This window comes from Streptomyces sp. NPDC057702, from assembly GCF_042799315.1.
In the GTDB taxonomy this organism is placed as follows: Bacteria; Actinomycetota; Actinomycetes; order Streptomycetales; family Streptomycetaceae; genus Streptomyces.
In genome coordinates, this window is record NZ_JBHVJC010000039.1 from 7,866 (window position 1) to 65,536 (window position 57,671).

Here is a 57,671-nt window from a genome sequence, read left to right on the forward strand (position 1 = left end):
GCGTGGCCGGCGCTTTCGCCCAGGCGCCCCCCCGGGGCCCCCCCCTCTAACCGCTCTACTCACCCCCCCCCCCCCCCCCCCCCCCCCCCCCCCCCCGGGGGGGCCAGGGCCGGTGGCGTTCGCGCGGGCCCCGCGCGCTCAGGCGCGCCGCGTCATGGCCAAGGTCAGCGGCCCGCCGCCGGGCAGCTCGACCCGCGCGTCGACCTCGAAGCCCAGTCGCTGGTAGAAGCGCACGTTCTCCTCGGAGGTCTCCAGATAGGCTGGCACCCCCTCCCGCTCGGCCGCCGCGAGGCCCGGTGCGAGCACCGCGCGCCCCAGCCCGCCCCCCTGCCGCGCGGGATCGACCCCGACCGTTCCCAGGAACCAGGCCGCCCCCCGCGGTCGGTGCGCCGCCATGGCCCGGTCGGCCTCGGCGAACGCCTCGGCCCGATCGCCCGCCAGCTCGGCGAGACGCGGCGCGAGCTCGGCGAAGACGGCGGCCGCCGCGACGGTTCGCGGGGTGGTCCACACCGCCACCGCGGCCCCCTCGTCGGCGACCCAGACCTGGCCGTGCGCGAGGCCGACACGGACCAGGAACAGCTCCTGGAAGTCCGCGATCCGCCGCGCGTGGTCGTCGGCGGCCACCGTGTGCCGGGTGAACGGGTGGTCGGCGAAGGCGCGGGCCAGCGTCGTGGTCGCGCGCGGCACGTCGGCATGGGTGGCCGGTCGTACGGCCACGGTCGGGGCGGTCATGGACGGCGTCCTCCGTTGTCCGCTCCAGGGGAGCGCTCGAAGATCGTCAGGGGTTGGCACGCACTGTACGTTCCCCGCCACGGCCGGCCCACCGGAATACGCCCCGCGCCGGCTCCCGCCCCCCGCCGGCCGCGAGCGTACGCCCCCCAGGCCCACCGGCCCGGCCCCACCGGCCCGGCCTCGGCCCGCGCGGGACGCGGGCCGGCGACCGGCGACCCGGGGCGGGTCGGGTCAAACGGCGGGGGGAGGGCTGCCCACCAGTGGAGGTGGGACGTGGTCGGCCCGGACGCGGCGGGGTGTGCCCTGACTCCGGGTGCCTCAGCCCGAGCTACCGGAGCCCGGGCCCGAGGGGCCCGAGCCGCCGGAGTCCGAGCCACTGGAGTCCGCCGCCCGTTCGGCGGCCCGGCGTAGCCGGTGGTGCCGGGTGGGGGTCTGCTCGGTCAGGGCCTCGCCGATCATCGTGCGCATCGCGTCGCGCAGTCCGTGCATCGCGTGGTGCCGCTTGGGCCCGGCCCCCGGGTCCGTCCGCAGCTCCCGCAGCAGGGCCCAGCACAGGGCCAGCATCACCAGCACGAACGGCAGCGCCACCAGGATCGTCGCCGTCTTCAGCGCGTCCAGGCCACCGGCGACCAGCAGTACCGCGGCCACCGACGCCATCAGGATGCCCCAGGCGACCACCAGCCAGGTGCGCGGATGCAGCGACCCCCGGCTGGTCAGCGAGCCCATCACCAGCGAGGCCGAGTCGGCACTGGTGATGAAGTACGTCATGACCAGCGCCATGGCCAGCCAGGAGGTCGCGGTGCCCAGCGGCAGCGCGTCCAGCATCCCGAACAGCGAGGCCTCCGCGCCGTCCTTGACCTTCTCCGTGAGGTCGGCGGTGCCGCTGGAGTCCAACCGGATGGCGCTGCCGCCCATCACGCAGAACCAGATCATCGTCGCGCCGCTGGGCACCAGCAGCACCCCGATCAGGAACTCCCGGATGGTGCGACCGCGCGAGATGCGGGCGATGAACGTCCCCACGAACGGCGCCCACGACAGCCACCAGGCCCAGTAGAAGATCGTCCAGGTGCCCAGCCAGCTCTCGTCGGTGAAGGCACCGGTGCGCGAGGCCATCGGCACCAGGTCGTTGAGATAGCCGCCGATGCTCGCCGGGATGCTGTCCAGGACGTAGACCGTCGGGCCGACGACGAAGACGAACAGCATCATCAGGGCGGCCAGCACGATGTTGAGCGTGCTCAGCCACTTGACGCCCTTGTGCAACCCGGAGAACGCGGAGGCCACGAAGGCGGCCGACAGGGCGGCGATGATCACGAGCTGGACGGTCTCGGTGTTGTCCACACCGGCGGTCAGGTCCAGCCCCTCGGCGACCTGGAGGGCGCCCAGGCCCAGGCTGGTCGCGGTGCCGAAGACGGTCGCGAAGACGGCGAGCAGGTCGATGATCCGGCCCGGCCAGCCGTCGGCCCGCCGCTCGCCGATCAGGGGGACGAACGCGGAGCTGAGCCGGTTGCCGCGCCCCTTGCGGAAGACGGCGTAGGCCAGGGCGAGGCCGGCCATGCCGTAGATCGCCCACGGGGTGAGCGTCCAGTGGAAGAACGAGTACTCCATGGCCGTGCGCGCCGCCTCGCCCGTGCCCGGCTTCACCCCGCTGGACGGCGGCGGGTCGGTGTAGTGCAGCAGCGGCTCGCCGACGCCGTAGAACATCAACCCGATGCCCATCCCGGCGCTGAACATCATGGCGATCCACGCGAGGTTGCCGAACTCCGGCTCGTCCTCGTCCCGGCCCAGCCTGATCCGGCCGTACCGGCTCACCGCGATGTACAGGCACAGCACCAGGAACACGTCGGCGGCGACCACGAACAGCCAGCCGAAGTTGGTGAGCACCCAGTTCAGGGCGGTGTCCGAGGTGTCGGCGAAGTTGTCCTTGGCGAGCGCGGCCCAGCCGACGGCGGCCAGCACGGCCACCACCCCGATGAGGACGACCACCCGGTCGGGCGGTGGGTCGTGCTGGGCGGCCGGTGTCTCGTCCGGATCGGGCGGCAGCTCGGTTGACTGGGTAGACGGGGTACTCATGGCGCACCACTATGGTGCGACAAAGAAGGAGATGCCCCCGTGGCGCGCCGTTTGGCGACGACTACGGCCCTGGGCGGCCCGCGACCCCGGCGGATAGGGTCGCCGCGGCACCCACGCCCGCGCGCGAGCACGGCCGGCAGGAAGAGGACGCACGGTGACGTACGCCGCGTCGACCGGGCCCACGACGGCCCACCGACCGACAGCCCGAGCGACCCGCCCCGGCACCCCGGCGCCGCCACCTCGTGCGGCCCCGACGGCCGGGCCGAGACCGCCGACCCGACCCGCCCCAGCAGCCCGGCCGGGACCGACGGAGCCGGTGACGAAGCCGACGGAGCCCACCCCACCACACGTCGCCACTCCGGCGCCCGGCCCGGCACGCGAGGTGGCGCGACGGGCCCCGGAGGCGGCCGAAGGCCGGCGGGTGCTGATCGCCTCGGACAAGTTCAAGGGCTCCCTGACGGCCGTGGAGGTCGCCGACCACCTCGCGGCCGGACTGCGCCGCGCGGCCCCCGGTGTGCGGGTGGCGGCGGTGCCGGTCGCCGACGGTGGGGACGGCACGGTGGACGCGGCCGTCGCCGCCGGCTTCGAACGCCGCACGGTCACGGTCACCGGGCCGCTGGGCCGCCCGGTGAGAGCCGCGTACGCGCTGCGCGGGACGCGCGCCGTCGTCGAGATGGCCCAGGCGTCCGGGCTGCGCCACCTGCCGGCCGACACCTTCGCGCCACTGACCGCCACCACCTACGGCACGGGCGAGCTGCTGCGCGCCGTCCTGGACGCGGGCGCGCGCGACCTCGTCTTCGGTGTCGGCGGCAGCGCCACCACCGACGGCGGCGCGGGCCTGCTGGCCGCCCTCGGGGCGCGCTTCGACGACGAGCGGGGCCGTCCGCTGGGCCCCGGCGGCGGGGCGCTGCGCCAGCTCGCGACGGCCGACCTGACGGGCCTCGACCCGCGCCTGGCGGCGAGCGCCCTCACGCTCGCCAGCGACGTCGACAACCCGCTCACCGGCCCGCTGGGCGCCGCCGCCGTCTACGGGCCGCAGAAGGGCGCGAGCCCGGCGGACGTAGCGGTCCTGGACGCGAGCCTGGCCCACTACACACAGGTACTGGAGCGCGCGGTGGGCCCGCGCGCCGTCGAGCAGGCGCGCGCGCCGGGCGCCGGCGCGGCCGGCGGTGTCGGTTACGCGGCGCTGGTCGGCCTCGGCGCGGCCTTCCGGCCCGGCATCGAGGTGCTGCTCGACGTGCTGGGCTTCGCGCCGGAGCTGGCCCGCGCCGATCTGGTGGTCACCGGCGAGGGCTCGCTCGACGCGCAGACCCTGCGCGGCAAGGCCCCGCTCGGGGTGGCGGCGGCGGCCCGCGAGCACGGCGTACCGACGGTGGCCGTGTGCGGGCGGCTCGCGCTGTCCGCGCGGGAGCTGGAGGAGGCCGGCCTGGTGCGCGCGTACGCCCTCACCTCGCTCGACCCCGATCCGGCGCGCCTCATGGCCGAGGCCGGCCCGCTCCTGGAGCGGCTGGCCGCGTCGATCGCGGCGGACTTCCTGACCTGAGTGACCCCGCCCCGGCCGGTGGCACCCGGGGGCGGGGCGGCGCGCGGCCCGCGGCGCCGGGTCGGGGCTCGGGCGGGCCCGGGCACGACGAAGGGCCCGAGCGGTGTGCTCGGGCCCTTCGGGTGGATCGGGGTGGGTCCGCGTTACGGGAGCTGGGTGGCGCGTGCCTCGCGCCGGTTGTCCCGGAAGGTGTTGACCCGGCGGGCCGTGGCGAAGAGCGGGATCACCGCGCCGAGCACCACCTGGAGCGCGCAGCCGGTCTGGAGCAGCAGCTCACCGCCGGGGGCCTCGAAGGCCCACGCGCCCAGCAGGCCCATGCTCAGCACGATCCAGCCCAGCACGGCCAGCGCGAGGAGTCCGCGCGGCTTGGGGTACTCCACGCGGCTCACCATCAGCCAGGCGACGCCCACGATGGCCAGCAGGGTCGGGAAGAACGGCAGCTCCAGGAGGACCACGGAGATCACGGTCAGCGCTCCGAAGGGGCTGGGCATGCCCTGGAAGACGCCGTCGCGCAGGGTCACACAGGAGAATCTGGCGAGCCTGAGCACGACGGCGAGCAGGACCACGATCGCGGCCACCGCCGACACCCGTTGGTACGCGTCGTCGGCGACCATGCCCCACACCACGACGAAGTACGCCGGGGCGAGGCCGAAGCTGATCAGATCGGAGAGGTTGTCCAGCTCCGCGCCCATCGCCGAACTGCGCAGCTTGCGTGCCACGAGCCCGTCGAAGAGGTCGAAGACCGAGGCGAGCAGCATGAGCATGACCGCAGTGGCCGCGCTGTGCCGCGCCATGCCGCCGTCCTCGTTGCCCGTCAGGTGCGGGATGAGGACGCCGGTGGTGGTGAAGTACACGGCCATGAAGCCGCAGGTGGCGTTGCCGAGCGTGAGCGTGTCCGCTATCGACAGACGCGTTGACAGCGGCATGTCGTCCGTGTCGTCGCCGCACTCGTCGGCCTCGGGGACCCAGGCGGACTGGGTCTCCGGATCAACTACGGTCAAGGCGAGTCACCCCCGCAGTGGTGGTCTCGCCGACCTCGACCGCGGTCTCGACACCCTCCGGCAGGTAGATGTCGACGCGCGAGCCGAACCGGATCAGGCCGATCCGCTCGCCCTGCTCGACCTTGGTGCCCTGCGGCACGTACGGCACGATGCGGCGGGCGACGGCGCCGGCGATCTGGACCATCTCGATGTCCCCGAGTTCGGTGTCGAAGTGCCAGACAACGCGCTCGTTGTTCTCGCTCTCCTTGTTGAACGCCGGGACGAACCCGCCGGGGATGTGCTCGACCGAGGTCACCGTGCCCGCCAGCGGGGCGCGGTTCACGTGGACGTTCAGCGGGCTCATGAAGATCGCGACTCGGGTGCGTCCGTCCTTCCACGGCATGATGCTCTGCACCACACCGTCGGCGGGGGAGATGACCCGGCCCTGCGCGATCTCGCGCTCTGGGTCACGGAAGAACCACAGCATGCCCGCCGCGAGCGCGGTGGCGGGCACGGCGGCGGCAGCCCAGCGCCCCGAGCGACGGGAGCGAGCCAGGCTCACCGCCGCCGTGGCGACGGTCGGAAGGAGCCACGGCGACGCCCCGCGCGCGAGGCGTACGCGTGCGCGAGATGCGGTGGAAGAGCTGTGGGGCATGGATGACCTTCGTAGCGGAGGGTGCCGCTTAGCGAATAAGGGGACGGCGGCTTTTCCGGGATGGTATCGGTTGCGAGCGGCAACTGGGCAAGCGCCAGGGCTAGTCGGTGGCCGAAGACCTGTGACGGGCTGTGATGTAGTTCTCGAAAAAACCACCCCGAACCGGACAATTACCCCTGGAAGTGGTACTCCTCCAGGAGGCGACGCCCGATGATCATTTTCTGGATCTCAGCGGTGCCCTCGCCGATGAGGAGCATGGGCGCCTCCCGGTAGAGACGCTCGATCTCGTATTCCTTGGAGAAGCCGTAGCCGCCGTGGATGCGGAAGGCGTCCTCCACGACCTCTTTGCAGTACTCGGAGGCCAGGTACTTCGCCATTCCCGCTTCGAGGTCGTTGCGCTGCCCGGCGTCCTTTTTCCGGGCGGCATTGACCATCATCGCATGGGCGGCCTCGACCTTGGTCCCCATTTCCGCCAGTTTGAACTGGATGGCCTGGTGCTGGGCGATCGGCTTACCGAAGGTGTGTCGCTGCTGTGCGTAGGAAACGCCCAGCTCAAAGGCGCGCTGCGCGACCCCGCAGCCGCGTGCCGCGACGTTCACCCGGCCGACCTCGACGCCGTCCATCATCTGGTAGAAGCCGCGTCCGGTGGCCCCGCCGAGCACCCGGTCGGCCCCCAGGCGTAGCCCGTCCATGATCAGCTCGGTGGTGTCGACGCCCTTGTAGCCCATCTTGTCGATCTTGCCGGGGATGGTCAGTCCCGGGCGCACCTCGCCGAATCCCGGTTCCTTCTCGACCAGGAAGGTGGTCATCGAGCGGTGCGGCTTGGCGGCGGCCTCCTCCGGGCTCAGCCCCTCGTCGGTCCGGCACAACACCGCGACCAGCGAGGAGGTGCCGCCGTTGGTGAGCCACATCTTCTGCCCGGTCAGCAGAAAGTCATCACCGTCCCGCACGCCTTTGGAGGTGATGGACGACACATCGGAACCCAGTGCCGGCTCCGACATCGAGAACGCGCCACGGATCTCGCCCGTGGCCATCTTCGACAGGAAGTAGTCCTTCTGTTCCCGCGTGCCGTGCTGCTGGAGCAGATAGGCGACGATGAAATGCGTGTTGATGATGCCCGAGACGCTCATCCAGCCACGGGCGATCTCCTCCACACACAGCGCGTAGGTCAGCAGTGACTCGCCAAGTCCGCCGTACTCCTCGGGAATCATCAGCCCGAAGACGCCGAGTTCCCGTAGGCCCTCGACGATCTGGGTCGGATATTCGTCGCGGTGTTCCAGCGCGGTGGCGACCGGGAGGATCTCCTTGTCGACAAAGTCCCTTACCGTGGAGAGTATTTCGCGCTGGATCTCGGTGAGCCCGTCGGTCTGGGCGAGGCGACTCATCTCACTGCTCCTCGTTCGCGGGGGACGGGGCGTTCGTGGGGGTTCGGGCGGGGCCCGGGGCGGGCGCGGTGGCCGGGGCGGGCCGGGCGGGCTCGCGCGGGGTGGGGCGGCCCGGCTGCTCGCCGCCGCGTTCGGCGACGTACGCCGCGTTCGGCACCATCACCTTGCGTCGGAACACGCAGACCACCGTGCCGTCCTGCGTGTAGCCCCGGGTCTCGACGTGCACGACACCGCGGTCGGGGCGGGAGCGTGACGGGGTCTTGTCCAGCACCGTCGTCTCGCCGTACAGCGTGTCGCCGTGGAAGGTCGGGGCCACGTGGCGCAGCGACTCGACCTCCAGGTTGGCGATGGCCTTGCCCGACACGTCGGGGACGGACATACCGAGCAGGAGCGAGTAGACGTAGTTGCCGACGACGACGTTCCTGCCGAAGTCGGTCGTGCGCTCGGCGTAGTTCGCGTCCAGGTGCAGCGGGTGGTGGTTCATGGTCAGCAGGCAGAAGAGGTGGTCGTCGTACTCGGTGACCGTCTTGCCCGGCCAGTGCTTGTACACCTCGCCGACCGTGAACTCCTCGTAGGTGCGGCCGAACTGCATGGTGCTCATCCCTCCGGGAGAGGCGTCCCCGGGCCGGCGCGGCCCGGGGACGGATGCGGGGTGTGCCGCGTGGGAGGTGCCCCGCGCGGGGGTCGCGCGTCAGGCGGCGGGCGGCTCGAACTTGCTGGTCCGGGTCATGCCCGCGGCCCGGCCCTTGCCGGAGATGACCAGCGCCATCTTGCGGCTGGCCTCGTCGATCATCTCGTCGCCGAGCATCGCCGACCCCTTCGCGCCGCCCGCCTCGGAGGTGGACCACTCGTAGGCGTCCAGGATCAGTTCGGCGTGGTCGTAGTCCTCCTGGGAGGGGGAGAACACCTCGTTGGCGGCGTCCACCTGCCCCGGGTGCAGTACCCACTTGCCGTCGAACCCGAGCGCGGCGGCCCGCCCGGCCACCTCGCGGAAGCCCTCCACGTTCCTGATCTGGAGGTAGGGGCCGTCGATGGCCTGGAGGTCGTGCGCGCGGGCCGCCATCAGAATGCGCATCAGGATGTAGTGGTACGCGTCGGCCGGGTAGCCCGGCGGCTGCTCGCCCACCACCAGCGACTTCATGTTGATGGAGGCCATGAAGTCGGCCGGGCCGAAGACGATGGTCTCCAGACGCGGCGAGGCCGCGGCGATCTCGTCCACGTTGACCAGGCCCCGGGCGTTCTCGATCTGCGCCTCGATGCCGATCCGGCCCACCTCGAAGCCCATGGTCTTCTCGATCTGGCCCAGCAGCAGGTCCAGGGCGATGACCTGCTGGGCGTCCTGCACCTTGGGCAGCATGAGGCAGTCCAGGTTCGGGCCGGCGCCCTCGACGACGGTGATGACGTCCCGGTACGTCCAGTGCGTGGTCCAGTCGTTGACCCGCACCACCCGGGTCTTGTCGCCCCAGTCGCCGTTGTTCAGCGCGTCCACGATGGTGTGCCGGGCGCCCTCCTTGGCCAGCGGCGCGCACGCGTCCTCCAGGTCCAGGAACACCTGGTCGGCGGCCAGGCCCTGGGCCTTCTCCAGGAACCGCGGATTGCTGCCGGGGACGGCGAGGCAGGAACGGCGCGGGCGCAGCCGGTTGACATGCGGCGCGGCGGACAGGTGGGCACTCATGCGGTGGCCTCCAGGGGGTCGAGCTGGTTCGCTGTGCGGATCTCATCGACGATACGGCCGATGATCTCGGTGATTCCGTAGTCCTTCGGGGTGAAGACGGCCGCGACGCCGGCGGCCCGCAGCGCGGTGGCGTCGGCCGCCGGGATGATCCCGCCGACGATCACCGGAACGGGGGTCTCCGGCGGTCCGTCGGCTCCCGAGGTGGCCGCGACGCCGGCCGCGCGCAGCCGGGCGAGCACGTCGGGCACCAGCGCGGCGTGCGAGCCGGAGAGGATCGACAGGCCGACGCAGTGCACGTCCTCGGCGACGGCCGCCGCCACGATCTGCTCGGGCGTGAGCCGGATGCCCTGGTAGACCACCTCGAAACCGGCGTCCCTGGCCCGCACCGCGATCTGCTCGGCGCCGTTGCTGTGCCCGTCCAGGCCCGGCTTGCCGACCAGCAGGCGCAGTGCGCCGACGCCGAGGTCGGCCGCCGTCTTGGCGACCTTGTCGCGTACGGCCCCCAGCGCGCTGCCCGGTCCGGCCGTCACCGTCAGCGGGGCGCCGCCCACCCCGGTCGGGGCGCGGAACTCGCCGAACACGTCGCGTAGCGCCCACGACCACTCGCCGGTGGTCACCCCCGCGCGCACGCACGTGAGCGTCGCGGGCATCAGGTTGGCCGTGCCGGCGGCGGCCGACTTCAGGGCGGACAGCGCCTCCTGGGCGCGGGCCTCGTCGCGCTCCTCCCGCCAGCGGTGCAGCGCGGCGACCACCCGGGCCTCGTTCGCCGGGTCCACCGTCATGACGGCGGTGTCCAGGTCGGCGGTGAGCGGGCTGGGCTCGGTGCCCTGGTAGCAGTTGACGCCGACGATCCGCTCCTCGCCCGCCTCGATCCGGGCCCGCCGCTCCGCGTGCGAGGTCACCAGGCGCGACTTGAGGTAGCCGGACTCGACGGCGGCCAGCGCGCCGCCCATCTCCTGGATGCGGTCGATCTCGGCCCACGCGGCGGCGGTCAGCTCCGTCACCTTGGCCTCGACGACGTGCGAGCCGGCGAAGAGGTCCTCGTACTCCAGCAGGTCGCTCTCGTGCGCGAGGACCTGCTGGACGCGCAACGACCACTGCTGGTCCCACGGTCGGGGCAGGCCGAGCGCCTCGTTCCAGGCCGGGAGCTGTACGGCGCGGGCGCGGGCGTCCCTGGAGAGGGTGACGGCCAGCATCTCCAGCACGATGCGCTGGACGTTGTTCTCCGGCTGCGCCTCGGTCAGGCCGAGCGAGTTGACCTGCACGCCGTACCGGAAGCGGCGCTTCCTGGGGTCGCTCACGCCGTACCGCTCGCGCGTGAGCTGGTCCCAGACGCGGCCGAAGGCGCGCATCTTGCACATCTCCTCGACGAACCGCACGCCCGCGTTGACGAAGAAGGAGATCCGCGCCACCACGTCGTCGAACCGTTCCCGGGGCACCTGCCCGGAGTCGCGCACGGCGTCCAGCACGGCGATGGCCGTACTCATGGCGTACGCGATCTCCTGTACCGGTGTGGCCCCGGCCTCCTGGAGGTGGTAGCTGCAGATGTTGATCGGGTTCCACCTGGGGAGGTGGCCGACCGTGTACGTGATCATGTCGGTGGTCAGTCGGAGGCTGGGGCCCGGCGGGAAGACGTGCGTGCCGCGCGAGAGGTACTCCTTGACGATGTCGTTCTGCGTGGTGCCGGCCAGTTGGCCGAGGGCCTCCTGGTCCAGGCCCTGTTCCTCGGCCACCACCTGGTACAGCGCCAACAGCCACATCGCGGTGGCGTTGATGGTCATGGAGGTGTTCATGCGCTCCAGCGGGATGTCCCGGAACAGCCGCCGCATGTCGCCCAGGTGTGAGACGGGCACCCCGACCCGGCCGACCTCGCCCCGGGCCAGCACGTGGTCGGGGTCGTATCCGGTCTGCGTCGGCAGGTCGAAGGCGACCGACAGACCGGTCTGACCCTTGGCGAGATTGCGCTGGTACAGGGCGTTGGACGCCTCGGCGGTGGAGTGCCCGGCGTACGTCCGCATCAGCCACGGACGGTCCTTCTGACGCTCAGTCATGTCAGTGGGTACCTCAGACGTCGCGGAACCGGTTGATGGCGTCCACGTGCGTGGCGCGCAGTTCCTCGTCGCGCACGCCCAGGCCCTCCTCGGGGGCGAGGGCCAGGACGCCGACCTTGCCCTGGTGGAGGTTGCGGTGGACGTCGTACGCGGCCTGGCCGGTCTCCTCCAGGCGGTAGGTCCTGGACAGGGTGGGGTGGATCTTCCCCTTGGCGACCAGCCGGTTGGCCTCCCACGCCTCGCGGTAGTTGGCGAAGTGCGAGCCGACGATCCTCTTCAGCGACATCCACAGGTAGCGGTTGTCGTACTCGTGCGTGTAGCCGGAGGTCGAGGCGCAGGTGACGATGGTGCCGCCCTTGCGGGTGACGTAGACGGAGGCGCCGAACGTCTCGCGGCCCGGGTGTTCGAAGACGATGTCCACGTCCTCGCCACCGGTCAGTTCGCGGATGCGCTTGCCGAAGCGCTTCCACTCGCGCGGGTCCTGGTCGTGTTCGCCCCTCCAGAACCGGTACCCCTCCGCGGTGCGGTCGATGATCGCCTCGGCGCCCATCGCGCGGCAGAGGTCGGCCTTCTGGTCGCTGGAGACCACGCAGATGGGGGTGGCGCCGCCGGCGAGGGCGAACTGGGTGGCGTAGGAGCCGAGGCCACCGCTGGCGCCCCAGATCAGGACGTTGTCGCCCTGCTTCATTCCGGCCCCGTTACGCGAGACGAGCTGTCGGTAGGCGGTGGAGTTCACCAGGCCGGGCGCCGCGGCCTCCTCCCAACTGAGGTGGCCGGGCTTGGGCATGAGCTGGTTGGACTTGACCAGGGCGATCTCGGCCAGGCCGCCGAAGTTGGTCTCGAAGCCCCAGATGCGCTGCTGGGGGTCGAGCATGGTGTCGTTGTGACCGTCGGCCGACTCCAGCTCGACGGACAGGCAGTGCGCGACGACCTCGTCGCCCGGCCGCCACGCGTGGACGCCGGGTCCGGTGCGCAGGACGACGCCCGCCAGGTCGGAGCCGATGACGTGGTAGGGCAGGTCGTGTCGGCGGGCCAGCGGCGAGAGCCTGCCGTAGCGCTCGAGGAAGGTGAAGGTGGAGACGGGCTCGAAGATCGAGGTCCACACGGAGTTGTAGTTCACCGAGCTGGCCATCACCGCGACCAGGGCCTCGCCGGGGCCGAGTTCGGGCACCGGCACCTCGTCCACGTGCAGGGACTTGCGCGGGTCCTTCTCCCGGGTGGCGAGGCCGTCGAACATCTCGGCCTCGTCCCGGTGCACGGTCACCGCGCGGTACGAGGGGGGCAGCGGCAGGGCCGCGAAGTCCGCGGGCGTGCTGTCCGGAGCGAGGATCGCGTCCAGGATTTCGTTCATCGTGGGCCTCCGGCGAAGCGTTTCGGGGACGCTTGAGGGATCGCTGGGGTGCGGGTGGGGATGCGTGCCGTCGGTTCGGCGGTGGTGGCGCGCGGGGTGATACGGACTCCGCTTCGCCCGGCCCCCTTGGGTGGCGGGGGCCGCGCGGCGACGCGGTGCGAGAGTGCCTGTGACGCAGGCGTCCGGGCGCGCGAGAAGGTGCGGGGACAGCCGACGCGCGACCTGGGGTCTACGCGCCGGCCGCCCGGACACCCCCAACGTATGGCACCGCGTGCCACTCGACAAGACACTGGGTGCCAACAACTTCTCTCACTTGTCATCCCCGGTGCACGCATGAGCAACGACGGCCGCCCCGAAGGGGACGGCCGTCGCGCTGGGCGAGCGGGTGTGCCCGCTCGGTGAGAGAGGTGTTCAGTCCTGTTGGATGGCCTTCTCGATGGCCCGCATCACCTCGGCGAGCGGGGCGTCCGTGCGGGCCACCGCCACCAACACCTCGCCGTGGGCGGACACCTGGGCGACGGGCCGCTCGGGGGCGGGGCGGTAGGCGCCGAAGCCGGTGCCGAAGGTCTTGCGGACGATCGCGAACGCGTGGTCGAGCTGCGCCTCCACGTCGCCCTGCCCGTCGGCCCGCAGCCAGCGCCGCAGCACGTGGTTGTGCGCGGTGACCACGGCCGAGGCGGCGACCTCGGCCAGCAGCGGGTCGTCGTTGCCGTCGCGGTGCGCCGTCTCGTCGAAGTGGCCGAGCAGATAGCGGGTGAACAGCCGCTCGTAGCGGGCGACCGAGGCGATCTCCGCCTCGCGCAGCGTCGGCACCTCGCGGGTCAGTCGGTAACGGGCCACGGAGACCGCGGGATCGGCCGCGTACATCCGCATGACCTCCTTGATGCCCCGGCAGACCGTGTCGAGCGGGTGCTCGTGCGCGGGGGCGGCCTCCAACACGGCCTCGGCCCGCACCAGCGTGTCGTCGTGCTCGGGGAAGATCGCCTCTTCCTTGGAGCGGAAGTGCCGGAAGAACGTCCGGCGGGCGACGCCCGCCTGGGCGGCGATCTCGTCCACCGTCGTCGCCTCGTAGCCCTTGGCCGCGAAGAGGTCCATCGCGGCAGCCGCGAGCTTGCGGCGCATGGCGAGCCGTTGGGCGGCGGCGCGGCGGCTGCTGGCGCTCTCGCCGCCCTCGGACGCCTTGCCTGCGGTGGACGGCTGGTGACGGGCGGACTTTACGGGCTGGGCCATGGGGGGAACGTACTGCATTTTCTCCGGGGGCAGGTCGAAACCCCAGGTGCCGGGGGTGCCCGGGGGCGGGCCGCCGGGCGGTTCCAGCAGCCCGCCCCACCCCCGGCGCGACCCCGGCGACCGGGCGCGCGCCGAGCGGGGGACCGGGGTGTCGCCTCCGGGTCCCGCGCCCTCCTCGGCGCTGGGGGCCCGCCCGTTGGCACCGTCGGGTCCGTCCGTGCCCGTGGGCTCAGGCCCGGGCATGCTCGCGGAAGCCACGCCCCGTCTTGCGGCCCAGGCACCCCGCCGCCACCAGGTGTTCGAGCAGCGGCGCGGGCGCGAGCCCCGGGTCGCGGAACGCGCGGTGCAGCACCTTCTCGATGGCCAGCGACACGTCGAGCCCGACCACGTCGAGCAGTTCGAAGGGGCCCATCGGGTAACCGCCGCCCAGCTTCATCGCGGCGTCGATGTCGTCCGGCGTCGCGTAGTGCTCCTGCACCATCTTCACGGCGTTGTTGAGATAGGGGAACAGCAGCGCGTTCACGATGAAGCCGGCCCGGTCCCCGCAGTCCACCGGGTGCTTGCGCAGCGCGGCGCACACCTGGCGGACGGTGGCGTGGGTGGCGTCGGAGGTCAGTACGGTACGCACCACCTCCACCAGCCGCATCGCCGGCGCCGGGTTGAAGAAGTGCATGCCGATCACGTCGCCTGGGCGGGAGGTCGCGCGGGCGCAGGAGATGACCGGCAGCGAGGAGGTCGTCGTGGCGAGCACCGCGCCCGGCTTGCAGACCGCGTCCAGCTCCCGAAAGAGCCGCCGCTTGACCGCCAGGTCCTCGGCCACCGCCTCCACGGCCAGGTCCACGTCGGCGAACGCGTCCAGCGCGCCGGCCGTGGTGATCCGCGCCAACGCCGCCTCCCGCGCCTGGTCGCTCAGCCGGCCCTTGGCGACCGACCGGGCCAGGGACCCGGCGATCCGGGCCAGCGCCCGGTCCGCCTTGGCCTGGCCGCGCGCGGCGAGCACGACCCGGTGCCCGGAGGTGGCGAAGACCTCGGCGATGCCGCTGGCCATGGTGCCCGAGCCCGCCACGCCCACGGTCGCCACCGGCCGCGCGCCGTCGGGGCCGGGGTCACCGGCGGGGGCGGCGGTGACCGGGGCGGGTGTCTGGGCGTCGGCCACCACCACCTCGCTGCCCGGCCCCTGGTACGTGTAGAAGCCGCGCCCCGCCTTGCGGCCGGTCAGCCCGGCCTCGCTGAGCTGGCCCAGGACGGGGGCCGGCGCGTGCAGCCGGTCGCGCGAGGCCGCGTACATGGCCTCCAGTACGGTGCGGGCGGTGTCCACGCCGATCAGGTCGAGCAGCGCGAGCGGGCCCATCGGCAGCCCGCAGCCCAGCCGCATCGCCGCGTCGATGTCCTCCCGGGTGGCGTAGCGCGACTCGTACATCGCCGCCGCCTGGTTGAGGTAGCCGAACAGCAGCCCGTCGGCGACGAACCCGGGCCGGTCGCCCACCGACACCGGTTCCTTGCCGAGCTCCCTGGCCAGCGCGGTCACCGAGGCGACCGCCACCGGTGACGTCAGCACCGAGGAGACCACCTCGACCAGCTTCATGGCCGGGGCCGGGTTGAAGAAGTGCAGGCCCAGGACGCGTTCGGGGTGGGCGGAGTCGGCCGCGAGCCGGGTGACCGACAGCGCGTTGGTGCCGGTCGCCAGGATCGTGTCCGGGCGCACGACCGCGTCGAGCGCGGTGAACACCGCGTGCTTGGTGGCGTAGTCCTCGGGCACGACCTCGATCACCAGGTCCACGTCGGCCGCGGCGGACAGCTCGGTCGTGACCCGGAACCGGGCGAGGATCTCCCCGCGCTCCGACTCGGTGATCCGCCCGCGTCGCACGGCCCGTCCGGTGGACGCCGCGAGGGCCGTCACGGCCTGTCGGGTCGCGGTCTCCGCGACGTCGATGCCGATGACCTCGCGGCCCGCGCGGGCCAGCACCTCGGCGATGCCGGTACCCATGGTGCCCAGGCCGACGATGGCGACGGTGTGCACGGACGCGGGTGCGGGGGTGGACAAATGGTCCATCGCGAGACTCCAGGGGGTGTTCCCCGCCTCGTGGCGCGGGGAGAAGTGACGACTGAGGAGTTGGGCGGCCCCTGGCGGGCAACTCTGCCCGTAGGGACCCACACGAGGCGCGCGGCGAAGGCCCTGTCCCGGGGCCGCGCCGAACACCCAAAGCGCCGAACCGACTTCACTCTTTGGCGGCTGCGTCACCAGGCCGCCGGAGCAGGGGTGCTGCTCGTGCCGGGGAGCCTAACTCGCGAGTAACCAAGAACGCCAGGGCCCGTTCTCGCCAGATCCGGGTGGTACACGTCACAGTGGGCTAGGAGGCGTGTCGTTGGCGTGACCGAGGGGTGGCCCGGGGTGGCGACACCGGGAAGGAGGGCCGTTGGTGGGACGGATGTGGGGCGAGGGAAGGAGGGCGCGGGCGGTGCGGTGGTGTGGGCGTTCTGGGCGTCGCACGCGTCCGGACGGGGCGAGCGCGGGCATAAGGCGGGTGGTGGGTACGTGCGAGTAGGGCGAGGAATGCGGATACCGACGACGGAGCCGGCCGGGCCGAGGTGGTCGCGGCAGGTACGAGCAAGGTCAAAGGCAAGGGCAAGGGGAGGCGGGAGATGGAAGAGGAACTCCGCGAACTGGCGGCCCGAGCACGGGCATCGCTGACGACATCGACTGATCACGCCGCGTACGAGAATCTCCTCGCTCTCGTACGCCAGAACACGCCCACCGCGCGAGAGGAACTGGCCCGGGTGCTGGTGGCCAACGGGCAACCGTTGTGCGTGCGGGAGACCGCGGCCTACGCCCTGGGGTGCGCGGGCGACCGGCGGGCCTTCGAGCCGCTGGTGATGCTCCTCAACTACCGCGATCCGGCGCACTGCGCGACCGCGGCCCGCGCGCTGGCGCGGCTCGGCGACCCGCGCACCGCGCGCGCGGCGGCGGTGCTGGCCACCAACCCGCTGCGGACGGCCTACGCGCTGCACCCCATCCGGCTGCTGGTGGAACTGCGCGCACCCGAGTCGGTGCCCGCGCTGGTCACCACGTTGCGACGGCTGCTGGCCGAGCGGGACCACTACTGGCCGATCGCCCGCGCCTGCGTGGTGGGGCTCGGTGCGCTGGGGGACCGACGCGCCGCTCCGGTCCTGGCGGCGGCGCGTGAGCACGAGCGGTTACGTCCCGACGCGGACACCGCCCTCGCCCTGCTGGCCGGCAAGGCGCCGGGGGCGCCGGGCGGGCCGGGCCGGCCGCGCGGAGGCGCCGCGCGGGGCGAGGGGATGCGCGGCGACGGGACCCGGGGCGGCGTCCCGGGCCGCCGGGAGGCCCGTCCCGCAGCCCGCCCACCCGGCCAGCGACCGAGGCCGAACCCGTAGCCGCGACGGGGCCGTGGGGGAACCGGGACCAGCCGGCGGCCCCGGCGGGGGCGGACGGTGAGGCGCGCGAGGTGGCGTACGACGGGTGGGGCGAGGTGTGTGGGGTGGCGGCGGTGGTGTGAGCGCGGGCGGGTGAGCCGGGGTGGGTCGGCGATGCGGCGAGCGGCGGCTGTTCGCACGGCGTCGGGTGTGGGCTCGGGCCGCACGCGCGTGGGGGCGAGGCGACGCGTGGGCGTGGCGGGTGGTGCTGGTGGGCGGGGTGGTGTGCGGCGCCCGCCGGTGGGTGCCCGCCGGTGGGTGGTGCGTGGGCCCGCCGGTGGGCGGTGCGTGGGTCCGCCGGGGTGTGCGTGGGTGGGCGGGGTGTGTCGCCGTGCGTGGCGGTGTGCGGGGATGGCGGCGCGGGGTTGGTGGTGGTGTGGCTGGGTGTGGGGTGTGGGGGCTGTCAGGTGGCGCGGGTGGGGGAGGGAGTGGCGGGAGGAGTGGTGGGGGGCAGGTCGCGGGCGTAGCGCCGTTCGGGGACCTGGACTCCCGCCACCTCGTAGGACTCCTCGCCGCCGTCGGGGGTGAACCCCGTCCGGTCGTAGAAGCGTTCCGCCCGCTCGTTGCCCCGTACGACCCACAGTCGGACCCGGGGGAACTCCCGCTCCGTCAGACGTCGCAGCGACTCGGTGAGCAGTGCGTACCCGATGCCCGTGCCGTGTCGCTCCGGCGTGACGTAGAGCGCGTACAACTCGGCGTCCCCGCTGGGCAGATCCGCGTCCCGGCACGGCCCGCAACAGGCCCACCCCACGACCTCGGTCGGCCCGCTCGCCCCGCCGCCCGGCGCCGGCTCCTCCGCGACCAGGTTGATCACGTCCCCGACTCCCCGGGCGAAGAACTCCCGCCGTCGGTCGGCGTCCTCGCGCGCGCTCATGGCATCCAGATACGACCGTGGCATCAGTCCGGCGTAGGCGGTCTGCCACCCGCGCACGCGCAGGGTGGCCACCGCGTCGATGTCACCCTCGGTCATTTCGCGCACCAGAACATCCATGCCGGCGAGCGTAGTTGGCCGGGTCGTCATGATCGAGTCGGTATATCGGTACAGGGGTGGGGTGGGGGCGGGGGTCTTCTCGCGGGTGGGTCAGGCCGTTGGTGGCGTGGTCGCGGGGTCGGCGTGGGGGGTCGGCTCCGTGGGGGCGGTGCGGTCCCTGTGGCGTAGCGCCAGCACCAGCGTGATCACCGTACCCGCCGCCGCCCAGGCGGCCAGCACCAGGAGGGGACCGGTGATGGCGTTGCCCTGGAAGTAGGCGATCGAGCGGGCCGTCCAGGTGCCGGCGCCCGGGGGGAGGGTGGGGCCGATGGCCTGCCAGAAGTCCGGTAGCAGGGGGTAGGGGTAGGCGCCGCCCGCGCTCGGGTTGCCCAGGACGACGATGATGAGGATCGCCAGGCCGATACCGACGATGCCCGCCAGGCCCTGGCAGGCCAGGGTGGTCGCGCCGACGGCGAAGACCACCAGGGCGCCGAGCCCCCACAGGCCGAACACGCTGCCGGGCAGCGCGCCGAGCGCCGGGCCGACGATGATCGTGCCGCCCAGGCCGGCCGCGATCGAGTAGAGGGCGAGGGCGCCGAGCCTGATGGCGGCCCGGCTGCCGTTCGCGGGGCGGGCGCCCGCGCTGATGGCGAGCACCGCGGCGCACAGGTAGCCGCCCACGCACCAGCCGATCACCAGGTAGAACGAGGTCAGCCCCCGGCTGTCGTCGGCGGCGGCGGGCACGATGTCCTCGGTGCGCACCGCGCGCTGGTCGGCCTTCTCGGCCCGGGTGACCACCTGCTCGACCGCCTGGGCGAGGGAGGAGCCGGCGCCGCCGGCCACCAGCAGGCGGTCGGTTGTGCCGCGCGGGTCGACGATCAGCGCCGCCTCCACGTCCCGGTGCCGGATCTGCCGCGCCGCCTCCGCCTCGCTGGCCACCGCCCGTGGGTCGAGCGGGTCACCCGGCAGCTTGCCGAGCTTGCTCACCACCTGGCCGCTGGCCGCTCCCGGCGCCACGACGGCGATCGACACATGGTCAGGTTTCGGCCGGTGGAAGGAGCCGACGTACGAGAGGATGAAGGCCAGTTGGAGCAGCAGTACGCCGATGACGAGCAGCGCGGCGCGTGTGGTGACCGCGGCCTTGAGCTCCTCGACGAAGGTGCGGTCGGTGTTCTCGCGGGTCGCCGTCATGCACCGCTCCTTAACCGCTTCACCTGGTGATTCATCCTCCACATGGTGACGGGGGTGCCGCTGGTGCGCAGCCCGTGGGTGCCGATCGGGTGAGTGGCGCGGGCGCGGGCCGGGCCGGGGGTGGTGGGGGAGGCGGGGACGGGGAAGGCGTTCGTACGAATGTTCGAGCCGGGGGTATGGTGGAAGCGAAAGATGGCGAGAAATAGTCGTTGGAGTGAGTGTCCCGGACCGGTGTCGAAGCGAGGGGAGTCGGGGGCGGTGGGCGGGTGAGGCCGGGCCGGGAGGAGTGGCGGCGGGGGCCTGCCGCGCTGGCGTCGCGCCGGGCGCGGCGGCGGCCGTCGAGGCGCGGCGGCGAGCAGGGGTGTCAGGTGGGCGAGTGAGGAGGTGCGTGCGGATGTCGGGGTTCACCCATCTGCACGTCGCGTCCGGATTCTCGATGCGCTACGGGGCCTCGCACCCGGAGCGGTTGGCCGAGCGCGCCGCCGAGCGCGGCATGGACGCGGTGGCGCTGACCGACCGGGACAGCCTCGCCGGCGCGGTCCGGTTCGCCAAGGCGGCATCGGCCGCCGGAGTACGCCCCCTGTTCGGCGTCGACCTGGCCGTACGGCCCGCGACGCCACAGCCGGGGCGCACGGCCAGGCGGCGGACGCCGGTGCGCGGGGGCGCGTTCGTCGACGAGTCCGCGCCCCGGGTGGTCTTTCTGGCCAGGGACGGGGCGGCCGGTTGGGGCGCGCTGTGCGGCCTGGTCTCCGCCGCGCACGCCACGGGCGGCGGGCGTCCGCTGCTGTGCTGGGAGGACCTGGCGGCCGTGGCCGCCAGCCTGCCCGGCGGGCTCGCGCCGCTGACCGTGCTGCTCGGCCCCGCGTCCGACGTCGGCCGCGCGCTGTCCGCCGGGCGCCCCGACCGCGCCGCGCGGCTCCTGGTCCCCTGGCGCGAGGTGTTCGGCGACGCGCTGCGACTGGAGGCCGTCTGGCACGGCGGCCCGCCCCAGCCGGCGGGCCCCACGGGCGGTCCCACGCCCCCGGCCACGGTCGCCGCCGCGCGGTGGGGCCACGCCGGCTCCGGTGCCGCGTCCGGCTCTGGGCCCGGCTCGCTGCGCCTCGCGGCCCGTACCGTCGGCTTCGCCGCCGAGCAGGGTGTACGCCCCGTGCTGAGCAACGCCGTGCGGTACGCCGACCCGGGGCAGGGGCCGGTCGCCGACGTGCTGGACGCCGCGCGCAGGCTGGTCCCCGTCCCGCGCGCGCCGGGGGAGCGGGACGGTGGGGAACGCTGGCTCAAGGGCGCGCACGACATGGCCTGGGTGGCGGAGCGGATCGTGACGGCGGCCGGTTTCCGGCGGGACGCCGCGTACCGGCTCCTCGACCAGACCCAGACCACGGCGGTCGCCTGCCAGGTGGATCCGGAGGACGACCTGGGCCTTGGCCGCGTCCACTTCCCCGAGCCGGGGCTGGTGGGAGCCGTCGGGCGCACCGCCGAGCGGACGCTGCGCTCGCGCTGCGCCGCCGCGATGGTGCTGCGCGGCCACGACCGCGACCGGACGCGCTGGGAGCGGTTGGAGGCCGAGCTGCGCACCATCGAACGGCTCGGCTACGCCTCGTACTTCCTGACCGTCGCGCGCGTGGTGGACGACGCCCGCGAGCTGGGCGTACGGGTGGCGGCGCGGGGTTCGGGCGCCGGCTCGTTCGTCGTCCACCTGCTGGGCGTCGCGCACGCCGACCCGGTCGCGCACGGGCTCCTGATGGAGCGCTTCCTGTCCGTGCGGCGTAACGCGTTGCCCGACATCGACATCGACGTGGAGTCGGCCCGCCGGCTCGACGTCTACCGCGCGATCTTCGACCGCTTCGGCGCCGACCGGGTCGCCACGGTCGCCATGCCCGAGACCTACCGGGTGCGCCACGCCGTACGGGACGTGGGCGCGGCGCTCGGCATGGACCCGGAGGAGGTGGACCGGCTCGCCAAGTCCTTCCCGCACATCCGGGCCAAGGACGCCCGCGCGGCCCTGGCCGAGCTGCCGGAGCTGCGCGGCGTCGCGGCCCGGATGGGCGATCGCGACCGGCTGTGGGACCTGGTCGAGGCGTTGGACGGGCTGCCGCGCGGAATCGCCATGCACCCGTGCGGGGTGCTCTTGTCGGACGCCACGCTGCGCGCCCGCACCCCCGTGGTGACCAGCGCGGGCACCGGTGGCGCGCGAGGGGCGGGCTCCGTGGCGGGCTTCGCCATGTCGCAGTTCGACAAGGACGACGTGGAGGAGCTCGGGCTGCTCAAGCTCGACGTGCTCGGGGTCCGGTTGCAGTCCGCGATGGCGCACGCGGCGCGGGAGGTCACCAGGATCACCGGCCGACCGCTGGACCTGGACGACCCGGCGCTGGTGCCGCCGGCCGACCCCGCCACCTACGAGCTGATCCGGTCGGCCGAGACGCTCGGCTGCTTCCAGATCGAGTCGCCGGGCCAACGGGATCTGATCGGCCGGCTCCAGCCCTCCACTTTTCACGACCTCGTAGTCGACATATCGCTCTTTCGTCCCGGGCCCGTGGCCGCCGACATGGTGCGGCCCTTCATCGAGGCGCGACACGGCCGCAGGCCGCCGCGCTACCCCCATCCCGACCTCGCCGAGGCGCTGCGCGAGACGTACGGCGTGGTCGTCTTCCACGAGCAGGTGATCGAGATCATGCGAATCATGACCGGCTGCGACCGCGCGCTGGCCGACGAGGCGCGCCGCGCGCTCTCGAACGACGAACGGCGCGGCCGGGTACGGGCGTGGTTCGCCCGCGAGGCCGGAGCGCGCGGCTACGCGTCCCGGGTGGTGGCGCGCACCTGGGAGATCGTCGAGGCGTTCGGCTCGTACGGCTTCTGCAAGGCGCACGCCGTGGCCTTCGCCGTGCCCACCTACCAGTCGGCCTGGCTCAAGGCACACCACCCGGCGGCCTTCTACGCCGGACTGCTCACCCACGACCCCGGCATGTACCCCAAGCGGCTGCTGCTCGCGGACGCGCGGCGGCGCGGGGTGCCGATCCTGCCGTTGGACGTGAACCGGTCGTCGGCCACCTATCGCATCGAACTGGTGTCCGATGCGGAGGAGGGGGTACGGAGCGGGCGGGGCGGCACGTGGGGGGTGCGGCTCGCGCTTGGCGAGGTGCACGGCATGAGCGAGGCCGAGGCGGCGCGCATCGTGGCGGGCCAGCCCTACGCGTCGGTGCGGGACCTGTGGTGGCGGGCTCGCCCGGGGCGGCCGGTCGCGGAACGGCTGGCCGAGGTCGGGGCGTTGGACGCGTTCGGCGCCAACCGTCGCGACCTGCTGTTGCACATCGCCGAGCTGCACCGACAGCAGCGCGGCCCCCGTGGCGGCGGCCTCGTGGGCCAGCTTCCGCTGGACGCGGGTGCGGGTGCGGCCGCGGGTGCGGCGGGCTCCGGTGGCGGGCCAGGCGAGGGCGCTGGCGCCGCGGAGCCGTTCGAGCCCGCCGGGCTGCCCGACCTGGACTCCGCGCAGCGGCTCGGCGCCGAGCTCGACGTCCTCAACATGGACGTCTCGCGCAACCTCATGGACGACCACCGCGACTTCCTGGAGGAGCTGGGCGTGCTGCTCGCCGAACGCCTGGGCTCGGCGCGACACGGCGAGACCGTGTTGGTCGCGGGCGCCAAGGCCGCGACCCAGACACCGCCGATCCGCTCCGGACGCCGGGTCATCTTCACCACCCTCGACGACGGCACCGGCCTGGTCGACTGCGCCTTCTTCGACGACCCGCCGGCGGAGGACGGCGACGGCGGCGGCGACCACGAGCGCGGGGGCGAGGCCGGCGCGGCCGGGCCGGGCGCGGACCGGCCCGGGGGGCGCGTGCGCCGGGCCGCCGGGGTGGGTACGGGCCGGGCCGGGACCGCCGGGATGAGCGCGGGCCGGGCCGGGACCGCTCGGACCGGTGACACGGAGGCCGACGACACGCGGCCGGCCGGTTCGCGTGGCGACGGCATGCGGGCTGGCGCGGTGCGGGCTGATGTGGTCCAGACCGGTGCGGCGCGGGCTGATGTGGTGGGGACCAGTGCGGGTCGGGCCGGTGTGGTCCAGACCGGTGCGGCGTGGGCTGAGGTGGTGGAGACCAGTGCGGCCCGTGCTGATGTGGTGCAGACCGGTGCGGTGCCGACGGAGGGGGGTGCTGCCTGGGCTGACGTCGCCTGGGCGGGTGCGGGTCGGACCGAGGCCACGGCGGTCGGCGGCGGGCGGACGGACGGTGCGCGGGACGAGGGCGCGGGGGCGGCCGAACCACCGGCTGGCCCGGCAGCTGGCCCACGGGGCGGTGGCGCGCGGCCCGACGGGGCGTGGGCGCGCGGCGCGGTGTCGGGTTCCGAGGCGGCCGGGGAGGGCGGTACGGCGCGGGGCCGCCGCGCCGTTCAGGGGTACGGCGCGGCCCGGGGGCGTGACATCCCGGAAGAGACCGGCGTTTCGGGAGGGCCCGGCACCTCGGGAGGGCCCGCCGTCTCGGGTGAGCGGGGCGCCCCGGGTGAGCGGGGCGTGGCGAAGGGGCGCGGTGTCCCGGCGAGGCCCGGCGCTCCCGAAAGGCCCGGCACTCCGGCAGGGCCCGGGGCCTCGGGGGAGCGTGGTGGCGTCGAAGGTGGTGGCGTCGGGGGTGAGCGCACGGGGCGGAGTCGGCAGGCCGTGCGGGGCGGTGGGCCCGGGGTCGTCTCGGGGCACGCGGCGTGTGCGTACACCGTCTTCCACTCCTGGCTGCTGCTGGTCAGGGGAGTGGTGCAGCGGCGCGGCCCGCGCAGCCTCAGCGTGGTCGGCGCCGCCGCCTGGGACCTGGCCGAACTGGTCGAGCTGCGCCGCACGGGAGGGCTCGAAGCGGTCGCCGCCCGCCTCGCCGAAGGGGACGCGGCCACCCCCGACGCGAACGGAGCGACTGACACCGACGGGGCGGACGGGGCGGGCGAGCCGGAGGGGGCGGACAGGACGGGCAGGGCGGACGGTGCCGGAGGCGCGAGCGGTGGGCGTCGTATCCAGTTGGCCAACGGTTACACCCTGCACCCCTGGGCCGACCTCCAGCCCGCGGGCGAACGCGCCGCCACGGGGCGCAAGTTGTGGCACTCCAGCCCGGGGAGCGCGGGATGACGCACGAGGGACGCGAGAGGTACGAGCCGTCCGGCACGGATACGGGCACCGCGACGCCCGGCGCCCGGGAACACCCGCTGCCGACGGGCCCACCGGCCGACGGAGCGGCTCCGGGCGCAGCCTGGGCGGAGTGCGCCCCGGACCCGGCCTCGGCGGGGCGCCCGTCGGCCCCGACTCCGGCCGCGGCCCCGGCCCTGGCGGCACCCACCACAGCCCCGGCCCCGGCGGAGTCCGCCCCCGCCCCGGCGGAGCCCGCCTCCGCGCTCGGCTCGGTGTTGTGCGTGCGCTTCCACCCGCCCGACGGGCGGCCCGTCGGGGAGGACGTCTACTCGGCGCTGCTCGCGCTGCTCGCCGAGCTGACGCCCGTCGTCCAGGCGCTGCCGCCGGACGCCGCGCTGGCGGACGTACGGGGCGCGCTGCGCTACTTCGGTCGGGACGCCGCCGAACTGGCGCGCATCGTACGGGTACGGGCCCTGGCCCGGCACGGTGTGGACTGCACCGTGGGTGTCGCCGCCAACCCGCTGCTCGCCCGCATGGCGGCGGCGCCACCCGGTGCCGGGCGCGTCGAGCGGGGCGGGACGGGTGGCCGGTGGGGCGGGGCGCGGGGCGGTCGGCGGCCGGGCGCGGTGAGCGGCGCGGGGCGCCGGGGCGCGGTGCACACGGTGCCGGACGACCCCCGGGCCGTGGCCGCCTTCCTCGCGCGCAAGCCGGCCGCCGCTCTGGACGGGGTCGGCCCGGTGACGGCCCGCACCCTGGACGCGTACGGCCTCGGCGAGGTCGGCCAGATCGCGGCGGCACCGCCGGGCACCCTGCAGCGCATCCTGGGCGCCACGGCGGGGCGGGCGGTCCACGAACGGGCCCACGGCATCGACCGTGCCCCCGTCACGCCCAACTCTCCGGCCCGTTCCATCGGCGCCGAGCACCGCTTCGCCGGAGACGAGCTGGACCCCACACGGCGCCGACGCGCGCTGCTGGCCCTCGCCGACGAACTCGGGGCGCGGCTGCGCGCGAGCGGACAGGTGGCCCGCGCGATCACGCTGACCGTCCGCTACGCCGACCGCTCCGTCACCACCCGGGGCAGGGCCCTGCCCGAACCGTCCGCCCACACCCCCGCCCTGACCTCGCTCGCGTACGCGCTGCACGAGGCGCTGGGCCTGGAGCGGGCGCGGGTGCGGGCGGTGGCGCTGCGCGCCGAGGACCTGACGGCGGCCGAACGTGCCAGCCGACAGCTCACGTTCGACCCGGCCGACGACCGGGCCCGCCGGATCGAGGCCGTGACGGACCGGGCCCGTGCCAGGTTCGGCGCCCGCGCGGCCCGGCCGGCGGGCACGGCGGGCGTCGGCTGAGCCGCACTCGACGCCGGGCCCGCCGGCCGGGCCGCGCGTGACGGTCGGAGCGGGGCCGGCCGGACCGGTTCGTCCGCAGGTCGGCGAACGGGCCGGCGTCACGGGCGACGGGGCCCGGGGCGGTTCCCGCGCGCGTACGCGTTCCGCACGCGACGGGCCGGGCGGGGTGATCCCGCCGGGCCGTGACGAAGGGCGCGCCGGCTCGTGGCGTGGCGGCTCGTGGCGCGGTGGGTCAGTGGTCGGCGGCGGGGGCGTCCTCGCCCGGGCCCGCGAGCCAGGTGCGGATGCCGGCGAGCGCGGTCGGGCCGTAGTCCTCGTCGACGTCCCGGGCCAGGTCCGCGATGGAGACGGCCGCCAGGGCCGCGCGCCAGGCCGCGTCGGCGCCGGCCATGGCGCGGGCGATCGCACACGGCCGGGCGCAGCTCTCCGGGGGTGCGGCCAGCGGGCCGCGCTGGCGGATCTCCGTGCACACGAACGCGGGCCGGGAGCCGTCGACGGCCGTGACCACGTCGAGGACGCTGATCAGTTCGGGAGCCCGGGTCAGGACGTACCCGCCCGCCTTGCCCTGGACGGAGCTGACCAGGCCCGCGCGGGAGAGCGCCTGCAACTGCTTGGCCAGGTAGCTGCCCGAGACGTCGTGCAGCTCCGCGAGCCGGACGGCGGGCACCGGGTCGCTCGCGGTGGTCAGCACCACACAGCAGTGCAGCGCCCACTCGACTCCGCCCGACAGCTTCACGCCCCGCCCCGCCTCTCCCGCTTGACTCGGATAAAGCGTATCCGACTAGTATCTCGGACAAGCGGTATCCGAGTTAAGGCGGCTCTCCTTAACGCACCCCTGGCGTGCCTTTGGGCACTCTGTGAAAGGCGAGGGCAATGAAGCTCACAGTCATCGGTGGTACCGGGCTGATCGGCTCGCAGGTGGTCCGGAAGCTGACCGCGGCCGGTCACGAGGCCGTCCCCGCGGCACCGTCCACCGGGGTCGACCTGCTCACCGGCGCGGGGCTCGAACCGGCCCTGGCGGGCGCGGACGTGGTGGTCAACGTGGCGAACTCGCCGACCTTCGACGCGGCGTCGCTGGACTTCTTCCGCACCTCCATGACCAACCTGCTCGCGGCCGGTGAGAAGGCCGGCGTACGCCACCAGGTGATCCTGTCGATCGTCGGCGTGGACCAGGTGCCGCAGCTCGACTACTACCGGGCCAAGGCCCTCCAGGAGGAGCTGCTCCGACAGGGCCCCACGCCCTACTCCGTCGTACGCGCCACCCAGTTCTTCGAGTTCGTGGACGCGGTGCTGTCCTGGAGCTCCGACGAGAGCCTCGTGCGCCTGCCCGTCACCCGCCTCCAGCCGATCGCCGCCACGGACGTCGTGGACGCGTTGGTCGACGTCGCCACCGGCGACCCGCTGGGTGGCGTGCGCGACATCGCGGGCCCGGACGTCTTCCCGCTCGACGAGCTCGGCAGGCTCACCCTGACGGCCCGGCACGACGCCCGGACGGTGCGCACCGACGACACGGCCGGCATGTTCGCGTCCGTCGTCGGCGACGTACTCGTCGCGGGCCCGGGCGCGCGCCTGGCGCCCACGCGCTACCAGGACTGGCTGCGCGGCACGCGCTGACCCCCCGCCCGGCCGCCCCGGGCCGCCGCCCGGCCCGGAGCGCCGGACTCCCCGCCGCGCCCCGGGCCGGGCGGCGCCGACCGCCCCCGCTCCCGCCCCGTCGGGACGGCCCGGCTAGCACACCGGCTGCCCCAGCAGCTCCAGCAGCGTGTCCACCGACGGAGCGCCCAGCGGCGCCGTGTGCCCGCCGACCACGAACGTCGGCGAGCCGCGCAGCCCGCGCTCCCGCGCCAGGTCGCGGTCGGCCAGCACGCTGCCCGCGTACGTGTCGCTGTCCAGGACCGCCCACATCTCCCCGTGGTCCAGCCCCACCTCGCGGCCCAGTGACACCAGCGCGCCGTGGTCGGCGGCGTCGATGTTCTCGGTCAGGCAGCCGTACAGCAGCCGCTCGACCATGGCGTCCCCGCACCCGCGCTCGGTGGCCAGGTGCAGCAGCCGGTGGGCGTCGAAGGAGTTCGTCGGCACGGCACCGGCGGGGTGCAGCTCCAGCCCCTCCTGCCGCCCCAGATACGTGATCATCTCGAACTGCCTGAGCGCCGCGCGCCGGCTCTCGTACACGCCGTACTCCACCAACAGGTCGGCCAGCGGTCCACCGGCGATCCGTGGGCTGTCCGGGTCGAGTTGCAGACTCCGCCACACGATCTCCACCTCGGCCCGCCGCTCGAAGCGGGTCAGCGCCCGCTCCAGCCGCCGCTTGCCGATGTAACCCCAGGGGCAGAGCACGTCCACCCAGACTTCCACCCTCACGCGAAACCCCCTCCGCTCGCCCGGCGGCGCCGCTCCACGGGCGCGATCAGCACCATCAGAAAAACGATGCAACTTCAACCGAACCTGAAGTCAAGTTCGGCTTCCGGACTTTCTTCGTACGCCACCCGTCCCCGCACCCCCGACGCCCGGGGTCGGTCGTGCCCCGGACAGGGTGCTGAGCTGGGGCGCAAAGGGTGGCAGCTGGCCGGGGGCCGGGCGTGACATGGTGAGCTCATGACCGGAACGCACCCCCGCCCGACCGCTCGTGAACTCATCGCGACCGTAGTTGCTCCGGGAAGCTGGCAGAGCTGGGACGAACCGGTCACGGTGTCCACCGCCGACCCGGCGTATCGGGCCGACCTGGAGCGGGCCCGCGAGCGCACCGGGCTGGACGAGTCCGTACTCACCGGGTCCGGGCTGCTCGCCGGGGCCCGGGTGGCGCTCGTGGCCTGCGAGTTCGGCTTCCTGGCCGGCTCGATCGGCGTCGCGGCGGGGGAGCGACTGGTACGGGCCGTGCGGCGGGCCACGGCGGAGCGGCTGCCGCTGCTGGCCGCGCCCGCGTCCGGCGGGACCCGGATGCAGGAGGGCACGGTGGCCTTCGTCCAGATGGTCAAGGTCACCGCGGCGATCGCGGCCCACAAGGCGGCCGGCCTGCCCTACCTCGTCCATCTGCGCCATCCCACCACCGGGGGCGTCCTCGCCTCCTGGGGCTCGCTGGGCCACGTCACCACCGCCGAACCGGGCGCGCTCATCGGCTTCCTGGGCCCCCGGGTCCACGAGGCCCTCTACGGCGAGCGGTTCCCCGAGGGCGTCCAGGTCGCCGAGCACCTGTACGCGCACGGCCTGGTGGACGCGGTCCTGCCCACCTGTGAACTACCCGGCGCGACGGCCCGCGCCCTGCGCGTCCTGCGCGGTGACCCGCCGGGCTCCGCCGCGGCCCCCGACTCCGCCCGCCCCGCCCCGTACGCCACGACCGCCCCGCCCGTCGCCGCCCCCGGCGCCACGACCGCCCCGCCCGTCGCCGCCCCCGGCGCCACGACTGCCCCGCCCGTCGCCGCCCCCGGCGCCGCGTACGCCGCGTACGTCGACACGGCCGGCGGCGCGGACGTCGCCGGGCCCGGGGCGACCGACGCCGGACCGGTGCCCGACGCCGCCGAGTCGATCCGGCGCTCGCGCCGTCCGGAACGGCCCGGCCTGCGGACGCTGTTGCGGGTCGCGGCCGAGGACGTCACGCCGCTCAGCGGCACCGGCGCCGGGGAGCACGACCCGGGCATGTTCCTCGCGCTGGCCAGGGTGGGCGGCACGCCGTGCGTCGTCCTCGGCCACGACCGGGGCGAGGCGGACCCCGCCGCCGGCGCGGGCGGCGCCGGGACGGGGGCGAGGACCGGTGTCGACGCCGGGGTGGGGCAACCGCTCGGCCCGGCCGGGCTGCGTACGGCGCGGCGTGGCATGCGGATCGCGGCCGAGGTGGGGCTGCCCCTGCTGACGGTGGTGGACACGGCGGGCGCCGCGCTCAGCCAGGCCGCGGAGGAGGGCGGGCTGGCGGGGGAGATCGCCCGCTGCCTGGCCGACCTGGTGACGCTGCCCGCGCCGACGCTGTGCCTGCTGCTCGGCCAGGGGGCCGGGGGCGGCGCGCTGGCCCTGCTGCCCGCCGACCGGGTGCTGGCGGCCCGGCACGCGTGGCTGTCGCCGCTGCCACCCGAAGGCGCGTCGGCCATCTTGTACCGGACCACGGAGCGGGCGGACGAGGTGGCCGCGCGGCAGGGCGTGCGCTCGGCCGACCTGCTCGCGGCGGGGATCGTGGACCGGGTGGTGGAGGAGGCGCCGCGCTCGCGGGAGCGGACTTCGGCCGACGGCCCGACCACGGGCGCGGACGCCGACGACGCGGCGGACACGCCGGACGCCTTCCTGGCCCGCCTCGGCGCGATCCTGGGCGCCGAACTCGCCGCCCTCCGCGCCCAGGACCCCACGCGCCGCCTCGCCGCCCGCCGCGCGGCCGGACGTGGCTGAGGGCCGGGCCCACCACGCCGAATCGACCGCGCCCCCCGCGCCCACGGTCGCGGGCCCCGGCCCGCGCTCCGGGGCGCCCGCGCCGGCTCCGCGCCCGGCCGTGGCCCCGGCCCCGGCGTGCGGTGGCGCCCCCGCGTGCGCGCTCCGGTTCGCCGGCCGGGCGGGTTCCGTACCGCGTGGCCGAACGTCGTCGCTGTGCGTGACCCTTCAGGGGGAACGCTCCCACGGGCGGCCATACCACTCGATCGGGGCGACTACCGTCGGTGGGGCCGGCCCGGCCGGCACGCAGACCGCGATGGCCGCCTCACGGGGCGCGCGCCCGCGCGCCGTGTCGGCGGGCGCGGGACGTGTCGAAGGGGCCTGGTGACCAAGGGGGGTGAGGTGCGGCGAGGGGCGCGCGGAACCGGGCCGCCACCACAGGCGGCGCGCGATCGGCGCCCGGACCGTCGGTGGCGGTTCCACGCCGGTTCACCCGCCGGCGGACGGCGCCGAATTGACAGGCTTAGGTAAACCTAACCTACTGTCTGATCGAGCGAAATGATCTCCCAGCCGGCCCGTCCGAAGGACTCGCCCCCGCGCTGAAAGGCACCCCCCGCCCGTGCGGCTCCACCTCCTCGCCGTCAACCCCACCGACTCCGTGACGGAGGGGTTCCTCCCCGCCGCCGCCCGCCTCGGTTACGCCGTCACCGTCGTCACCGACCAGGTGGCCGCGCACCAGCGCGCCTACGCCCGGTACGCCGCCACCGGCGGCACGCTGCCCCCGCTGGCGTACCTCGCCTGCGACGTACGCGACTTCCGCGCGGTGATCGCCGCCCTCGCGGCCACGGGCGGCACCGACGTGGTGTTCAGCAACAGCGACCACCTCCAGACCCAGACCGCCCTGGCCGCCGACTTCTTCGGGCTGCCGGGCAAGGACTGGCGGGCGGCGCTGCGGACCAAGAACAAGGCCCAGCTGCGGCGCGCGCTCGCCGAGGCCGGGCAGGACACCGTCTGGTCCGCCGAACTCGACCCGGGCCCGCCCCCGACGGGCCCCGCGCGGCCGGACCCCGCCCACCTGGCGCGGGCGGTGCGCCGGGCGGACCCGCCCTACCCGTGCGTGGTCAAGCCGCGCGAGGGCGTCGCCAGCGAGGACGTGGCCCTGGCGGCGGACGAGACCGAACTGGTCGCCCGGTGCCGCGAGATAGCGGACCGTCGCCCCGGCGCGGCCCTGGTGGTCGAGGAGTTCCTGACCGGCCCGCTGCACACCCTGGAGACCCTGGGGGACGGGCAGGTCCTGCACGCCGTCGCCGGCTTCGCCACCGAACTCTCCGCGCCCCCGCACTTCGTCGAGGAGCGGCTGCGGCTGCTGCCCGGCGACGCCCCGCACGCCGACCAGGTGCTGGCCCAGCTGCGCGCGCTGGGCGTGGGGTTCGGCGCCTGCCACACCGAGTACGTGGTGCAGGACGGGCGCGCCCGGATCATCGAGGTCAACTACCGGGCCATCGGCGACCGGTGTGACCTGGCCCTGGCCGACGTGCTCGGCGTTCCGCTCTTCGACCACATCCTGCGGACCCACGCCGGGCAGCCGCTGCCCGCCTCGCTCGACGCGCGCCGGGGCGGCCGGATGCGGCTGGAGTACGTGCTCGCCGAACGCGCCGGCACCCTGGTCGCCGCCCCGGGCCCCAGCGAGTACGAGCACGGGGGCCTGCGTCTGGTCTACCGCCCGCTGCGCGAGATCGGCAGCTGTCAGCCGCTGCACCACACCAACCGCGACTTCCTCGGCGTGCTGTGCGTCACCGGCCAGGACCAACACGCCGTCGAGGAGGCCGTGCCACGCTTCCTGGCCGCCCACACCTGGGAGATCCGACCGTGAACGGCCCCACACCGCCGCCCGGGCCGCGCGCCCCGGGCGGGCCCCCCGCGCCGCACGCACCGGCCGAACCCGGCGCCCCAAAGAGGCCGGCCGGGCCCGGGGGCGTCGGCAGGGCCCCCGGGCGGCAGGCGGGTCCGGGCGCGGCCGACGAGGGGAGGTGCGACGCCGTCGAGGGTGACCTGACGGTGCGGGTGCTCAGCACGCTGCTGCGGGAGGACGCCTACGGGCTGCGCTCCGGGGCGCGCGTGGTGCGCCGCGCCGACGGCGACTGGCTGCGGTTGGCGCTGCCCGGCGCGCCGGCGCTGCTGCCCGTGGAGGCCGACGGCTTCCAGTGCGAACTGCGGGCGCGCCGCCCCGTCCTGGAGGTCGCGCGGGGCACGCTGGCCGGGTTGCGGCCCGTGCTCGACCGTCTGCGGGCGGTCGTCGAGCCTGTGGACCTGGTCGGGTTCGACGCGTTCGTCGCCGAGTGCGAGCGGGAACTGGCCACGCTGCGCTCACACGCCGCCGCGCGGCCCGGCGTGCTGCGGAAGCTGGCCGCGCGGTACGGGCCGCGCCCCGCGCGGCACTGGCGGGGCCTGGCCGGCTCGCTCGCCTACGACACGCTCGCCGCCCACCGCGACCACCCGCTCTACCCCACCGCGCGCGCCAGACCCGGCCTCACCGACGCCGGACTGCGCGCCCACGCGCCGGAGTTCCACCCCGCCTTCGAGCTGCGGTGGGTGGTCGTGCCGCGCGCGGCGCTGCGCGCGGGGCAGGGGCCGTTGCCCACCTGGTGGCCGGCGCCCAGCGCGCTGGGTCTGGCCGACGCCGACGCCGACCACCTCGCGCTGCCGGTCCACCCGCTGACCGTGGGCCCGCCACTGACCGAGGCGCTGCGCACGGTCGGCCCGCGGGGCTCGGCGCGCCTGGCGCCGCGCGCCTGGCTGTGGGTGCGCCCCACGCTGTCGACGCGTACCGTCGCCGTCGTCGACGACCCGTCCGTGCATCTCAAGCTGCCGCTGGGCACGGCGACCCTGGGGCGGCGCAACCGGCGCACCATCAAGCCCGGCACGCTGGTCGACGGGGCGGCGGGGCAGCGGCTGACGGCGGCGCTGATCGCCCGCGAGCCCCGGTTCGCCGACACCGTCCTGCTCGCCGACGAACACACCTACCTGCACGCCGGGCACGAACTCCTGGCCGCCCTGGTGCGCCGCTACCCGGCGGGCCTGGAGCGGGCGCTGGTGGTGCCGCTGGCCGCGCTGGCCGCCCGGGGCCCGGACGGCCAGCTCGTCGCCGACGGCCTCGCCGCCCGCTTCTACGCCGGCGACCTGCCGGCCTTCGTGGACGCCTACCTGCGGCTGCTCTTCGACTGGCACGTCACGCTCTTCGGCTACGGCGTGGCCCTGGAGGCCCACCAGCAGAACACCTCGCTCGTGCTGGACGAGGTGGCCGGGCGCACCCGGCTGCGGCTGCTCGTCAAGGACCACGACGGGCCCCGCGTCCACCCGGCCCGACTCGCGGCCCGTCTCGCCCCGCCCCACCCGCGCCCGCCCGGCCCGCCCCCCGGCGAACCGGCCCCGACCGGCGGCCCGGCCCCGACCCACCCGGCCCCGCGTGGCCCCGCCCGGGCCGTGGGCCTCCCCGCTCCCCGCCCCGCCACCCCCGGCCTGGACCCCGCGCGGCTCGGCTTCGATGATCCGCGCATCCTGGTCGACGGCGACGGCCCCGTCGCCGACGTCCTCACCACCATCGCGGTGCACCTGTGCGCCGCCGCGCCGGCCTTCGAACTGGACCGCCTCGGGCGCGCCCCGTCCGGCGCCCTGGTCGACCTGCTGGTCGCGCGCCTCACGGAAGCGGTCGACCGCCTCGGCGCGGCCACCCCCGCGCCCGCCGGCCCCGACCGGGCCACCCCGTCCACCGGCCCCGACCGGGCTACCCCGCCCGCCGGGCCCGCCACGCCAGCCCCCCGCGCCCCCGCCCCACCGGCCGACGCCGCCACGCCCGCCGCCCCGTCCGCCCCCCTCCCCGCGCCCGGCCACGTCCTGCGGGAGCGCCTGCTGAGGGCCGACCGGCTTCCGGTCAAGGCGATGGTCACCGCGGGCACGCTGCTCGCCAAGGAGCGTTCGGGGGCCGCCGACATCAACAAGCACTACGTCAGCGGCCCCAACTACCTGCTGCGTCCCTCACGTTGGAGTCGCTGAATGTCGTCCACCCTGCCGCCGCTCACCGCCCCGGCCATCGCCTCGGCCGACGAGGTGGTGGCCCACACCCTGCTCAACTGCCTGGTGCGCGAGATGTCGGGCCCCGAACGCCACACCGCGGTGAGCGAGGGGCATTTACAGCTGCGTATGCCGCGCAGCGGCGTCCTGTTGCGCGTCAGACTGCGCCGCACCTCGCTCATCGGCGCCCACCGCTTCACCGGCCCGGTGACCGAGCGTCGGGGCAGGGTCTGGGCCGAGCTGTCCTGGCGTGCCCTCGCCGCCCGCGTGGACCGGGAACTGCGGCTGCGTACGGGGGAGGCCAACGACGAGTTCATCGAACAGGTCGGGCTCAGCCACGCCGGCGTCACGGCCGCCCTGCACCACTCGGCCACGGACGAGCGCCCCCGCCCCACCTCGCCCGGCGCGCCGCTCCCCACGCCCTCGCCCGCCGTCCAGCAGCCGGCCGCCCCGGCCATCGGCGCCAGCGGCCCCCTGCCCGCCACCACCCCGGAACCCGCCGCCGCGTTCGTGCCCGCGCCCGCGACGGCGCCCCACCCGCCGGCCCGGCCCGGACGAGCCGCCCCGCCGCTCCCGTACGCCCCGGCCCCCGGCCGCGACCCGCACGTCACCTACCTGGCCTCCGAACAGTCCCTGTTCTTCGGGCACCGCTTCCACCCCACGCCCAAGGCCCGCACCGGCAGCGCCGACGGCTGGCGCCGGTACGCGCCCGAGACCGGCGCCCGGTTCCCGCTGCACCACCTGGCCGTGCGCGCCGACCGGGTACGCCAGGAGTCGGTATCCGACGGCGCGCTGGCCGCCCTGGACCGCCAACGACCGGTGCCCGACGGCTACCTGCCGCTGCCGGCCCACCCCTGGCAGTACGCCATGCTGCGCGACCACCCGGCGCTCCGGGCCGCCATCGCCCGAGGCGACGTACGTGACCTGGGCCCCGGCGGGCCGTGGTTCACGCCCACCGCCTCGGTGCGCACCCTCTACGACGGGCGGGTCTTCCTGAAGTTCAGCCTCAACGTGCGGATCACCAACTGCCTGCGCAAGAACGCCGAGTACGAACTGGCCGGCGCGGTGGCCCTCACCCACCTGCTGGAACCGGTGGCCCGCGACCTCAGCGCCCGCTTCCCCGGCTGTGAGGTGCTGCGCGAGCCCGCCTACCGCACGCTCGCGCTGCGCACCGGCGACGCGGACGCCGACCGCGAACTGGCCGAGGGGTTCGGCGTCATCGTCCGCGAGGGCCTGGCCGACCGGCTGGCGCCCGGCGTGACCGGCCTGCTGGCCGCCGCGATCGCCGACGAGTACCCCACCGGTGGCGCCCAGATCGGCCACCTGCTCGCCGCGCACCCCTCGGGCGCCGGCCCCGGGACGGCACTGGCCTGGTGGGAGGCGTACCTGCGGCTGCTGGTGCCGCCCGTGCTCGCCGCGTACTTCGACCACGGGGTGGTCCTCGAACCCCACCTCCAGAACGTGGTCGTCGGCGTGGACGGCGGCAACTGGCCGCGCCAGGTGCTCTTCCGCGACCTGGAGGGCACCAAGCTGCTGGCCGAGCGGCACGCGCCCACCCTCGCCGCGCTCCCCGCCGACGTGGCCGGGCCCATGACGTACGACGCCCGCCGGGGCTGGGACCGGGTGGTCTACTGCCTGCTGGTCAACCACGTCGCGGAGCTGCTGGCCGCACTCGCCGACCTGCACCCCGAGCTCGAACCCGCGCTGTGGTCGACCGTGCGCCAGGTGCTCCTGGAGCGGTCGGCCGCACACGGCGAGCCGCCGCCGCTGCGCGCCCTGGCCGGCGGGGCGCCGCTGCCCGCCAAGGCGAACCTGCTCACGCGGTGGGGCCGCAAGGCGGACCGGGAGGCCGGGTACGTTCGCATCGGTTCACCGCTCGGCTCCGCGCTGCTGTCCGAGGCCGCCCGCGAGGCCGCCGCCACCCTCCCCTGGAGTCCCGCATGACCTTCCCGCACCGACCGCGTCCCGCGACCCACCGCCCCCGCCCGAAGGCGCCGGCGGCCCCGCTCCTAGGCCCCTCCGACATCGGCCACGAACTGGTCAGCCCGCGCGCGCTGACCCACGTGCGGGGCCTGCCGCCGGACGACCTGCCCGCCTACGTGTACGACCTCGACGGCCTCGACGCGCACGCCGAGACCGTACGCGCCGCCCTGCCGCCCGCCGTGGAGCTGTACTACGCGGCCAAGGCCAACCCCGCGGCCGAGATCCTGCGGGCGGTGGCCACCCACGTCACCGGTTACGAGGTGGCCTCCGGCGGCGAACTGGCGCACGTGGGGTCCGCCGTGCCCGGCGCGCCACTGGCCTTCGGGGGGCCGGGCAAGACGGAGGCCGAGCTGCGGCGCGCCCTCGACCTGGGCGTACAGCGTTTCCACGTGGAGAGCGAGCACGAACTGCGCATGCTGATCGGCCTGGTGGCGGCCCGCCCCGACGCGGACGCCCGCCCCGTCGGTGTGCTGCTGCGCGTCAACCTCCCGGCCGAGTCGGGCAACGGCCAGCACACGGCGGGTCAGGGCGGCCCGCCGCGCGAGAGCGACGGTGAGCACGTGCCGACACAGCGGGTGGCCCCCGAGGCGGGGGCCGGGCCCCGGCCCGCGCTGGCCATGGGCGGCCTGCCCAGCCCCTTCGGTCTCGACCCGGACCAGATCCGGCGCCTGCTGCCGGCGTTCGCCGAGGAGGGCGCGGCCACCCGGGCCGGGCTGCGGCTGCGCGGCATCCACGCCCACCTGGCCAGCGGGCTCGACGCGCGGGCCCAGCTCGTCACGGCCGGCCGGATCGTGCGCTGGGCCCGCGCCCTGGCCACCGAGGCGGGCCCCTGGTTCGCCGCCCAGCTCACCGAGGTCAACGTGGGCGGTGGCATGGCCGTCGACTACGTCCGCCCCGGCGAGCGCTTCGACTGGGTCGCCTACGGCGCCGGGCTCGGCGAACTGGCCGCGCGGTACCCGGAGTTCACGCTGCGCGTCGAGCCGGGCCGGGCGCTGGCCGCCTACTGCGGCTGGTACGTGACCGAGGTGTTGGACGTCAAGCACAGCCAGGGGGAGGCGTTCGCGGTGCTCCGGGGCGGCACACACCATCTGCGCACCCCCGCCACCAAGGGCCACGACCAGCCGTTCGCCGTGCTGCCGGTGGACGGCTGGCCCCGCTCCTGGCCGCGCCCGACGGCCAGCGGCGAGCCGGTCACCCTCACCGGCCAGTTGTGTACGCCCAAGGACGTGCTGGCCACCCGGGTGGCCACGGAGCGGTTGCGCGCGGGCGACCGGGTGGTGTTCGCGCTCGCCGGCGCGTACGCGTGGAACATCTCGCACCACGACTTCCTGATGCATCCCCGACCGGTCTTCCACTACCTGGGCAGCACCCCCTACTGACCGGGCACTGACCGCCCTCCGCCGGGCCGTCCACCCGGCGCGACCGGACCACCGGCGAAAACGGCTGGTCCGGGGGCCGGCGATGGGGCAGGGTCGAGCCGCGGGCCGTCGCGCGGCGTACCCGAGCGCGGGCCTCGCGGCCCCGCCGTCGGGCGTCGCACGGCCCGGACGCCGCCCCGTGGTGGCGTGGACGGTCGGTCACCAGAGAGGGCGCACATGGCACACACCCTGATCCCGGGTGACGGCGTGACGGTCAGGCTGGTCAAGGAACCGCGTCCGGAGGTGCGTTACCCGGCCGAGGTGGTGGGCGACGACGGCGGGCACGTGGTCGTGCGTGCCCCGTGGGCCGGCGCGGACGTCCGGGACTTCGGGTTCGTCCGCTTCGAGCGCGGCGACGTGTTCACCGAGCACTACTGGCGCGACCGCTGGTTCGCCGTCAAGGAGGTCCGCGACGCGCACGGGCGGCTCAAGGGCTGGTACTGCGACGTGACCCGGCCGGCCCGGGTCGAGGGCGACACGCTCGTGGTGGTGGACCTGGACCTGGACCTGTGGCGCTCGGCCGACGGCCGCGCGGTGCTCCGGCTGGACGAGGACGAGTTCGCCGACAGCGGGCTGGCCGAGCGCGACCCGCACGCGGCGGCCCGGGCCCGGGCGGCCCTGGACGAGTTGGAGGAGCTGGCCCGCGCCGACGGCTTCGCCGCGCTGCTGGCCGTCTGAGGGCCCCGGGCGCGCCGGGCGGCCCCCGATGCCCCGGCGCGCCCCGCGCGGCGCCCACCGGGCGGCGGCGGGCCCGGACGCGCCGCGCGGTGGCCCGTGCGGTAGCTCGTGCGGGGCGCGACGCGGCCCGTGCGGATAGCGGGGTGGCGGCCGGGCGGTTCGCGCCGCCCGCCGCCGGCGCGCCGTTCAGGACACCCAGCGATACCGCCGCTCGGGCCGCCCGGTCCCCCCGTACCGCAGGGTGACGTCGGCCCGCCCCGTGTCGGCGAAGTACTCCAGGTAGCGGCGCGCGCTCACCCGCGACAGGGCGCCGGCCGCCGCGCACTCGGTGGCCGAGAGCCCCTGCGGGTGCTTCTTCAACACCCGCTCCACCAGCTCCGCCGTGTGCTGCGCGAGGCCCTTCGGCAGCTCCCGCGAACCGGGCGGGCGGGTTCCGAAGATCTGGTCCACGTCCTCCTGACTGGCCTCGTCCAGCCCCGCCAGCCGGTTGCGCAGCGCGCCGATGTGACGCAACTGCTCCTGGAGCGCGCTCTGGTGGAACGGTTTGATCAGGTAGTAGAGGGCCCCGGAGCGCAGGGCGGTACGGATGGTGTGGGCGTCCCGCGCGGCCGTGATGAACAACGCGTCCACCTGGTGCCCCGGGTCGCGCGCCCGCAACTCGCGCAGCACGCTCAGCCCGTCCATGTCGGGCAGGTAGACATCGAGCAGGACCAGATCGGGCCGCAGTAACTCCGCGGCGTGCAGCGCCTCCGCGCCGCTGTGGGCCACTCCGGCCACGGAGAATCCCTCCGTGGCCGCGACGCAGCGGCTGTGTAGTCGGGCGACCATGAAATCGTCGTCCACGACCAGGACTCTGGTCATCGACGTCCCCCCTTGCTTGTGCGGCCCGCCCCGCGGCGGACGGTGGCTGTGCGACTCCCCCACGGCGGACGTGAACTCAACGACCACAACGTCTTTTAATACCGGAAGCGAGACAATGAGGTAACCCGAGGGCAGCATGTGGGCCACGTCACGGCCTCCCCGACCGTGCGGGGCGGTCGGTGTTCCCCCCGGCACCGACCGCCCCGTTGACGTCGGCGTGCGCCGTGTCGCCCGTCCCGACCCGGCTCCATCCCCCAGTGCGCCGCTCCCCGCGGACGCTTCACAAGCCACATCCCCCATGGCCGAGCCCCGCTCCCCCCTCTCGGGGCACGGCAGTTCCGCCCTGGCGCGTTCTCATCCCCCCTCCGCGCGCCAGGGCGGATTCATTGGTGCGCGGCCTCGCCGCACGGCGAGGCCGCCGCACCGCCCCCGCACCGCTCGACGAGCCGGCGAGCCCCCGCCGTCGCACGCTGGTGACCGCCCTGTTCCCGTCGCCCGTCAGGCGAGTTGACCACCACGCGTACCGATCGGTACAGTCTCCCGCGTACCGATCGGTACGTCAGGGGTCGACTGGGCCAACCGGCGTACCGGCGACGCGTGTTCGCGCGGCGCGACGACCGGGCTGGACGATGTGGGAAGGGGCGGGTGGATGAGGGGCGACGGGAGCGGGCGCTCGCCGGCCGGCGAGCGGGTGTGGCGCGCCGCGTGTGAGCTCTTCGCCCGGGACGGCATCCGCTCGGTCGGCGTCGCGGAGATCGCGGCGACCTCCGGGGTGGGCAAGCCCAGCCTCTACCGGAACTTCGGCTCCAAGGACGATCTCGCCGTCGCCTACGTGCGGGCCCAGGCGGTCGCCGGGCTCGCGTCGTTCGAGGTGGCCCGAGAGGCGTGTCCGGACGACGACCTGGCCCAGTTGCGCCACGTCATCGCCCGGGTCGCGGGGGAGATGGGCACCCCCGGCTACCGGGGGTGCGTGGTGGCCAACACCGCGATCGAGTTCCCCGACCGGGACCATCCGGTGCGCCAGGCCGTCGACGAACTCAAGGCCACGTATCTGCGCCGGCTGACCGAACTGGTCGCGCGGCTGCCGGTACGCGACCCGGACGGCCTCGCCTACACGCTGCAGATCCTGATGGAGGGGGCCAGCGCCGCCGCCCAGTTCTACTCCGTCGAGCGGTCGCGTACCACCCTGGTCGAGGCCGCCGACCGTGTCATCGCCTCCCATCTGAACCCATAACCGCTCCGACGGCCCGACCTCCACCGACGCGCGCCACGCGCGCGGCCCGCCCGACCCCCGCACCCGGCCTGCCCTGACCGACCCGACCCGGCCCGCGCGCCCGTCGCCGGCCCCGGTTCGAGACCCACCCCGGGCCCGCACCTCCCCCACGCCGTGCCCGCGCTCCCACGTGCCCCGACCGCGTCGCCGGCCACACCCCAGGAGCTCGGCCGCCCCCCTCGCCGTGCCGGGCGGGTGAGCGTCGGCCGGGTCCCCGCGCCCCCTGCGACCCCCGCGACCTGCCCTCCGTGGCCCGCCCGTCGCGCGCCACGGCACCGCACGCGCCGACGCGCGTCGTCCGCACGGCCTCCCCTCCGCGTTCGTCCCTCAGTAAGGAGCTCTCTCATGACCCTCACCGATCTCCGACCGGAGCACGCCGAACGGCTCATCCGTGCCCGCCGTGCCGTACGCGCCTACCGGCCCGACCCGGTGCCGGAGGCGACGATGCGGGACATCTTCGCGCTGGCCGGCGCCGCCCCCTCCAGCTCCAACACCCAGCCCTGGCGGGCCGAGGTGGTCAGCGGGGCGGCGCGGGACCGGCTCAGCCGTGACCTGTTGGCCGCCGCCGACGCCGGCCGGATGTCGCTGGACTTCGCCTACCGCGACGACCTGTACTCCGGCGTCCACCAGGCGCGGCGCGGCGCGGCCGGCGCGGTGATGTACGGGGCGATGGGCGTGGCCCGCGACGACGTGGCCGGGCGCGCGGCGGTCAACCGCGAGAGCCTGCGGTTCTACGGCGCCCCGCACGTCGCCCTGGTGTTCATGCCGCCGGGCGCCGAGGCCCGGATGGCCAACGACGCCGGCATGTACGCCCAGACGCTGCTGCTGGCGATGACCGCGCACGGCGTGGCCAGTTGCCCGCAGGGCCTGCTCGGCTTCTACTCGGACACCGTCCGGGCCTCGCTCGGTATCGACGAGGGCGCGCTGATGTACGGCATCTCCTTCGGCTACGCCGACCACACGTCACCGTGGAGCGACATCCCGGTGCCACGCGCCGAGTTGAGCGAGACCACCCGCTTCCACCGGTAGCCCGCCGCCCGTCCCCGCGCCCCGTCTCGCCGCCCGTCCCGGCCCCGTGTCTCACGCGCGGCGTCAGCGCCGGGGCGCGCCGTGGGCCGCCTGGGCGGCCTACGACACGATGGACCGGTGGCCGCCCCCTCGACGCCTGGCCGCCGCCCGCCCGAGGCGGGTGCCCCCTCGTCGCGCCAGGACGCGGCCGGGGCCCCGACACCACGCGCGCCTCGTACGGTCGCGCCCTCGCCCCGCGTGGCGGGAGCCCGCGCGTTCCCGGCCGCGCCGGACCGCGCCCGGTCGCGGGACGACGCCAGCCCCCGCCCCCGGCACCCGCCCAGGCCCACGACACCCCACCCCACGACACCCCAGCCTCCGCCGGCTAGGCGGAACGCGCGCGACCACACCAGGAGTCTCACCCGCGATGAGTCAACCGAGCGACGCCCTACGGATCGGCCTGGTCGGAGTCGGGGCCATCGCGGACACGCACCGCGCGGTGCTCGCCGCCGAGCCGCGCGCCGTGCTGGAGTTCACGGTGGACCCGCACCGCCGGGAGCCGGTCGACTTCCGGGGCGCCGCCCCCGCGCACCACGCCGCCCTGGCCCCGGCGCTCGCGGCGCACCAGCCCGACCTGATCGTCCTCGCCACGCCCACCGTCACCCACGTCGACCTCCTGGTCGAGGCCCTGACCCGGTCCACGGCCCGGGTGTTGGTCGAGAAACCGCTGGTGCACGACCTGCCCTCGCTCGGCCGCCTGCGCGACCTGGCGACGCGCGCGGGCGTGGACGTGGCGGGCCGCGTGTTCACCGCGCACCACTTCGCCTTCGCACCCGAGGTCCGCTGGGCCGCGCGGCAGCTCGCCGCCCACCCGGAGTGGGGGCCCGTCACCGAGATCACCTCGGCGTTCCACGACCCCTACGGCTCGCGCGGCGAGCACGCCGTCGCCTCGTACGGCTCCAGTTGGCTGGACTCGGGGGCCAACCAGCTCAGCATGCTCACCCGCTTCGTGCACCTGACGGCACTGACCTCCGCGCGGCTCCTGGACGGGGGCGCGAGCGCCTGGTGCACGGTGGCCTACCGCTCCCGGGGCACGCGCGGCACGGCCCGGCTGCGGACGAGCTGGCTGGCCGGCTCCAGCAGCAAGGAGACGGTGCTCACCCTCGGCCGCGCGGGGGTGCAGGTGTGGATCGACCACACCGCCATGACCGGCTTCGTCGCCCGGGGTGACGCGCTCCTGGCCGCGCACGGCGACGACGGCCGCACCCCGCGCAAGGTCGCCCACTACCAGCCGCTGTACGCGAGCCTGTTCTCCGGGCGCCCCGACGCGGTCCTTGGCTTCGCGACCGCCGCCGCCGTCACGGAGCTGCACCACGCGAGGCCCGGGGCGGGACCGGAGGCCGGGCCCGGGGCGGGGTCGGCCGCCGGCTGACGCGGTGGGGTCAGGCGGCCGGAGCCGGCAGGCGGCGCAGCCGCAGCGTGTTGTCCAGCCGGCTGGCCGGGCGCCCGTCGGGCCCGGTGAGGTGGCGCTCGTACGTCGTCGACGTGACCACCCGCCAGTGCGCCCTGGGCAGCGCGAGGTCGGCCAGGACGTCGTCCGGGGTGGGGAAGGTGACGCTCGGGTCGGGGTCGGTCTCCCAGGAGGGCCAGCCGGCGTGCCCGACGACCAGCAGGGTGCCGCCCGGCGCCACGGCCTCGGCGGCGGTGCGCAGGACCCGGCCCCGGGGCAGTTCGACGGGGGAGTGCAGGAAGTGGGCGCAGACCAGGTCGAAGGCTCCCTCGGGGAAGGAGTGGGCCAGGTCGTGGCGCTGCCAGTCGATCCGGTCGCCGACGCCGGCCGTGGCCGCGTCCGTGGCGGCGCGGCGCAGCGCGGTGGCCGAGACGTCGGTGGCGGTCACCCGCCAGCCGCGCCGGGCCAGCCAGATCGCGTCGGCGCCCTCCCCGCAGCCCAGGTCCAGGGCGCGGCCCGGGGCCAGCTCGCTGGTCTCGCGCGGCAGGGCGGCGTTGGGCTCGCCGCTGAACAGGCGCTCGCTCGCACGGTAGCGACCTTCCCAGAACACCTCGGCCGTCACCGGTGGAGTGGGTTCGGTCTCGGTCATGGCGTACTGCCCTTCGTCGCGGGGGTGGGGCGCGGGAGCGGGGCCGTGGCGGGCCCGTCCGCGTACCGGCGGGGCCGGCTGCCGTGCTGTGTCGGTCACCCTGCGCCCCGCCGCCACGGGTTGACAAAGTTCTTTGCCGAGGTGGCAAATGGTGGACATGGCTGACGAGGATCTGGCGCACGTACTGACCGGCGTGGGGCCGCGACTGCGCGCGCTGCGCACCGCGCGTGGGCTGACGTTGGCCCAGCTCGGTGAGGCGACGGGGATCTCGCTGAGCACCCTGTCCCGGTTGGAGTCCGGCCAGCGCGAGCCCACCCTCAAGCTGCTGCTCCCGCTGGCCAGGACGCACGGCGTGCCGCTGGACGAACTGGTCGGCGCGCCCGCCACCGGCGACCCGCGCGTCCACCCGCGCCCCTTCACCCGGCACGGGCAGACCTGGATTCCCCTCACCCGCTTCCTGGGCGGGCTGCACGCGTACAAGCAGATCCTGCCGGTGCGCCCGCCCGACGAGCGCGGCCGGCCCGCGCAGGGCAGCCACGAGGGGTACGAGTGGCTCTACGTGCTCTCCGGCCGGCTGCTGCTGGCCCTCGGCGACCACGACCTGGTCCTGACGGCGGGGGAGGCGGCGGAGTTCGACACCCGCACTCCGCACGGCGTGGCCAACGCGGGCGACCACCCCGTGGAGTGGCTGGCGCTCTACGGCGCGCAGGGCGAGCGGATGCACGTACGGGCCCGCCCCGCCGGCCCCTGAGGGCGTCCCCCGTCGACGGCGGGCCAGGCCCGTGGGCGTACCGCCGCGAGGGGCCCGGCGCCACCTCGCGCGAGACGGCCGGGTCGGCCGGGGCGCGGGCGGGCGGGGGTCGGGGTTCAGACCAGCGAGGTGAAGACCCGGCGTTCCCCCTGGACCGCCTGGTAGCCGAAGCGCCGGTTGATGGCCAGCATGGGCTGGTTGTCGGAGTCGTTGCCGGTGAAGGCCGCGGTGAAGCCGGCGGCGCGGGCGCGGTGCAGGGAGGCGGTCTTGACCAGGGTGGCCAGCCCGCGCCCCCGGTGGCCGCGCCGGGTGCCGGTCATCTGCGACTGGTAGCGGTCGCGGCGGTCGGTGTGGACGACCGTGTACGCCGCGATGGTGCCGTCCACCAGGGCCACCACGGACAGGTCGCGGTCCAGACCCGGGTGGTCCCAGTACATGGCCCGCCACCGCGCGAAGTCCAGGTCCGTGCCGCTGAGGTCGCCCGGCTCGTCGGCGGTGGCCTCCACGTCCGCCGTGTGGAACTCCGCCACGCGGTCCGTGAGTTCGCCGACGGTGCGCAGCTCCACGTCGGCCGGTAGCGCGGTCGCGTCCGGCAGGGGCGGCAGTTCGACGGTGGCCAGGTCCAGCCGTTGGAAGACGGAGCCGCGGCCGATCGTGTAGCCACGGCGCTCGGCGAAGCCGAGGCACCGCGGGTCGTCCAGCGACCAGACGTACAACGAGGTCGCGCCCTCGGCCCGCAGATAGCGCTCGGCCTCGGCCAGCATCGCCGACCCCACGCCCCGGCCGCGCGCGTCCGGGTGTACCGAGGGGTTGCTGAACGACCGGCCGGACCGGCCGCTGGCCTGGGCCAGACCGGTGTGGGAGGTGGCGACGACGCGACCGTCCAGCTCGCCGACGAGCAGCCGGTACCGCTGCTCGGCGGGCGCGTGCGCGACCTGCCAGGCCACCGATTCGGGCGTGTTCACCATGAAGGGGATGGCGGTGCGACGCACCTCGGCCACCACCGACGCGTCCTCGGGCCGAAAATCACGAACGATCACAGTCATGGGGCCGCACGGTACGTGGCCGATCCACCGATCGCCCGGCATTTTCCGCCCCGCCCCGGGCGCCCGGCCGTCCGGGGCCGCGCGCGGCGACGGGCCGGCCGGGTGCGTCCTCGCCCAGGTCGGCGCCGGCACGCGGGTGCGGCGCCGGGCACTGGCCGGTTTCGGTGCTCCATACACCAATGTGTATGGCGGGTGCACCTATCCGGGCGTACGGTGACGCCGCGACCTCCACCATCGCCCGCCGGCACCGGGGCGGGGCGGGGCGGGGTCGCGACAGACGGGGGCAGCGCCGTGCCCGGAGCGGTCCGGAGCGCGGCCGACCGAAGGAGGTACCGCGCCCGTGTGCGGAATCACCGGATGGCTCTCCTACGACCGTGACCTGCGCCCCGAGCGGGCCACCCTCGACGCCATGACCCACACCATGGCCTGCCGTGGCCCCGACGCCGGCGGCACCTGGCTCGACACCCACGTCGCGCTCGGCCACCGCCGGCTCGCCGTCATCGACCTGCCCGGCGGCGCCCAGCCCATGACCGTTACCGCCCACGGCGCCACCCGCCTGGTCACCACCTACAGCGGCGAGGTCTACAACTACCGCGAACTGCGCGCCGAGTTACGCGCCCTGGGCCACGCGTTCGCCACCCACAGCGACACCGAGGTCGTCCTCCACGCCTACCTGGAGTGGGGCGCCGCCTTCACCGAGCGGCTGAACGGCATGTACGCCCTCGCCCTGTGGGACCCGCGCACCCAGGAACTCCTCCTGGTCCGCGACCGGATGGGCGTCAAGCCGCTCTACTACCACCCGACGGCCGACGGCGTGCTCTTCGGCTCCGAACCCAAGGCGATCCTCGCCCACCCCGAGGTCCGCGCGGCCGTGGACGCCGAGGGCCTGGCCGAACTCGTCTCCTTCACCAAGACCCCGGGCCACGCCGTCTACCGGGGCCTGCGCGAGGTGCGCCCCGGGCACCTCGTGCGGGTCCGCCGCACGGGACTCACCACCCACCGCTACTGGTCCCTGGAGGCCGACGAACACACCGACGACCTGGCCACCACCGTCGACCGGGTGCGCGAACTCCTCGACGACATCGTCGCCCGCCAACTCCTGGCCGACGTACCGCTGTGCACCCTGCTCTCCGGTGGGCTCGACTCCTCGGCCCTCACGGCCCTGGCCGCCCGTGGCCTGAAGGCCGCCGGCGACGGCCCCGTGCGCTCCTTCGCGGTCGACTTCGCCGGGCACACCGAACGCTTCCAGGCGGGCGACCTGCGTCCGACGCCGGACGGCCCCTACGCCCACGCGCTGGCCGCGCACGTCAACGCCGACCACCGCGACATCGTGCTCGACTCGGCCGCCCTGATGGACCCCCACGCCCGCGCCGCCGTGCTGCGCGCCAGGGACCTGCCCGGCGCCTTCGGCGACGCCGACACCTCGCTGTACCTGCTGTTCAAAGCCGTACGCGAGCAGTCCACGGTGGCCCTGTCCGGCGAGTCGGCCGACGAGGTCTTCGGGGGCTACCGCTGGTTCCACGACCCGCGCACCGTGCACGCCGACACCTTCCCCTGGATGGTCGACGACCTCGCCTCCCACTTCTCCGGCAGCACCGCCGCCCCCCGCACCGCCCTCCTCGAACGCGGCCTCCTCGACAAGCTCGACCTGCCCGGATACCAACGCGCCCGCTACCACGAGGCACTGGCCGAAGTGCCCTACCGAGGCGGTGACGACGCGACCGAGCGGCGCATGCGCGCCATCAGCTACCTGCACCTGACCCGCTTCGTGCAACTCCTGCTCGACCGCAAGGACCGCGCCAGCATGGCCGTCGGCCTGGAGGTGCGCGTGCCGTTCTGCGACCACCGCCTGGTCTCCTACGTCTTCAACACCCCCTGGTCGATGAAGACCTTCGACGGCCGGGAGAAGTCCCTGCTGCGCGCCGCCACCCGGGACGTCCTGCCACGCGTGGTCAGCGAGCGCGTCAAGAGCCCCTACCCGGCGACCCAGGACCCCCGCTACGCCGCCGCGCTGCGCGAGGAGTTACGGCGCCTGGCCGCCGACCGCGACGCGCCCGTACGCCCCCTCCTGGACGAGGCGACCGTGCGCGCGGCCCTGGCCGACCCCCACGGCGACCGCCTGCGGGCCGGCACCGAGCTCGTGCTCGGCCTCGACGCGTGGCTGCGGCGTTACGGCGTCGCGCTGGAACTGTGACCCCGACGCGGTAGCCGGTGCGCGTGCGCGCGCCGGGCCCTGGCGACAATGGGGCGCCCGCCCCACTCCCGTCAGGAGCACACCTCGTGACCTTGTTCATCATCGTCGAGCCCACCAGCGGCACCGCGCCCTTCGAGCAGGTCCGCGCGCAGGTGGCCGACCAGGCCCGAAGCGGCGCCCTGCCGGTGGGCTACAAGCTGCCGACCGTACGCGGCCTCGCCTACGAACTGGGCCTGGCGGCGAACACGGTGGCCAAGGCGTACCGCGCGCTGGAGGCGGACGGCGTGATCGAGACCCGGGGCCGGCACGGCTCGTTCATCGCCGCCGCCGGGGACGCCGCCGCCCGCGAACTGGCCACCGCCGCCGAGGCGTACGCCCGCCGCGCCCACCACCTGGGCATGGACCAGGCGACGGCGCGCGTAGCGGTGACCGACGCGCTGCGGGCCGCCTACTGCGACGACTGAGCGCGCGCCGCCCCCGCTACGGGCCAGCGCCCTACAGGTACAGGCCGGCGTCGGAACCGGAGGCGGGGGCCGGCACCGAGGCCGGGGCGTTGCCCCGGCGCAGCGCGAACAGCTCCGCCAGCGTCGAACCGTCCCGGCCCACCCCCTCCTCGGTGCCGAGCCACCCCACCGCCTCCGGTCGGGTCAGCGGGCCCACCTCGATCCGGGCCAGGCAGCGCCCAGGGCGGACCACGGCCGGGTGCAGCCGCTCCAGGTCCTCGTTGGTCGTCACGCCCACCAGCACGTTGCGGCCCTGGCCGAGCAGCCCGTCGGTCAGGTTCAACAGGCGGGACAGCGCCTGCCCCGCGGTGTGCCGGGCCTCGCCACGGATCAGCTCGTCGCAGTCCTCAAGCAGCAGCAGCCGCCAACGGCCCCCGGCCGCGCCGTCGTCCTCGCCGATCGCGATGTCCATGAGATAGCCGACGTCGTTGAACAGCCGCTCCGGGTCGAGCACGCAGTCCACCTGGCACCAGTCCCGCCACGCGCGGGCCAGCGTGCGCAGCGCCGAGGTCTTGCCGGTGCCCGGCGGGCCGTGCAGGAGCAGCAGCCGGCCGGCGATGTCCTTCGGGGTGACCTTCATCAACTGGTCCATAGCCGAGGCGACCGGGGCCGTGTAGTTGGCGCGGATCTCCGGCCAGGTGCCCGCCGAGATCTGCCGGGTCGTGCGGTAGGGACCGCGTCGTGGCGAGACGTACCAAAAGCCCATGGCGACGTTCTCCGGCTGCGGCTCGGGCTCGTCCTCGGCGTCCTCCACCGACTGCCGCAGCACCTTCTCGGCCAGTTCCTCGGCCACCGCCGTCACGGTCACGTCCGCGCCCCGGTTCCAGCGCGAGACCAGCATCGTCCAGCCCTCGCCCTCCGCGAGGGTCGCGCTGCGGTCGTCGTCGCGGGCCGAACGCAGCACCCGGGCGCCCGGGGGCAGCAGGGTCAGACCGGACTTGACCCGGTCCACGGAGTGGCTGCGCGCGAAGGGTTGCTCGCCGGTCGCGAACCGGCCCAGGAACAGCGCGTCCACCACGTCCGATGGCGAGTCACTGTCGTCGACGTTCAGCCGGATCGGTAGCGCCCGCTCGGTCGGTGTCATGCCGGCCGCCCGGGTCTCCGACCCGGATCCGGGCCCGCCGGCGGTGGGCGAGCCCGCCGCCAACCGGTCGGCCTTCTTCGGCTGCTTCGGCGGCTTGGTCGCACCCGTTGGACTGCTGGGGCCGGGGAGGCTGGTGGGGCTGGTCGGCAGGGTCTGCCTCCGGGATTCGTGCTGGTGGTCGGCGCACATGCGGCCATGATCCGTCACCGGCGGCCCCCGCGCACGCGATTACCCAACTCCCGCCGCCCGTGCGCCAGCCACCGACCGAGAACCGGCGCGTCCGGCTGGCGGACGCCTCCCGTACGCCTCGCCGTGCGTACCAGCCCCCCGGCGCGCGGCCCGACCGTCCGACCCACCCCACGCCCTCGCGCGCGGCGGGCCCCGTTGCCGGCCGCCGTCCGACGACGTAGCCGCCGGGCGAGTGTCACCAGGACGAGCAGCAGGCTCAGCAGACCGACGACCAGTACCCCGCCGCGCGCCGACCACAGGCGTAGGGCGAGCATGACCTGGGCCACCACGAGGTCGAGGACCACCGCGCCGGCGACGGCGAGCACCGGGCGGCTGAGCGGGTCGACGCCGCGCAGCGCGGCGCCGATGGCGGAGGCGGGCGCCACCACGAGGAAGAAGAGGGTGAAGGGCGCCCGCACCGGCGACGCGAGGTCCGCGCACACGAGTACGGCCCCCACGCTCCCCAGGGCGAGCACCGCCCCCACGGCCAGTCGCGGGGACCCCCACGCGCCCTCGTGCTCCCGCTCGTCCGCCGGCCCGACGTCCTCCCACGCGGCGGGCGGCGGGCACTCGTCCCCGGGTTCCGGGGAGCTTGGCCTGGGAGCGGGCGGGGCGTGCGGTGCGGTGTGCTGTTCCGTCAGTCTCCGCATGGGCGACGTAACCCCCGAATCGCCGGATGCCGGGCTTACTGTCGCGCAGTGTACAGATGCCCGCCAAGGCGACCTAAGCGCCCGAACAAGCCATTTCGCACCGGCCTGGTACCCCCGTGGTGTGCGGGGCGCGATGCCCGCCGCCGGCGGCGGTGGCCTCCTCGGCGGCGGGCGCGCGTCCGGCCCCTGCCCGCGCGGACCGGGCGCGCCGGCCCGCGCCGGCGGGGCGTGCGGGCGGTTACGAGACCACGCGCAGCAGCTTGTTCGGCGAGCCCGTACCCGGGTTGACCACCACTCCCTCGCTCGCTCCGGTCGCGATCGCGGTGGCGACTCGCGCGGGGCTCGCGCTCGGGTGCAGGGCGCCGTAGAGGGCGGCGACGCCCGCGACGTGCGGGGTGGCCATCGAGGAGCCGGAGAGGGTCCTGGCCGCCGTGTCGTCGGTGTTCCACGCGGCGGTGATGCCCACGCCCGGTGCGAACAGGTCGACCTCGGGGCCGTAGTTGGAGGACCTGGCGGCGGTGTCCGAGCTGTCCACGGAGGCGACGGTGAGCGCCTCGGCGACCCGGGCGGGGGAGAATTCCCGCGCGGGGGAGGCGGAGTTCCCGGCGGCCACCGCGTAGGTCACCCCGCTCTTGATCGAGTTGCGGACGGCGGTGTCCAGGGCGGTGTTGGCGCCGCCCCCCAGTGACAGGTTGGCCACCGAGGGGCCGCTGTGGTTCCTCGTGACCCAGTCGATGCCCGCGATCACGCCCGAGGTCGAGCCCGAACCCTGGTCGTCGAGCACGCGCACCGCCACCACCCGGGCCTTCTTGGCCACCCCGTACGCCGTGCCCGCCACGGTGGAGGCCACGTGCGTGCCGTGGCCGTTGCCGTCCTGGGCCACGGTGTCGCCCTCGACCGCGTCGTAGCCGTCGACGGCCCGGCCGCCGAAGTCGCGGTGGCTGACCCGGACGCCGGTGTCCACGACGTACACGGTGGCCCCGGCGCCCGCGCTGTCCGGGTAGGTGTACTTCTGGTCCAGCGGCAGGCGCGGCTGGTCGATCCGGTCCAGTCCCCAGGACGGCGGGTCGTACTGGGTGGTGTTCACTCGAACGGTGGAGTCCTGGACGACCCGCTCCACCGCCGGATCGGCCGCCAACCGCCGCGCGCCGGCGGCCGACAGGCGCACGGCGTACCCGTTGAGCGCCGAGGTGTAGACGTGGCGCACGGTGCCGCCGTAGCGCGCGGCCAGCGCCCGGCCGTCGGCGGAGCGGGCGGTGGCTCCCGGACGCAGCGTCACGATGTAGCCGCCCGCGATGGCGTCCGGCCCGTCGGCGCCCACCACGACGCCCGCCGCGCCCGGTGCGGGGCCCAGGGGCGTGGCCTGGGCGGGAAGTGCCAGAGCCGCGACGGTGGCGGCGGCCAGGGCCGTGGTGAGGGCCAGCGCCCAGGGTTCGCGGTGGGTACGGAGCGTGCGGTGTAGTGCCATCGCGAGGGTCCTCCTCATCGGTGGCGCGTCGGTGGGGCACGCGCGGTGGGAGCGCGCACGGCGATCGTGCGCGCGCGGCGGGCGCGGGGCCCGCGCCCGGTCGGAGTGAATATCTCCCTCCCCTCCGGTGTCGAACAAGGCCCCTGACGACATGACATATTCATGCCATGTGGCGGCAATTCACGGCCGGAAGGGGGTAGAAACCTTGGCGCAGCACCATCCCCCCAGTGCGATCAGGCGGGCTCCCCCTCGGCGTACCGGTCTCCCGGGCCGTCTCACAGGGCTCCGTCTACGCGCGTCCACTGGCAGTGACCCTGCCCAAGGAGGCCCCCCATGAGACTCACCCGGTTCCTGTCCGCTGCGTCCGCCGCGGTGTTGACCGCCACGCTCGCCCTCACCGGCGCCCAGGTGGCGCAGGCGGCCGACGCGTCCGTCGGCGCCATGGCGGGCCGCGACTACGTGGCGCTCGGCGACTCCTACTCCTCGGGCGTCGGCTCCGGCGAGTACGACGGCGGCAGTGGCGACTGCAAGCGCAGCAACCGCGCCTACCCCAAGCTGTGGGCCGCCAGGAACGCGCCCGCCAGCTTCCACTTCACCGCCTGTTCCGGAGCCGTCACCGGCGACGTCCTGAACAAGCAGCTCGGCCCGGTCAACTCCGGCACCGACCTGGTCAGCATCACCATCGGCGGCAACGACGCCGGCTTCGTCGACGTGATGACCACCTGCGTGCTCCAGTCCGAGAGCACCTGCGTGAACAAGGTCAACACCGCCCGCGCGTACGTCGAGAAGACGCTGCCCGGCAAGCTCGACGCGGTCTACTCGGCCATCGAGCGCAAGGCCCCGAACGCGCGCGTGGTCGCCCTGGGCTACCCGCGCTTCTACAAGCTCAACGGGAGCTGCGTCGTCGGCCTCACCGAGAAGGAGCGGTCCGCCATCAACGGGGCGGCCGACCTGCTCAACTCCGTCATCGCCAAGCGCGCGGCCGACCACGGCTTCGGCTACGGCGACATCGCGAGCCGCTTCGGCGGGCACGAGATCTGCTCCGGCGACGCGTGGCTGCACAGCGTGACCTTCCCGATCGGTGACTCGTACCACCCGACCGCCGCCGGTCAGTCGGGCGGCTACCTGCCCGTCTTCTCCTCGCGCGTCTAAACCGGCCCCGGCGGGCGGACTTCCCCCGCCGCGTGCCGCCCCCGGCGCCACCGTGCCGCTCCGGCCCCCGTCGCTCGCGGCGGGGGCCGGAGCGCGTGGGCGGCCCCCGGGCCGCGTACGGGTGTGCGTACGGTGGAGCGGTGTGCGGGCGCCCGGGGCGCCGCAGGGCCTCGAATCGGGGCGCGGAAACCCGCCACGCTGGGAAAACGTCTGTCAACGTCCTTGACGCCGCCGCGAATCCGAGGTGTGGGATGCATGGGTGACGGCAGGGGGAGGTAGGGTTACTCTGCCCGGGGCGGGTGCCTACGTACGGGTGGGGAGTGTCATGGAGCAGATAACGATGCGCGGCAGGCCACGAGTGCCTGCGATCAACTGTGGAAGCGGTGCGTCCAGTGCGCGCCTCGACCGCCATCTCGCGGTGCTCGGCGGCCCAGCGGTGCCGCGGCGCGAGGCGGAGGGCGCCACGGTGCTGATGCAGGAGCTGACCGCGCGCGACCACGCGCGCACCAGGAAGAGCCGAGGCGCCAGGGTGTCGCTGTTCGCGCCGCTGCGGCGGTTGCGACGTTCGCTGTTCGTCAGCAAGGGCTGACCGACCGGACGCTCTGTCGCGTTCGACAGGCGAGACTCCTCACCCCCGCTCGCTCCCGATCGAACCGGTCCGACCCGGTGTGACACCGGGTCGGACCGGCACCCCGTAGCCGCCGAGGCACGGACGGGCCGGCCAGCTCCCGCCGACACCCGCCCGGCAGCCCGCACCCGCTCGGGGCCCCGCGCCTTCCGCAGCACTCCCGCTCGCACGGTGTCCTGGCGTGGGTCTTCCGTTCCCCGCCCGCGTCCGCGCACCGCACGCGCCTCTCCGACCGGGCGGTGCCCCCCCCGTTCTCTCGGGTGTGTACGCGCGCCGCCGTGCGCACCGGTTCCCCGCACCCGCGCGTACGCCCCACGGCGCGCGCTTGACGCCGTGCCGGTGGGCCGGGCCGGGAGCGGGGTGAGCCGCGTGCCTCGCGTGGTGTGCCGCGCGCCCGGCTCACAGCAGGGCGAACTGGCCTTCCGGGCCTTCCTCGGGATGGTCCAGGACCGAGGCCGGGCGGCGGGCGGACTCGGGCGCCGGGAGCACGCCCGCCGCGCGCAGCTCTCCCTCCGTGATCAGCGGCCCGTCGGCCAGCTCCTTCGCCAGTTCCCGCGCCGGCTCCCGCAGCTCCGCCAGCAGCGTGAGGACGGTGATCAGCTCCAGCAGGTCCGACGTCCACTCCTGGGGCCAGCCCCGGGGCCCGACGGCCTCCAGCGTGCCGGGCGCGGCGGGCGCCACACGCCGCTCGAACCAGCTCTCCACCACCCGTACGCCGCCGCTGTGGTACTCCCACGCGGCGCGGGCCACCGGCGAGATCCGGCCGTTCCCGAGGCACAGCGCGCGCTCCTCGGGGTCGTAGCCGAGCGCGTCGGGCGCGAGCGGAGTGGTGAGCGGGGCCCGCACGTAGGGCCGCTGACCACCCGGCAGTCGGGGTCGGCCGGCCGGCGTGCCGCTGCCCGACATCGCAGCCCCGGGGGCCGGGCCGCCCCGGGCACCCCGGGTGTGCAGCCACACCCGGTGCCGGCCCAGCGCGACGCCCGCCTCCCAGGTCCCGGGGGACGCGGTCAGCGGCAGGACGGTCGCGCCCGCGGGCCCACGCCGCGCGGCGGCGGCGGTCCACGCGAACAGGTCCTCGGCGGTGACCGGGTGGCCCAGCCGCCGGGTCAGGTGGGCCAGGAGGCCGGGGGCGAGGTTGGGCTCGCGGGCGCCGGGGCGTCGGTAGAGCGGGCGGATGCGACCGGGCCGGCCGGCGGGGGAGAAGCCGTCGGGCAGCAGGGCGGTGAAGGCGAGTTCGGCCTCCTCCCGGAGCGGGCCGGCCGCGTCGACGCCGGGCCCGGCCGGCGAGTCCCGGTCGGCGTCGTCCGTCGGCGCGGGGCCTGGGGCCGCTGACCCGCGCGGCCCACGGCGGCCGGCGCGCGGCGGGGCCTCACCGGCCGGTTCGAGCAGGTGGATCTGGTGCGCGTCGGCCACCCGCCACAGCTCGGGCCTGGCCTCGTCGATCAGCCGGTGGTCGGGGATGAGCCACTGCTGGTCGTAGGGCCCGTGCGCGATCCGCACCGGCTGGGGACAGCGACCTCGCTCGCGGGCGAACCTGGTGGTGGAGCCGGGCTGGCCGGGGAGCTGGGCCACCGCGGTGTGCGGCGTACGGGCCCGGGTGGGGCGGAACAGGGCGGCGCGCTCCGCCGCGTCGTCGGATCGCAGCAGCCGGTCCCAGCGCGCGGCGAGCGAGGGGGCGTCGGCGGCCATCACCCAGGACCGGCCGAGCCGCAGTGGGGCCACCGACCACGGCATGACGTCCGCCAACACCGGCGCCCCGTCCCCACCGGCGTCCGTTACCGCCACGGCAGCCCTCCCCGACGTTGGTGCCTCCAGCATGGTAACCAGGCCCGGCGGGCCGGCCGCTGGCGCCGGCGCGCGAGCCTGCCGTCAGGCCGCCGGCGCTCGCGGGGCCGTTCGCCGACCGGGCCGGGGGCGCGGCCGACCGGGGCGGGGCGGCGTGGCCCGGGGTGGCGTGGGGCTCAGTGGGCGTCGAGGGTGACCGTGAAGGAGAAGCGGTCGCCCCGGTAGCGGATGCGGGCCACGTCGACGACGCCGCCCTCCTCGTCGTAGGTGACGCCCGTGTAGTGCAGGATCGGGCTCAGCAGCGGCACGTTGAGCAGCCGGGCGGTCTCCGGGTCGGCCAGCCGGGCCTCGACCGTGTCGGTGATGCGGCTGATGCGGACGCCGACCGCGTCCCGCAGCACCTTGGTCATGGGCCACCGGGTCAGGTCGTCCAGGTCGATCTTCTCCGCGACGTCGGGCCGGATCAGGTTGTGCGCCCAGTTGGTGGGCTCGCCGCTGTCCTCCTCGCAGCGCAGCCGGCGGTAGGCCATCGCCTCGGCACGCCCCGGGAAGTGCTCGGCCAGGTCGGCCGGGACGGGCTCGACGCCGTGGCCCAGCAGCGTGGTGCGCTCACCGGACTGCTGGGCCACTATCGCGTCCACCGAGCCGAGCAGCCGCACCGGGGCACCCCGCTGGGCGCTGGGCTCGATGAACGTGCCGCGCCGCCGGTGCCGACTGATCAGCCCCTCCGCCTCCAACTCCTTGAGCGCCTGCCGCATGGTGAGGACGCTGACCCCGTAGTGCTCGGCCAGCCGGTCCTCGGTGGGCAGACGCAGCGGCTCCTCGGGGCGGCGGCCCAGTATGGAAGCGCGCAACGACTGCGACACCTGGTACCAGAGCGGCAGCTTGCGGTTCAGGGCGAGCGAGTCGGGAGCGAAGGTGGTCACGATGGCTCCGTACTACGACGACCGGAAATGGCGCTCCAGACCCTGCCACACATCGTCATATCCGCTCTGTAGGTGGTCGGCTTCGATCGCCTGCGGAGTGGTGACGACCGGCCAGCGGGTCTCGAACATGAAGGCGAGCCCGTTGTCGATCTTCTGTGGGAGCAGTTCGGCCGCGCTGGCCCGGTCGAAGGTCGTCCGGTCGGGGCCGTGCGCCGACATCATGTTGTGCAGCGAGCCGCCGCCGGGCACGAAGCCGCCCTTGCCCGCCTTCTTCGCGTCGTAGGCGCCCTCGATCAGGCCCATGTACTCGCTCATCACGTTGCGGTGGAAGTACGGCGGCCGGAAGGTGTCCTCGCCGACCAGCCAGCGCGGCGCGAAGACGACGAAGTCCACGCCCGCCAGGCCCGGAGTGTCCGAGGGCGAGGTGAGCACCGTGAAGATGGAGGGGTCCGGGTGGTCGTAGCTGATGGACCCGATGACGTTGAAGCGGTGCAGGTCGTAGACGTAGGGCACGTGGTTGCCGTGCCAGGCGACGACGTCGAGCGGGGAGTGGTCGTACGTGGCGGCCCACAGGTTGCCGCAGAACTTGTTGACCACCTGGGTGGGCGTCTCCGTCTCCTCGTACGCGGCCACCGGGGCGCGGAAGTCGCGCGGGTTGGCCAGGCCGTTGGCGCCGATCGGGCCGAGGTCGGGCAGGACGAAGGGCTGACCGTAGTTCTCGCAGACGTAGCCGCGCGCGCTCTCGTCGAGGAGCTCGACCCGAAAGCGCACCCCGCGCGGGACGAGCGCCACCTCGCCCGGCTCGGCGCGCAGCAGGCCGAACTCGGTGCGCAGCAGCAGGCCGCCGCTCTCGGGCACGATCAGCAATTCGCCGTCGGAGTCGCTGAAGACCCGGTCGGTCATCGAGGCGTTCGCGGCGTAGAGGTGGATGGCCATGCCGGAGCGCTGGGTGGCGTCGCCGTTGCCGCCCAGCGTCCACAGGCCGGCCAGGAAGTCGGTGTCGGGGGCCGGCTCGGGCAGCGGGTCCCAGCGCAGCCGGTTCGGGTCGGGGACCACCGCGCCCTGCTCGGGGCCGGTGAACGGGGCGCCGCGCAGCGTGCCGTTGTCGATCCGGGCGAAGGGCGGGTGCGCGGCCGAGGGGCGGATGCGGTAGAGCCAGGAGCGGCGGTTGTTGCGCCGGGGTTCGGTGAAGGCGCTGCCGCTGAGCTGCTCCGCGTACAGGCCGAGCGGTGCGCGCTGGGGCGAGTTGCGGCCGTGCGGCAGCGCGCCGGGCACCGCCTCGCTGCTGTGTTCGTTACCGAAACCGGAGTGGTACGCCAACCCCTCGGCGACCTTCCTCGCGTGCTCGTTGTCCGTGCCGCTCATCGCGTGCTCCCACCATCGAGATCCGCCATCGAAGAATTCCTATGCTTGACCATAGGAATGAGAGGGTGCGACGTCAATGCGCCGGCCCCCGCCGGCGTCCTGGCGTCGCGCGCGCGTCGATGCCTACCCGTTCCCCGCCCGCTCCGATCCGGGGCGTGATCCGGCCACCCGATTCGCCCGGCCACCCGATTCGCCCGGGCGCCGGCCGCCGACGGGGGACGCTCGACGACGCGGCGCCGGACCGGCGCCGCGTCGCACCCGGCTTTGGGCGGGGCGGCGGGTGGCACCCGGGGCGTCGCGCGCTCGGAGGGCGCGGCGGGCGGGGAAAGGGGAGCGAGTGACGGTCGGTGCGGTCGTCACTGGTGTGCCGCCAGCAGCGCGGCATAGCTGCCGGCACACCGCTGACCTGGTCTTTTGCGCGTATTGCTCGGAGGT

43 protein-coding genes are annotated in these 57,671 nt (G+C 75.0%); 19 read left to right on the forward strand and 24 right to left on the reverse strand.

Annotation, left to right across the window (positions count from 1 at the left end; all coding sequences use genetic code 11):
• Window positions 1-138 precede the first annotated feature (138 nt).
• A complete protein-coding gene (locus ACFVFR_RS26215; protein ID WP_383705959.1) occupies window positions 139-732 on the reverse strand; it encodes a GNAT family N-acetyltransferase in 594 nt (197 codons plus the stop codon).
• Window positions 733-1,050: 318 nt separating this feature from the next.
• Window positions 1,051-2,802 (reverse strand): BCCT family transporter, encoded by a 1,752-nt coding sequence (locus tag ACFVFR_RS26220; protein ID WP_383705961.1) that lies wholly within the window; start codon window positions 2,800-2,802, stop codon window positions 1,051-1,053.
• 421 nt (window positions 2,803-3,223) lie between these two features.
• Between ACFVFR_RS26220 and ACFVFR_RS26225 the strand changes: the two genes are divergently transcribed.
• Window positions 3,224-4,345, forward strand: a complete 1,122-nt coding sequence (locus ACFVFR_RS26225; protein WP_383706041.1) for a glycerate kinase — start codon at window positions 3,224-3,226, stop codon at window positions 4,343-4,345.
• A gap of 143 nt (window positions 4,346-4,488) precedes the next feature.
• Here ACFVFR_RS26225 and pssA read toward each other — a convergent pair whose 3' ends face one another.
• From pssA to ACFVFR_RS26270, 9 genes are all read right to left on the reverse strand, one after another.
• The gene (gene pssA / locus ACFVFR_RS26230) at window positions 4,489-5,346 is read right to left on the reverse strand and encodes a CDP-diacylglycerol--serine O-phosphatidyltransferase (protein ID WP_383705963.1); all 858 of its coding nucleotides are present in this window, start codon (window positions 5,344-5,346) and stop codon (window positions 4,489-4,491) included.
• Window positions 5,333-5,980: a phosphatidylserine decarboxylase gene (locus ACFVFR_RS26235; protein ID WP_383705965.1), complete on the reverse strand. Its 648-nt coding sequence runs from the start codon at window positions 5,978-5,980 to the stop codon at window positions 5,333-5,335. Before ACFVFR_RS26235 ends, pssA begins: the two co-directional genes overlap by 14 nt.
• Window positions 5,981-6,150: 170 nt before the next feature.
• A complete protein-coding gene (locus ACFVFR_RS26240) occupies window positions 6,151-7,365 on the reverse strand; it encodes an acyl-CoA dehydrogenase family protein (protein ID WP_383705967.1) in 1,215 nt (404 codons plus the stop codon).
• A 1-nt stretch (window position 7,366) separates the two neighbouring features.
• The gene (locus ACFVFR_RS26245; protein WP_383706043.1) at window positions 7,367-7,957 is read right to left on the reverse strand and encodes a MaoC family dehydratase; all 591 of its coding nucleotides are present in this window, start codon (window positions 7,955-7,957) and stop codon (window positions 7,367-7,369) included.
• A 99-nt stretch (window positions 7,958-8,056) separates the two neighbouring features.
• A complete protein-coding gene (locus ACFVFR_RS26250; protein WP_383705969.1) occupies window positions 8,057-9,040 on the reverse strand; it encodes an HpcH/HpaI aldolase/citrate lyase family protein in 984 nt (327 codons plus the stop codon).
• Complete coding sequence (locus ACFVFR_RS26255; protein ID WP_383705971.1) at window positions 9,037-11,091, reverse strand: protein meaA; 2,055 nt, start codon at window positions 11,089-11,091, stop codon at window positions 9,037-9,039. The genes ACFVFR_RS26250 and ACFVFR_RS26255 overlap by 4 nt, the downstream gene beginning before the upstream one ends.
• Window positions 11,092-11,104: 13 nt before the next feature.
• Complete coding sequence (gene ccrA / locus ACFVFR_RS26260; protein ID WP_383705973.1) at window positions 11,105-12,442, reverse strand: crotonyl-CoA carboxylase/reductase; 1,338 nt, start codon at window positions 12,440-12,442, stop codon at window positions 11,105-11,107.
• A 411-nt stretch (window positions 12,443-12,853) separates the two neighbouring features.
• Entirely contained in the window at window positions 12,854-13,690 is an 837-nt protein-coding gene (locus ACFVFR_RS26265) for a TetR family transcriptional regulator (RefSeq protein WP_383705975.1), read from the reverse strand.
• A gap of 211 nt (window positions 13,691-13,901) precedes the next feature.
• A complete protein-coding gene (locus ACFVFR_RS26270; protein ID WP_383705977.1) occupies window positions 13,902-15,725 on the reverse strand; it encodes a 3-hydroxyacyl-CoA dehydrogenase family protein in 1,824 nt (607 codons plus the stop codon).
• A gap of 590 nt (window positions 15,726-16,315) precedes the next feature.
• On the opposite strand from ACFVFR_RS26270, the gene ACFVFR_RS26275 reads away from it, so the two are divergent.
• A complete protein-coding gene (locus ACFVFR_RS26275) occupies window positions 16,316-17,068 on the forward strand; it encodes a HEAT repeat domain-containing protein (RefSeq protein WP_383705979.1) in 753 nt (250 codons plus the stop codon).
• 442 nt (window positions 17,069-17,510) lie between these two features.
• Here ACFVFR_RS26275 and ACFVFR_RS26280 read toward each other — a convergent pair whose 3' ends face one another.
• Window positions 17,511-18,098 carry a GNAT family N-acetyltransferase gene (locus tag ACFVFR_RS26280; protein ID WP_383705981.1) on the reverse strand — a complete coding sequence of 196 codons (588 nt, stop codon included), beginning with the start codon at window positions 18,096-18,098 and terminating at the stop codon, window positions 17,511-17,513.
• Between the two features lie 90 nt (window positions 18,099-18,188).
• Complete coding sequence (locus ACFVFR_RS26285; protein ID WP_383705983.1) at window positions 18,189-19,268, reverse strand: DUF3533 domain-containing protein; 1,080 nt, start codon at window positions 19,266-19,268, stop codon at window positions 18,189-18,191.
• Window positions 19,269-19,662: 394 nt separating this feature from the next.
• Here ACFVFR_RS26285 and ACFVFR_RS26290 point away from each other — a divergent pair, with 394 nt between their 5' ends.
• Together ACFVFR_RS26290 and ACFVFR_RS26295 are read left to right on the forward strand one after the other, a co-directional pair.
• Window positions 19,663-24,369 carry a DNA polymerase III subunit alpha gene (locus tag ACFVFR_RS26290; protein ID WP_383705985.1) on the forward strand — a complete coding sequence of 1,569 codons (4,707 nt, stop codon included), beginning with the start codon at window positions 19,663-19,665 and terminating at the stop codon, window positions 24,367-24,369.
• Between the two features lie 272 nt (window positions 24,370-24,641).
• On the forward strand, window positions 24,642-25,715 hold the full coding sequence (locus ACFVFR_RS26295; RefSeq protein WP_383706045.1) for a hypothetical protein: 1,074 nt from the start codon (window positions 24,642-24,644) through the stop codon (window positions 25,713-25,715).
• A gap of 232 nt (window positions 25,716-25,947) precedes the next feature.
• Here ACFVFR_RS26295 and ACFVFR_RS26300 read toward each other — a convergent pair whose 3' ends face one another.
• A complete protein-coding gene (locus ACFVFR_RS26300) occupies window positions 25,948-26,451 on the reverse strand; it encodes an RrF2 family transcriptional regulator (RefSeq protein WP_383705987.1) in 504 nt (167 codons plus the stop codon).
• A 137-nt stretch (window positions 26,452-26,588) separates the two neighbouring features.
• Between ACFVFR_RS26300 and ACFVFR_RS26305 the strand changes: the two genes are divergently transcribed.
• On the forward strand, window positions 26,589-27,329 hold the full coding sequence (locus ACFVFR_RS26305; protein WP_383705989.1) for an SDR family oxidoreductase: 741 nt from the start codon (window positions 26,589-26,591) through the stop codon (window positions 27,327-27,329).
• A 114-nt stretch (window positions 27,330-27,443) separates the two neighbouring features.
• Here ACFVFR_RS26305 and ACFVFR_RS26310 read toward each other — a convergent pair whose 3' ends face one another.
• A complete protein-coding gene (locus ACFVFR_RS26310; protein ID WP_383705991.1) occupies window positions 27,444-28,076 on the reverse strand; it encodes a DsbA family oxidoreductase in 633 nt (210 codons plus the stop codon).
• Window positions 28,077-28,310: 234 nt separating this feature from the next.
• Here ACFVFR_RS26310 and ACFVFR_RS26315 point away from each other — a divergent pair, with 234 nt between their 5' ends.
• The 6 genes from ACFVFR_RS26315 to ACFVFR_RS26340 all read left to right on the forward strand — a co-directional run bounded on the left by ACFVFR_RS26315 (window position 28,311) and on the right by ACFVFR_RS26340 (window position 38,215).
• Window positions 28,311-30,086 carry a carboxyl transferase domain-containing protein gene (locus tag ACFVFR_RS26315; RefSeq protein ID WP_383705993.1) on the forward strand — a complete coding sequence of 592 codons (1,776 nt, stop codon included), beginning with the start codon at window positions 28,311-28,313 and terminating at the stop codon, window positions 30,084-30,086.
• Window positions 30,087-30,684: 598 nt separating this feature from the next.
• Complete coding sequence (locus tag ACFVFR_RS26320) at window positions 30,685-31,938, forward strand: ATP-grasp domain-containing protein (RefSeq protein ID WP_383705995.1); 1,254 nt, start codon at window positions 30,685-30,687, stop codon at window positions 31,936-31,938.
• Window positions 31,939-32,123: 185 nt separating this feature from the next.
• On the forward strand, window positions 32,124-34,118 hold the full coding sequence (locus tag ACFVFR_RS26325; protein WP_383705997.1) for an IucA/IucC family protein: 1,995 nt from the start codon (window positions 32,124-32,126) through the stop codon (window positions 34,116-34,118).
• Window positions 34,119-36,080 (forward strand): IucA/IucC family protein, encoded by a 1,962-nt coding sequence (locus ACFVFR_RS26330; RefSeq protein ID WP_383705999.1) that lies wholly within the window; start codon window positions 34,119-34,121, stop codon window positions 36,078-36,080.
• Complete coding sequence (locus tag ACFVFR_RS26335; protein ID WP_383706001.1) at window positions 36,077-37,498, forward strand: type III PLP-dependent enzyme; 1,422 nt, start codon at window positions 36,077-36,079, stop codon at window positions 37,496-37,498. Before ACFVFR_RS26330 ends, ACFVFR_RS26335 begins: the two co-directional genes overlap by 4 nt.
• Before the next feature lie 216 nt (window positions 37,499-37,714).
• Window positions 37,715-38,215 (forward strand): DUF402 domain-containing protein, encoded by a 501-nt coding sequence (locus tag ACFVFR_RS26340; protein ID WP_383706003.1) that lies wholly within the window; start codon window positions 37,715-37,717, stop codon window positions 38,213-38,215.
• 186 nt (window positions 38,216-38,401) lie between these two features.
• Here the strand turns inward: ACFVFR_RS26340 and ACFVFR_RS26345 are convergent, their stop codons facing one another.
• On the reverse strand, window positions 38,402-39,076 hold the full coding sequence (locus ACFVFR_RS26345; protein ID WP_383706005.1) for a response regulator: 675 nt from the start codon (window positions 39,074-39,076) through the stop codon (window positions 38,402-38,404).
• Between the two features lie 649 nt (window positions 39,077-39,725).
• On the opposite strand from ACFVFR_RS26345, the gene ACFVFR_RS26350 reads away from it, so the two are divergent.
• From ACFVFR_RS26350 to ACFVFR_RS26360, 3 genes are all read left to right on the forward strand, one after another.
• Window positions 39,726-40,310, forward strand: a complete 585-nt coding sequence (locus ACFVFR_RS26350) for a TetR/AcrR family transcriptional regulator (protein WP_383706007.1) — start codon at window positions 39,726-39,728, stop codon at window positions 40,308-40,310.
• A gap of 384 nt (window positions 40,311-40,694) precedes the next feature.
• Window positions 40,695-41,378, forward strand: a complete 684-nt coding sequence (locus ACFVFR_RS26355) for a nitroreductase (protein WP_383706009.1) — start codon at window positions 40,695-40,697, stop codon at window positions 41,376-41,378.
• 406 nt (window positions 41,379-41,784) lie between these two features.
• Entirely contained in the window at window positions 41,785-42,789 is a 1,005-nt protein-coding gene (locus ACFVFR_RS26360) for a Gfo/Idh/MocA family oxidoreductase (protein ID WP_383706011.1), read from the forward strand.
• A gap of 10 nt (window positions 42,790-42,799) precedes the next feature.
• Here the strand turns inward: ACFVFR_RS26360 and ACFVFR_RS26365 are convergent, their stop codons facing one another.
• Complete coding sequence (locus ACFVFR_RS26365; protein WP_383706013.1) at window positions 42,800-43,456, reverse strand: class I SAM-dependent methyltransferase; 657 nt, start codon at window positions 43,454-43,456, stop codon at window positions 42,800-42,802.
• A 157-nt stretch (window positions 43,457-43,613) separates the two neighbouring features.
• On the opposite strand from ACFVFR_RS26365, the gene ACFVFR_RS26370 reads away from it, so the two are divergent.
• Window positions 43,614-44,207, forward strand: coding sequence for a helix-turn-helix domain-containing protein (locus ACFVFR_RS26370; RefSeq protein ID WP_383706015.1), 594 nt, complete (start codon window positions 43,614-43,616; stop codon window positions 44,205-44,207).
• 116 nt (window positions 44,208-44,323) lie between these two features.
• Here ACFVFR_RS26370 and ACFVFR_RS26375 read toward each other — a convergent pair whose 3' ends face one another.
• Window positions 44,324-45,253, reverse strand: a complete 930-nt coding sequence (locus tag ACFVFR_RS26375; RefSeq protein ID WP_383706017.1) for a GNAT family N-acetyltransferase — start codon at window positions 45,251-45,253, stop codon at window positions 44,324-44,326.
• 340 nt (window positions 45,254-45,593) lie between these two features.
• On the opposite strand from ACFVFR_RS26375, the gene asnB reads away from it, so the two are divergent.
• Together asnB and ACFVFR_RS26385 are read left to right on the forward strand one after the other, a co-directional pair.
• The gene (asnB, locus tag ACFVFR_RS26380) at window positions 45,594-47,447 is read left to right on the forward strand and encodes an asparagine synthase (glutamine-hydrolyzing) (protein ID WP_383706019.1); all 1,854 of its coding nucleotides are present in this window, start codon (window positions 45,594-45,596) and stop codon (window positions 47,445-47,447) included.
• 86 nt (window positions 47,448-47,533) lie between these two features.
• Window positions 47,534-47,911, forward strand: coding sequence for a GntR family transcriptional regulator (locus tag ACFVFR_RS26385; protein WP_383706021.1), 378 nt, complete (start codon window positions 47,534-47,536; stop codon window positions 47,909-47,911).
• 31 nt (window positions 47,912-47,942) lie between these two features.
• Here ACFVFR_RS26385 and ACFVFR_RS26390 read toward each other — a convergent pair whose 3' ends face one another.
• The 3 genes from ACFVFR_RS26390 to ACFVFR_RS26400 all read right to left on the reverse strand — a co-directional run bounded on the left by ACFVFR_RS26390 (window position 47,943) and on the right by ACFVFR_RS26400 (window position 51,380).
• On the reverse strand, window positions 47,943-49,034 hold the full coding sequence (locus ACFVFR_RS26390) for a DUF5925 domain-containing protein (RefSeq protein ID WP_383706047.1): 1,092 nt from the start codon (window positions 49,032-49,034) through the stop codon (window positions 47,943-47,945).
• A gap of 203 nt (window positions 49,035-49,237) precedes the next feature.
• The gene (locus ACFVFR_RS26395; RefSeq protein WP_383706023.1) at window positions 49,238-49,912 is read right to left on the reverse strand and encodes a hypothetical protein; all 675 of its coding nucleotides are present in this window, start codon (window positions 49,910-49,912) and stop codon (window positions 49,238-49,240) included.
• A 238-nt stretch (window positions 49,913-50,150) separates the two neighbouring features.
• Window positions 50,151-51,380, reverse strand: coding sequence for a S8 family peptidase (locus ACFVFR_RS26400; RefSeq protein WP_383706025.1), 1,230 nt, complete (start codon window positions 51,378-51,380; stop codon window positions 50,151-50,153).
• A gap of 333 nt (window positions 51,381-51,713) precedes the next feature.
• Here ACFVFR_RS26400 and ACFVFR_RS26405 point away from each other — a divergent pair, with 333 nt between their 5' ends.
• Together ACFVFR_RS26405 and ACFVFR_RS26410 are read left to right on the forward strand one after the other, a co-directional pair.
• The gene (locus tag ACFVFR_RS26405; protein WP_383706027.1) at window positions 51,714-52,532 is read left to right on the forward strand and encodes an SGNH/GDSL hydrolase family protein; all 819 of its coding nucleotides are present in this window, start codon (window positions 51,714-51,716) and stop codon (window positions 52,530-52,532) included.
• Window positions 52,533-52,857: 325 nt separating this feature from the next.
• A complete protein-coding gene (locus tag ACFVFR_RS26410; RefSeq protein WP_383706029.1) occupies window positions 52,858-53,121 on the forward strand; it encodes a hypothetical protein in 264 nt (87 codons plus the stop codon).
• A gap of 438 nt (window positions 53,122-53,559) precedes the next feature.
• Here ACFVFR_RS26410 and ACFVFR_RS26415 read toward each other — a convergent pair whose 3' ends face one another.
• From ACFVFR_RS26415 to hmgA, 3 genes are all read right to left on the reverse strand, one after another.
• Window positions 53,560-54,894 carry a type ISP restriction/modification enzyme gene (locus ACFVFR_RS26415; RefSeq protein WP_383706049.1) on the reverse strand — a complete coding sequence of 445 codons (1,335 nt, stop codon included), beginning with the start codon at window positions 54,892-54,894 and terminating at the stop codon, window positions 53,560-53,562.
• A 227-nt stretch (window positions 54,895-55,121) separates the two neighbouring features.
• Complete coding sequence (locus ACFVFR_RS26420; RefSeq protein ID WP_383706031.1) at window positions 55,122-55,871, reverse strand: GntR family transcriptional regulator; 750 nt, start codon at window positions 55,869-55,871, stop codon at window positions 55,122-55,124.
• Window positions 55,872-55,883: 12 nt separating this feature from the next.
• Window positions 55,884-57,236 (reverse strand): homogentisate 1,2-dioxygenase, encoded by a 1,353-nt coding sequence (gene hmgA, locus ACFVFR_RS26425; protein ID WP_383706033.1) that lies wholly within the window; start codon window positions 57,234-57,236, stop codon window positions 55,884-55,886.
• Window positions 57,237-57,671: the final 435 nt, after the last annotated feature.

Bases quoted from the DNA above. Each gene is read 5' to 3' on its own strand.
- ACFVFR_RS26215 (WP_383705959.1), bottom strand. From the start codon at position 732: ATGACCGCCCCGACCGTGGCCGTACGACCGGCCACCCATGCCGACGTG.
- ACFVFR_RS26220 (WP_383705961.1), bottom strand. From the start codon at position 2,802: ATGAGTACCCCGTCTACCCAGTCAACCGAGCTGCCGCCCGATCCGGAC.
- ACFVFR_RS26235 (WP_383705965.1), bottom strand. From the start codon at position 5,980: ATGCCCCACAGCTCTTCCACCGCATCTCGCGCACGCGTACGCCTCGCG.
- ACFVFR_RS26240 (WP_383705967.1), bottom strand. From the start codon at position 7,365: ATGAGTCGCCTCGCCCAGACCGACGGGCTCACCGAGATCCAGCGCGAA.
- ACFVFR_RS26245 (WP_383706043.1), bottom strand. From the start codon at position 7,957: ATGCAGTTCGGCCGCACCTACGAGGAGTTCACGGTCGGCGAGGTGTAC.
- ACFVFR_RS26250 (WP_383705969.1), bottom strand. From the start codon at position 9,040: ATGAGTGCCCACCTGTCCGCCGCGCCGCATGTCAACCGGCTGCGCCCG.
- ACFVFR_RS26255 (WP_383705971.1), bottom strand. From the start codon at position 11,091: ATGACTGAGCGTCAGAAGGACCGTCCGTGGCTGATGCGGACGTACGCC.
- ccrA (WP_383705973.1), bottom strand. From the start codon at position 12,442: ATGAACGAAATCCTGGACGCGATCCTCGCTCCGGACAGCACGCCCGCG.
- ACFVFR_RS26265 (WP_383705975.1), bottom strand. From the start codon at position 13,690: ATGCAGTACGTTCCCCCCATGGCCCAGCCCGTAAAGTCCGCCCGTCAC.
- ACFVFR_RS26270 (WP_383705977.1), bottom strand. From the start codon at position 15,725: ATGGACCATTTGTCCACCCCCGCACCCGCGTCCGTGCACACCGTCGCC.
- ACFVFR_RS26275 (WP_383705979.1), top strand. From the start codon at position 16,316: ATGGAAGAGGAACTCCGCGAACTGGCGGCCCGAGCACGGGCATCGCTG.
- ACFVFR_RS26280 (WP_383705981.1), bottom strand. From the start codon at position 18,098: ATGGATGTTCTGGTGCGCGAAATGACCGAGGGTGACATCGACGCGGTG.
- ACFVFR_RS26285 (WP_383705983.1), bottom strand. From the start codon at position 19,268: ATGACGGCGACCCGCGAGAACACCGACCGCACCTTCGTCGAGGAGCTC.
- ACFVFR_RS26290 (WP_383705985.1), top strand. From the start codon at position 19,663: ATGTCGGGGTTCACCCATCTGCACGTCGCGTCCGGATTCTCGATGCGC.
- ACFVFR_RS26305 (WP_383705989.1), top strand. From the start codon at position 26,589: ATGAAGCTCACAGTCATCGGTGGTACCGGGCTGATCGGCTCGCAGGTG.
- ACFVFR_RS26315 (WP_383705993.1), top strand. From the start codon at position 28,311: ATGACCGGAACGCACCCCCGCCCGACCGCTCGTGAACTCATCGCGACC.
- ACFVFR_RS26330 (WP_383705999.1), top strand. From the start codon at position 34,119: ATGTCGTCCACCCTGCCGCCGCTCACCGCCCCGGCCATCGCCTCGGCC.
- ACFVFR_RS26335 (WP_383706001.1), top strand. From the start codon at position 36,077: ATGACCTTCCCGCACCGACCGCGTCCCGCGACCCACCGCCCCCGCCCG.
- ACFVFR_RS26340 (WP_383706003.1), top strand. From the start codon at position 37,715: ATGGCACACACCCTGATCCCGGGTGACGGCGTGACGGTCAGGCTGGTC.
- ACFVFR_RS26345 (WP_383706005.1), bottom strand. From the start codon at position 39,076: ATGACCAGAGTCCTGGTCGTGGACGACGATTTCATGGTCGCCCGACTA.
- ACFVFR_RS26350 (WP_383706007.1), top strand. From the start codon at position 39,726: ATGAGGGGCGACGGGAGCGGGCGCTCGCCGGCCGGCGAGCGGGTGTGG.
- ACFVFR_RS26355 (WP_383706009.1), top strand. From the start codon at position 40,695: ATGACCCTCACCGATCTCCGACCGGAGCACGCCGAACGGCTCATCCGT.
- ACFVFR_RS26360 (WP_383706011.1), top strand. From the start codon at position 41,785: ATGAGTCAACCGAGCGACGCCCTACGGATCGGCCTGGTCGGAGTCGGG.
- ACFVFR_RS26365 (WP_383706013.1), bottom strand. From the start codon at position 43,456: ATGACCGAGACCGAACCCACTCCACCGGTGACGGCCGAGGTGTTCTGG.
- ACFVFR_RS26370 (WP_383706015.1), top strand. From the start codon at position 43,614: ATGGCTGACGAGGATCTGGCGCACGTACTGACCGGCGTGGGGCCGCGA.
- ACFVFR_RS26375 (WP_383706017.1), bottom strand. From the start codon at position 45,253: ATGACTGTGATCGTTCGTGATTTTCGGCCCGAGGACGCGTCGGTGGTG.
- ACFVFR_RS26390 (WP_383706047.1), bottom strand. From the start codon at position 49,034: ATGACACCGACCGAGCGGGCGCTACCGATCCGGCTGAACGTCGACGAC.
- ACFVFR_RS26395 (WP_383706023.1), bottom strand. From the start codon at position 49,912: ATGCGGAGACTGACGGAACAGCACACCGCACCGCACGCCCCGCCCGCT.
- ACFVFR_RS26400 (WP_383706025.1), bottom strand. From the start codon at position 51,380: ATGGCACTACACCGCACGCTCCGTACCCACCGCGAACCCTGGGCGCTG.
- ACFVFR_RS26405 (WP_383706027.1), top strand. From the start codon at position 51,714: ATGAGACTCACCCGGTTCCTGTCCGCTGCGTCCGCCGCGGTGTTGACC.
- ACFVFR_RS26410 (WP_383706029.1), top strand. From the start codon at position 52,858: ATGGAGCAGATAACGATGCGCGGCAGGCCACGAGTGCCTGCGATCAAC.
- ACFVFR_RS26415 (WP_383706049.1), bottom strand. From the start codon at position 54,894: ATGCCGTGGTCGGTGGCCCCACTGCGGCTCGGCCGGTCCTGGGTGATG.
- hmgA (WP_383706033.1), bottom strand. From the start codon at position 57,236: ATGAGCGGCACGGACAACGAGCACGCGAGGAAGGTCGCCGAGGGGTTG.